The 57671-nt window shown below is 55.1% G+C and carries 49 protein-coding genes (2 of these 49 cut by a window edge); 22 read left to right on the top strand and 27 right to left on the bottom strand.

Going from position 1 to position 57671, the window contains the following annotated elements; all coding sequences use genetic code 11:
- The 3 genes from PYL13_RS14340 to PYL13_RS14330 form a co-directional block, all read left to right on the top strand.
- Window positions 1-1391, top strand: partial view of a heavy metal translocating P-type ATPase gene (locus PYL13_RS14340; protein WP_275641772.1) — the 3' portion only. 874 nt of this gene lie to the left of the window's left edge; the window shows 1391 of its 2265 coding nt (coding positions 875-2265); its start codon lies beyond the left edge, outside the window; the stop codon is at window positions 1389-1391.
- Window positions 1392-1567: 176 nt separating this feature from the next.
- Window positions 1568-2572 carry a L,D-transpeptidase family protein gene (locus tag PYL13_RS14335; RefSeq protein WP_441296645.1) on the top strand — a complete coding sequence of 335 codons (1005 nt, stop codon included), beginning with the start codon at window positions 1568-1570 and terminating at the stop codon, window positions 2570-2572.
- Between the two features lie 14 nt (window positions 2573-2586).
- Window positions 2587-3318 carry a L,D-transpeptidase gene (locus PYL13_RS14330; protein ID WP_405049362.1) on the top strand — a complete coding sequence of 244 codons (732 nt, stop codon included), beginning with the start codon at window positions 2587-2589 and terminating at the stop codon, window positions 3316-3318.
- Between the two features lie 61 nt (window positions 3319-3379).
- On the opposite strand, the gene PYL13_RS14325 is transcribed toward PYL13_RS14330, so the two are convergent.
- On the bottom strand, window positions 3380-4192 hold the full coding sequence (locus tag PYL13_RS14325; protein WP_250982053.1) for a class I SAM-dependent methyltransferase: 813 nt from the start codon (window positions 4190-4192) through the stop codon (window positions 3380-3382).
- A 111-nt stretch (window positions 4193-4303) separates the two neighbouring features.
- Here PYL13_RS14325 and PYL13_RS14320 point away from each other — a divergent pair, with 111 nt between their 5' ends.
- The 4 genes from PYL13_RS14320 (at window position 4304) to PYL13_RS14305 (ending at window position 8488) form a co-directional block, all read left to right on the top strand.
- Window positions 4304-5437: an ABC transporter substrate-binding protein gene (locus PYL13_RS14320; RefSeq protein WP_275641770.1), complete on the top strand. Its 1134-nt coding sequence runs from the start codon at window positions 4304-4306 to the stop codon at window positions 5435-5437.
- Window positions 5438-5538: 101 nt separating this feature from the next.
- Window positions 5539-6675, top strand: a complete 1137-nt coding sequence (locus PYL13_RS14315) for an ABC transporter substrate-binding protein (protein ID WP_275641769.1) — start codon at window positions 5539-5541, stop codon at window positions 6673-6675.
- A complete protein-coding gene (locus tag PYL13_RS14310) occupies window positions 6675-7742 on the top strand; it encodes a FecCD family ABC transporter permease (RefSeq protein ID WP_275641768.1) in 1068 nt (355 codons plus the stop codon). The genes PYL13_RS14315 and PYL13_RS14310 overlap by 1 nt, the downstream gene beginning before the upstream one ends.
- Window positions 7736-8488 (top strand): ABC transporter ATP-binding protein, encoded by a 753-nt coding sequence (locus PYL13_RS14305; protein ID WP_192488293.1) that lies wholly within the window; start codon window positions 7736-7738, stop codon window positions 8486-8488. Before PYL13_RS14310 ends, PYL13_RS14305 begins: the two co-directional genes overlap by 7 nt.
- Before the next feature lie 49 nt (window positions 8489-8537).
- Here PYL13_RS14305 and PYL13_RS14300 read toward each other — a convergent pair whose 3' ends face one another.
- The 10 genes from PYL13_RS14300 to bcsN form a co-directional block, all read right to left on the bottom strand.
- Window positions 8538-9710 carry a Gfo/Idh/MocA family protein gene (locus PYL13_RS14300; RefSeq protein ID WP_275641767.1) on the bottom strand — a complete coding sequence of 391 codons (1173 nt, stop codon included), beginning with the start codon at window positions 9708-9710 and terminating at the stop codon, window positions 8538-8540.
- A 21-nt stretch (window positions 9711-9731) separates the two neighbouring features.
- Entirely contained in the window at window positions 9732-10784 is a 1053-nt protein-coding gene (locus PYL13_RS14295; RefSeq protein WP_275641766.1) for a sugar phosphate isomerase/epimerase family protein, read from the bottom strand.
- Window positions 10785-10866: 82 nt separating this feature from the next.
- The gene (locus PYL13_RS14290; RefSeq protein WP_250982046.1) at window positions 10867-11820 is read right to left on the bottom strand and encodes a substrate-binding domain-containing protein; all 954 of its coding nucleotides are present in this window, start codon (window positions 11818-11820) and stop codon (window positions 10867-10869) included.
- 74 nt (window positions 11821-11894) lie between these two features.
- Window positions 11895-12896 (bottom strand): ABC transporter permease, encoded by a 1002-nt coding sequence (locus tag PYL13_RS14285; protein ID WP_192488297.1) that lies wholly within the window; start codon window positions 12894-12896, stop codon window positions 11895-11897.
- A gap of 10 nt (window positions 12897-12906) precedes the next feature.
- On the bottom strand, window positions 12907-14430 hold the full coding sequence (locus PYL13_RS14280) for a sugar ABC transporter ATP-binding protein (RefSeq protein ID WP_275641765.1): 1524 nt from the start codon (window positions 14428-14430) through the stop codon (window positions 12907-12909).
- Window positions 14431-14672: 242 nt separating this feature from the next.
- On the bottom strand, window positions 14673-16895 hold the full coding sequence (locus PYL13_RS14275) for a tetratricopeptide repeat protein (protein WP_275641764.1): 2223 nt from the start codon (window positions 16893-16895) through the stop codon (window positions 14673-14675).
- Window positions 16892-17941: a glycosyl hydrolase family 8 gene (locus PYL13_RS14270; RefSeq protein ID WP_441296644.1), complete on the bottom strand. Its 1050-nt coding sequence runs from the start codon at window positions 17939-17941 to the stop codon at window positions 16892-16894. Before PYL13_RS14270 ends, PYL13_RS14275 begins: the two co-directional genes overlap by 4 nt.
- Window positions 17938-20421 carry a cellulose biosynthesis cyclic di-GMP-binding regulatory protein BcsB gene (locus PYL13_RS14265; RefSeq protein WP_275641763.1) on the bottom strand — a complete coding sequence of 828 codons (2484 nt, stop codon included), beginning with the start codon at window positions 20419-20421 and terminating at the stop codon, window positions 17938-17940. Before PYL13_RS14265 ends, PYL13_RS14270 begins: the two co-directional genes overlap by 4 nt.
- The gene (gene bcsA / locus PYL13_RS14260) at window positions 20418-22616 is read right to left on the bottom strand and encodes a UDP-forming cellulose synthase catalytic subunit (protein ID WP_192488302.1); all 2199 of its coding nucleotides are present in this window, start codon (window positions 22614-22616) and stop codon (window positions 20418-20420) included. Before bcsA ends, PYL13_RS14265 begins: the two co-directional genes overlap by 4 nt.
- An 87-nt stretch (window positions 22617-22703) precedes the next feature.
- A complete protein-coding gene (gene bcsN / locus PYL13_RS14255; protein WP_368077685.1) occupies window positions 22704-23558 on the bottom strand; it encodes a cellulose biosynthesis protein BcsN in 855 nt (284 codons plus the stop codon).
- A gap of 526 nt (window positions 23559-24084) precedes the next feature.
- On the opposite strand from bcsN, the gene PYL13_RS14250 reads away from it, so the two are divergent.
- A complete protein-coding gene (locus PYL13_RS14250) occupies window positions 24085-24996 on the top strand; it encodes a flagellin N-terminal helical domain-containing protein (protein WP_192488304.1) in 912 nt (303 codons plus the stop codon).
- A gap of 96 nt (window positions 24997-25092) precedes the next feature.
- On the opposite strand, the gene PYL13_RS14245 is transcribed toward PYL13_RS14250, so the two are convergent.
- From PYL13_RS14245 to xylF, 3 genes are all read right to left on the bottom strand, one after another.
- Window positions 25093-25875: an ATP-binding cassette domain-containing protein gene (locus PYL13_RS14245; RefSeq protein WP_250982040.1), complete on the bottom strand. Its 783-nt coding sequence runs from the start codon at window positions 25873-25875 to the stop codon at window positions 25093-25095.
- Window positions 25876-25895: 20 nt separating this feature from the next.
- A complete protein-coding gene (locus tag PYL13_RS14240; RefSeq protein WP_250982039.1) occupies window positions 25896-27209 on the bottom strand; it encodes a sugar ABC transporter permease in 1314 nt (437 codons plus the stop codon).
- A 150-nt stretch (window positions 27210-27359) separates the two neighbouring features.
- Entirely contained in the window at window positions 27360-28400 is a 1041-nt protein-coding gene (xylF, locus tag PYL13_RS14235; protein WP_275641761.1) for a D-xylose ABC transporter substrate-binding protein, read from the bottom strand.
- A 333-nt stretch (window positions 28401-28733) separates the two neighbouring features.
- Here xylF and PYL13_RS14230 point away from each other — a divergent pair, with 333 nt between their 5' ends.
- Window positions 28734-29921: an ROK family transcriptional regulator gene (locus PYL13_RS14230; RefSeq protein WP_441296667.1), complete on the top strand. Its 1188-nt coding sequence runs from the start codon at window positions 28734-28736 to the stop codon at window positions 29919-29921.
- An 18-nt stretch (window positions 29922-29939) separates the two neighbouring features.
- Complete coding sequence (locus PYL13_RS14225) at window positions 29940-30179, top strand: hypothetical protein (protein WP_275641760.1); 240 nt, start codon at window positions 29940-29942, stop codon at window positions 30177-30179.
- Here PYL13_RS14225 and PYL13_RS14220 read toward each other — a convergent pair.
- Together PYL13_RS14220 and PYL13_RS14215 are read right to left on the bottom strand one after the other, a co-directional pair.
- Window positions 30169-30621: a hypothetical protein gene (locus PYL13_RS14220; protein WP_275641759.1), complete on the bottom strand. Its 453-nt coding sequence runs from the start codon at window positions 30619-30621 to the stop codon at window positions 30169-30171. The genes PYL13_RS14225 and PYL13_RS14220 overlap by 11 nt on opposite strands.
- A gap of 41 nt (window positions 30622-30662) precedes the next feature.
- Window positions 30663-31709, bottom strand: coding sequence for a LysR family transcriptional regulator (locus tag PYL13_RS14215; RefSeq protein ID WP_192488310.1), 1047 nt, complete (start codon window positions 31707-31709; stop codon window positions 30663-30665).
- 251 nt (window positions 31710-31960) lie between these two features.
- On the opposite strand from PYL13_RS14215, the gene chvE reads away from it, so the two are divergent.
- The 4 genes from chvE to araD1 all read left to right on the top strand — a co-directional run bounded on the left by chvE (window position 31961) and on the right by araD1 (window position 36943).
- Entirely contained in the window at window positions 31961-33025 is a 1065-nt protein-coding gene (gene chvE / locus PYL13_RS14210) for a multiple monosaccharide ABC transporter substrate-binding protein (protein WP_192488311.1), read from the top strand.
- Window positions 33026-33116: 91 nt separating this feature from the next.
- Window positions 33117-34655, top strand: a complete 1539-nt coding sequence (gene gguA / locus PYL13_RS14205) for a sugar ABC transporter ATP-binding protein GguA (RefSeq protein ID WP_192488312.1) — start codon at window positions 33117-33119, stop codon at window positions 34653-34655.
- Window positions 34652-35848, top strand: a complete 1197-nt coding sequence (mmsB, locus tag PYL13_RS14200) for a multiple monosaccharide ABC transporter permease (RefSeq protein WP_192488313.1) — start codon at window positions 34652-34654, stop codon at window positions 35846-35848. Before gguA ends, mmsB begins: the two co-directional genes overlap by 4 nt.
- A 99-nt stretch (window positions 35849-35947) precedes the next feature.
- The gene (gene araD1 / locus PYL13_RS14195) at window positions 35948-36943 is read left to right on the top strand and encodes an AraD1 family protein (RefSeq protein WP_275641758.1); all 996 of its coding nucleotides are present in this window, start codon (window positions 35948-35950) and stop codon (window positions 36941-36943) included.
- Between the two features lie 83 nt (window positions 36944-37026).
- On the opposite strand, the gene PYL13_RS14190 is transcribed toward araD1, so the two are convergent.
- Window positions 37027-37437: a VOC family protein gene (locus PYL13_RS14190; RefSeq protein WP_275641757.1), complete on the bottom strand. Its 411-nt coding sequence runs from the start codon at window positions 37435-37437 to the stop codon at window positions 37027-37029.
- A gap of 103 nt (window positions 37438-37540) precedes the next feature.
- Between PYL13_RS14190 and PYL13_RS14185 the strand changes: the two genes are divergently transcribed.
- A complete protein-coding gene (locus tag PYL13_RS14185; RefSeq protein WP_275641756.1) occupies window positions 37541-38350 on the top strand; it encodes a transglutaminase-like domain-containing protein in 810 nt (269 codons plus the stop codon).
- On the opposite strand, the gene PYL13_RS14180 is transcribed toward PYL13_RS14185, so the two are convergent.
- From PYL13_RS14180 to PYL13_RS14165, 4 genes are read right to left on the bottom strand one after another with little or no spacing between them, the layout of a single operon-like run.
- Window positions 38347-38949 (bottom strand): class I SAM-dependent methyltransferase, encoded by a 603-nt coding sequence (locus PYL13_RS14180; RefSeq protein ID WP_275641755.1) that lies wholly within the window; start codon window positions 38947-38949, stop codon window positions 38347-38349. The genes PYL13_RS14185 and PYL13_RS14180 overlap by 4 nt on opposite strands.
- 13 nt (window positions 38950-38962) lie before the next feature.
- Complete coding sequence (locus PYL13_RS14175) at window positions 38963-39778, bottom strand: transglutaminase family protein (RefSeq protein WP_250982031.1); 816 nt, start codon at window positions 39776-39778, stop codon at window positions 38963-38965.
- A 19-nt stretch (window positions 39779-39797) separates the two neighbouring features.
- On the bottom strand, window positions 39798-40739 hold the full coding sequence (locus PYL13_RS14170; RefSeq protein WP_275641754.1) for an alpha-E domain-containing protein: 942 nt from the start codon (window positions 40737-40739) through the stop codon (window positions 39798-39800).
- Window positions 40740-40742: 3 nt separating this feature from the next.
- Complete coding sequence (locus PYL13_RS14165) at window positions 40743-42152, bottom strand: circularly permuted type 2 ATP-grasp protein (protein WP_250982030.1); 1410 nt, start codon at window positions 42150-42152, stop codon at window positions 40743-40745.
- 440 nt (window positions 42153-42592) lie between these two features.
- Here PYL13_RS14165 and PYL13_RS14160 point away from each other — a divergent pair, with 440 nt between their 5' ends.
- Window positions 42593-43207, top strand: coding sequence for a L,D-transpeptidase (locus PYL13_RS14160; RefSeq protein WP_192488320.1), 615 nt, complete (start codon window positions 42593-42595; stop codon window positions 43205-43207).
- Between the two features lie 72 nt (window positions 43208-43279).
- Here the strand turns inward: PYL13_RS14160 and PYL13_RS14155 are convergent, their stop codons facing one another.
- Window positions 43280-44503, bottom strand: coding sequence for a multidrug effflux MFS transporter (locus PYL13_RS14155; protein ID WP_250982029.1), 1224 nt, complete (start codon window positions 44501-44503; stop codon window positions 43280-43282).
- A 252-nt stretch (window positions 44504-44755) separates the two neighbouring features.
- Here PYL13_RS14155 and PYL13_RS14150 point away from each other — a divergent pair, with 252 nt between their 5' ends.
- On the top strand, window positions 44756-45565 hold the full coding sequence (locus tag PYL13_RS14150) for a class II glutamine amidotransferase (protein WP_275641753.1): 810 nt from the start codon (window positions 44756-44758) through the stop codon (window positions 45563-45565).
- Between the two features lie 6 nt (window positions 45566-45571).
- Here PYL13_RS14150 and PYL13_RS14145 read toward each other — a convergent pair whose 3' ends face one another.
- Window positions 45572-45991, bottom strand: coding sequence for a DUF2000 domain-containing protein (locus PYL13_RS14145; RefSeq protein WP_250982027.1), 420 nt, complete (start codon window positions 45989-45991; stop codon window positions 45572-45574).
- Between the two features lie 122 nt (window positions 45992-46113).
- On the opposite strand from PYL13_RS14145, the gene PYL13_RS14140 reads away from it, so the two are divergent.
- From PYL13_RS14140 to PYL13_RS14130, 3 genes are all read left to right on the top strand, one after another.
- Entirely contained in the window at window positions 46114-46590 is a 477-nt protein-coding gene (locus PYL13_RS14140; RefSeq protein ID WP_275641752.1) for an Lrp/AsnC family transcriptional regulator, read from the top strand.
- A gap of 246 nt (window positions 46591-46836) precedes the next feature.
- Window positions 46837-47226 carry a DoxX family protein gene (locus PYL13_RS14135; protein ID WP_192488325.1) on the top strand — a complete coding sequence of 130 codons (390 nt, stop codon included), beginning with the start codon at window positions 46837-46839 and terminating at the stop codon, window positions 47224-47226.
- A 165-nt stretch (window positions 47227-47391) separates the two neighbouring features.
- Complete coding sequence (locus tag PYL13_RS14130) at window positions 47392-48300, top strand: DMT family transporter (RefSeq protein ID WP_275641751.1); 909 nt, start codon at window positions 47392-47394, stop codon at window positions 48298-48300.
- A 100-nt stretch (window positions 48301-48400) separates the two neighbouring features.
- Here the strand turns inward: PYL13_RS14130 and PYL13_RS14125 are convergent, their stop codons facing one another.
- On the bottom strand, window positions 48401-49978 hold the full coding sequence (locus PYL13_RS14125; protein WP_405049372.1) for a DEAD/DEAH box helicase: 1578 nt from the start codon (window positions 49976-49978) through the stop codon (window positions 48401-48403).
- 470 nt (window positions 49979-50448) lie between these two features.
- Here PYL13_RS14125 and PYL13_RS14120 point away from each other — a divergent pair, with 470 nt between their 5' ends.
- Entirely contained in the window at window positions 50449-54096 is a 3648-nt protein-coding gene (locus tag PYL13_RS14120; RefSeq protein ID WP_275642040.1) for a response regulator, read from the top strand.
- A gap of 17 nt (window positions 54097-54113) precedes the next feature.
- On the opposite strand, the gene PYL13_RS26950 is transcribed toward PYL13_RS14120, so the two are convergent.
- The 3 genes from PYL13_RS26950 to mnmD form a co-directional block, all read right to left on the bottom strand.
- The gene (locus tag PYL13_RS26950; protein ID WP_368077684.1) at window positions 54114-54287 is read right to left on the bottom strand and encodes a flagellin N-terminal helical domain-containing protein; all 174 of its coding nucleotides are present in this window, start codon (window positions 54285-54287) and stop codon (window positions 54114-54116) included.
- Window positions 54288-54396: 109 nt separating this feature from the next.
- Window positions 54397-55590, bottom strand: coding sequence for a flagellin N-terminal helical domain-containing protein (locus PYL13_RS14115; RefSeq protein WP_275641750.1), 1194 nt, complete (start codon window positions 55588-55590; stop codon window positions 54397-54399).
- A 320-nt stretch (window positions 55591-55910) separates the two neighbouring features.
- On the bottom strand, window positions 55911-56651 hold the full coding sequence (gene mnmD, locus PYL13_RS14110; RefSeq protein ID WP_275641749.1) for a tRNA (5-methylaminomethyl-2-thiouridine)(34)-methyltransferase MnmD: 741 nt from the start codon (window positions 56649-56651) through the stop codon (window positions 55911-55913).
- On the opposite strand from mnmD, the gene PYL13_RS14105 reads away from it, so the two are divergent.
- Window positions 56650-57671 carry the 5' portion of an NAD(P)/FAD-dependent oxidoreductase gene (locus PYL13_RS14105; protein ID WP_275641748.1) on the top strand. Its footprint extends 178 nt past the window's final position, so 1022 of the gene's 1200 nt are visible here — the first part of the coding sequence; the start codon lies at window positions 56650-56652; its stop codon lies beyond the right edge, outside the window. The genes mnmD and PYL13_RS14105 overlap by 2 nt on opposite strands.

Genomic DNA, 57671 nt, shown 5'->3' with positions numbered 1-57671 from the left:
TTTCGGGTGAAAGCGCCATTGATGAAGCACCGGTAACAGGGGAAAGTGTTCCCGTTCGCAAGTCTGTCGATGACGCAGTCTTTGCAGGTACGGTCAATGGTGACGCAGCTTTGCGGGTGCGAGTGACGGCGGCTGCACAGGATAATACCATTGCCCGTGTGGTCCGGCTGGTGGAGGAGGCACAGGAAAGCAAGGCGCCGACCGAACGTTTCATCGACCGTTTTTCCAAATATTACACCCCCGGTGTCGTGGTCGTTGCGGCGCTGGTTGCCGTTCTGCCGCCGCTGCTGCTCGGGGCGGGCTGGAGCGAATGGATCTACAAGGGTCTTGCCATTCTGCTAATCGGTTGCCCCTGTGCGCTGGTCATTTCAACACCTGCTGCCATTGCCGCCTCGCTATCGTCAGGTGCGCGACGTGGCCTGTTGTTGAAGGGTGGTGCAGTGCTTGAAGGGCTTGGCAAGCTGACGGCGGTTGCATTGGACAAGACGGGCACGCTGACCGAAGGCAAGCCGAAGGTCACCGATGTGCTGGCCTTTGAGAAAACGGCGGTGGAAACGCTGCGTCTCGCCGCTGCCCTTGAAACCGGATCAAGCCATCCGCTGGCGCTTGCCATTCTGGCCAAGGCGGAAGAAGACGGCATTGAAATTCCGCCTGTTGACGATGCAAAGGCACTGGGTGGTAAGGGAGTTGCTGCGAGGGTTGAAGGGACCGACGTCTTCCTTGGATCGCCCAATGCTGCGGCTGAGCGTGTTGCGATCTCGCAGGAACGGCTGGATGCGATTGCCGCGCTGAACGATCAGGGCAAGACGGTGTCGCTGTTGATTGCCGGTGACGTGTTGTGTGGCGCCATTGCCATGCGTGATGAACCCCGTGCCGATGCGGTCGCTGGTTTGAAGGCTTTGACGGACAGAGGCATCAAGGTTGTGATGCTGACAGGCGATAACAAACGTACTGCGACTGCCATCGGCGCGCAGCTTGGCATTGATGTGCGTGCCGAACTGTTGCCGCAGGACAAGCAGCGTATTGTCGGTGAGCTGCAGAAAGAAGGTTACATCGTTGGCAAAGTCGGTGATGGCATCAATGATGCACCGGCTCTGGCGGCTGCCAATGTCGGCATTGCCATGGGTGGCGGAACGGATGTTGCGCTGGAAACGGCCGATGCGGCAATTCTTCACAGCCGGGTTGGGGATGTTGCCCAAATGGTGTCGTTGTCTCAGCGTACCATGCGCAACATCTTCCAGAATATCGCCATGTCTCTTGGTTTGAAGGCGGTGTTTCTGGTCACGACAATTGCTGGAATTACTGGCCTTTGGCCTGCAATTCTGGCTGATACGGGGGCAACGGTGCTGGTTACGCTCAATGCGCTGCGATTGCTGAAAATCCCGAAGTAATGCCCTGGCGGGTCTGACAGACTGCTTCCGGTGATCAACACATTGTGTCCGTATGTTTAACGAATGGGTAATGTGTCCATCGGAAGCTGTGATAAAAGCGGCACTCGAATACGGACTATTATTGCGGAATGTTTTTACCAGAACAAAACCACTGTCTTTCGCTTAAGCGCTCTCTGTTGCCATCTGTTTACAAGCTGGCGGCGGCTGCGCTGGTGGGCATTTCTCTGGCCAGCTGTACGTCTATGGACCTCAGCGCAACGGCCGAGGCACCAAAGCTGTCCAGTAAGGTGAAGGCCGAGATGGCCAGCAGGGGCATGAAACAGGAAAGCCCTGTTCTTGTTCGCATTTTCAAGCAGGAAAGCGAACTGGAAGTCTGGAAGGTTGATAAGTCTGGTGCCTATGCGCTGTTTAAAACCTACCCGATGTGCCGCTGGTCCGGCAAACTTGGACCGAAGATGAAATCTGGCGACCGTCAAGCGCCTGAAGGTTTTTATCATGTCTCGGCCGGGATGCTGAACCCGAACTCGCAATATTACGTATCGTTCAACCTTGGTTATCCCAACCGTCTTGAATCTGCCCTCGGTTACACCGGAGAGGCATTGATGGTGCATGGCGCGTGCTCATCGTCGGGATGTTACGCCATGACTGACCAGCAGGTTGGTGAAATTTACGCTGTCGTTCAAAAGGCGCTGGAAAGTGGTCAGAGCCGCTTCCAGGTGCAGGCCTATCCTTTCCGGATGACGGCGAAAAATATGGCCATGCACAAGGACGACGAGAACATGCCGTTCTGGCGCACCTTGAAGGAAGGATATGATTCCTTCGAGCTGACAAAACGCCAGCCGAAGGTGTCGGTCTGCGGTCGCCGTTATGTGTTCAATACAGAATTTTCCGGTGGGGAACCTTCTGATCCCTTGGCCGTTTGTCCTCCTGCCGTAAACCAGCCGGATTCGGCACTCATGGCAAAACTGGATTTGGAAAAGCAGAAAGTGGATCTGGCCATCGCGCAGGCGACGTCGGTTCCGGTGATGGCATATTCCGACGGTGGCATGCATCCGAGCTTCCGCGCAATTCTCGAGAAGAATGGCGCGAAGAAGATGGCGGCCAGCGTATCTAAAACCAAATACCCCGTCAGCCGTCCCGAAGCGGCGCTGGCTGATCCCTTTGCGGGCATAAGAAAATAAACTGAGGACGTCGATTGAAGACCGAGATTATCACAAGACGCATGTTCCTGCTAGGAACGGCCGGAATGGCAACCACCGTATTGGCTGGCTGCACCACGACCTCCAACCAGACCGTTGCGGCACCGGTTGAACCGTCTGTGGATAATTCCATGCTGGCCAGCATGTATGGCCCGATGCCGGAGGAGCAGTTCCCGCTGCCGGCCATTCCGTATCAAAAAATTCCATCGCGTTTTCATCGCCAGATGGTTGCAAATCCTACCAGTGAACGTCCTGGCACAATCATTGTCGATACGAGCAACCACTTCCTTTATCTGACGATGGAAGGTGGTCAGGCCATGCGTTACGGCGTTGGCCTTGGTCGCGCCGGTTTTGAATGGGCGGGCAGGGGTGTTATCCAGTACAAACGCCAATGGCCACGCTGGACACCGCCGGATGAAATGGTGGCGCGCCAGCCTGAGTTGCAGCCTTACAGCATTGCCAATGGCGGCATGGAACCTGGTCTGAACAACCCGCTTGGTGCTCGCGCGCTTTACATTTTCCAGAACAACCAGGATACGCTTTACCGTATTCACGGTTCGCCGGAATGGTGGACGATTGGCAAATCGGTATCGTCTGGCTGCGTTCGCATGCTCAATCAGGATATCATCGATCTCTATAACCGGGTACCGGGCAAGACACCGATCCTGGTTATGAACCTTTCGGCGCCGATGGTTGCCGTTGCTCCGGGTCTCCCGCAGCCGGTTTGATCGTTTTGGTCTGAATTTTCAAAAGCCCACGCTTTGGTGAAACGCGTGGGCTTTTTGTTACTCAGACATCCGGTTTGGTTGCCAGAATGGCGTAACGGTGTTGCAGGCCACGGGCAGTTGCCTTGAAAAATCCGAGGTCTTTGGCCTGCGCCTTATGGATTTTCTTAAGGTTGGCATCGACAGTAAGTGATTGGAAACCCGTGTCTTTCAACAGTGTGGCGACGGCATCTGCGCGTGCCCCATTCGAGAAATAGACGCGGGACAGGATGCTGTTGTGGGTGCTGGCACTGTGGCCCGGCGCATGTGGTGTTCCGGGGTTGCTGATGCCGGCTTTTTCCAGAAGCGCGGCAAGCTTCTTGAGCAGCTTTTCGCCTAGGCTGATGTTTACGAAATCCCCATCCACGATCAGCAGTTTTCCACCGGGTTTCAGCACGCGAAACCACTCGGCAAAGCTGGCCTTCGGGTCTACCAGCGTCCACACCAGATGGCGGGTTATGATGACATCATAGGTGCCATCCGGCTCCATGGTGTTTTCCGCGTCTGCCATGCTGAAATGGATTGAGCGGCCTCTGGAGATTGCCTTTGAGCGGGCCAGTGACAGCATGGTTTCGGACCAGTCTAGACCGGTGACGGCAAAACCGAGATCATCCATCAGATGGGAGATTACGCCGGTGCCGCAGGCAAGATCCAGTGCAACCCGACCGTTACCCGGACCCAGATGCTTGAGGATCAAAGCGTGCCAGGCGGCGCGCTCCTCATCGGAGAAAATCTCATGACCCGGGGAAAGATCGAAGGTTGCAGCGCGGGATGACCAATAGGCCTTGATTTCATCACGCAGCGCGAAATTATTCCCGTGTCCGTCTATGCTCGACATCGTATCCAACCCTGGCGTTTGTCACTTTGGAAACCGTCTAAAAGATAAAACTTGACGGTATCAGTCATAAAATAATAAAGCCCCGGCAGTTTTTACCGGAGAGCAATTTCAATGCGCATTACAGGCAAATCAACTGTACTTGCAATGGGTCTTCTCGTGTCGAGCGTATGGCCGGCATTTGCAGACAAGGTCACCCTCAAGGACGTCACGGGCCGTGACGTTGAGGTGAATGTGCCTGTCAAAAATGTCATTCTTGGCGAAGGCCGTCAGATCTACTTCCTTGCTGCTCTAGACAAGAACAACCCGTTTGAACACGTGGTTGGCTGGCGCGATGACCTGCCAAAGGCTGACCCTGAAACCTATGAGGCCTATCTGGCCAAATATCCTGACATCGCCAAGCTGCCGACTTTTGGTGGTATGAAGGATGGTACATTTGACATTGAGCAGGCAGTGGCGCTGAAGCCCGACGTCATCTTGATGAACATCGATGCCAAGACGGCGACGGAAGAAGCCGGTTACATCGAGAAGCTCGGCAAGGTTGGCATTCCGCTTGTATATGTCGACTTCCGTGAAAAGCCGATGGAAAACACCGAGCCAAGCATGCGCGTCATGGGCAAGCTGATGGGCAAGGAGCAACTGGCTGAAGATTTCATCAAGTTCCGCGCCGACAGCATCAAGAGTGTCACGGACGTTCTGGAAAGGAACAATCCTAAGAAGCCTGTTGTTTTCATCGAACGCGCAGGTGGTTATTCCGATGATTGCTGCATGTCTTTCGGCAACGAGAACTTCGGAAAGATGGTTGAGATTGCCGGTGGCATCAACATGGCCAAGGACATCATTCCCGGCACTTTCGGTACCGTTAATCCTGAACAGGTCATTGCTTCGAACCCTGACCAGATCATCGTGACGGGTGGTAAGTGGGACGCTTATGTTCCCGGTGGTAACTGGGTTGGTGTCGGTTATGGCGCTGATTTGAAAGAAGCCCGCCGCAAACTGGAAAACCTGACCAAGCGTCCGGCCTTTACCGGTGTGCAGGCGGTCAAGGATGGCAATGTTTACGCCATCTGGCACCAGTTCTACAACAATCCCTACCAGTTCGTTGCAATTCAGGAAATTGCCAAGTGGCTGCACCCTGATCTGTTCAAAGACCTGGACCCTGAAGCAACCTTCAAGGAGTTGCACGCACGTTTCCTGCCGTTGGATTACAAGCCCGGCTACTTCGTGTCCTTGAAGGACGCAGAGTAAAAAGTGACGAATGACGGTGCATGGGGGTGTGCCGGTTGATCGACAGGCGAGGCTGCAAAATTGCGGCCTCGCTATTTCTGATTAAAGAGAGAGGGACACCCATGCGGTTCAAGATGTTTCGCCATGTAACGGTGCTCGCCGTTTCACTTCTGGCAATGCCGGCATTTGCTGCTGAAATTACCGATGTCACGGGACATACGGTCGAGATCGAGTTGCCCGCCAAGCGCGTGATAGTTGGTGAAGCCCGGCAGCTCCACGTTATCGCTGCGCTGAAAGGTGATCAGACATTCGACAGCATTGTCGGGTGGCGCGATGACCTGATCAAAAAAGATCCTGATAGTTATACGGCCTATGTCGAAAAGTTTCCGGCATTGGCGGATTTGCCGCGTTTCGGTTACATCCCGCAAGGCGATTTCAGCCTCGAGACCGCAATTTCGCTGACACCTGACGTCATCACATTGAACCTTGAGGCCGAAAAGGGTGCCAAGGAAAGCGGCTTTGAAGAAAAGGCTGCGGCTGCCGGCATCAAGGTCATCTATCTTGATTTCCGAATTGACCCGGACAAGAACAGCGAAAAATCAATCCGTATTCTTGGCCAGCTTTTTGGTGCGGAACAGCGGGCAGAAGAATTCATTGCCTATCGCCGTGCAGAAATTGCCCGCGTCACCGACAGGCTGGCTGGCATCAAGGATCTGAAACGCCCTAATGTGTTCATCGAACGCTCGCCAGGTATCTCGGGTGAGAACACCTGCTGCCGCACATTTGGCCCCGCCAATTTCGGCGCGATGGTTGATCTGGCTGGCGGGCACAATGTAGCTGAGGGGATTATCAAGACCACCTTTGGCGATCTCAACCCGGAACAGCTTGTGATTTCGGATCCTGCCCATGTCATCGTGACCGGCTCCAATTGGGCCGCTGAATCCGATATCAACCAGTTTGTGCCGCTCGGTCGTGGGGCCGACATGGTGGTGGCGCGCGAACGTCTTGCCAATCTCATGACACGCACGCCATTTCCCAACCTGTCTGCCGTCAAGAATGGTCAGGTTCATGGAGTCTGGCACCAGTTTTATGGCGCGCCATATGAGTTCTTCCCAATCCAGCAATTTGCGAAGTGGTTCCACCCCGACATTTTTGCCGATTTGGACCCTGAGAAGAACTTTGAGGAATTCCATAGGAAATTCCTGCCGGTGACGTATAAGCCGGGATATTTCGTCTCTCTCGAAAAAGGTTCGAACTGATGGCTTCCTTGAGTGAAATCGAGGTCAAAGTAACAGGGCGCGATCAATATCGCGCTCTTGCCACACGCAGGATTATGATTCTGGCGGGGCTGGTTTTTGCCCTGTGTGTTAGTCTCGCGGCAGACATGGCTCTTGGCCCGGCGCGTTATACCCTGTCGCAGGTTGTTGGTGCGATCCTTGATCCGGCTTCGGTCACTGACCAACTTCGTGTGGTTATCTGGGATATTCGTATGCCGATTGCCTTGATGGCCGTGACAGTCGGGGCATCGCTTTCGGTTGCCGGTGCGCAGATGCAGACCATACTGTCCAACCCGCTTGCCAGCCCGTTTACGCTTGGTATCTCGGCTGCGGCCAGCTTTGGCGCTGCTTTGGCACTGGTGGGTGGGGTCGCGATTTTTCCTGGTGCCGTACACTACATGGTGCCGATCAACGCGTTTCTGATGGCGATGCTGGCTGCAATGTTCATTCATTTTGCATCCACCATGCGTGGTGTCAGCGTGGAAACCATTGTTCTGCTCGGCATTGCCTTGGTGTTCACCTTCAACGCTGCGCTGTCGCTGCTCGAATATCTGGCATCGGAACAGGCACTGGCCGCAGTTGTGTTCTGGACCATGGGTAGCCTGACCAAGGCAACATGGATGAAGGTCTATGTGACCGGTGGCATCATTGTGCTGACGGTGCCCTTGTTCATGAAAAACGCCTGGGCGCTGACCGCACTTCGTCTTGGTGACGACAAGGCTGCCAGCATGGGCGTCAATGTTCGTCGCCTGCGTTTGCAGACCATGCTGACCGTCAGCCTGCTGGCCGCCATTCCGGTGTCCTTCGTCGGAACCATCGGTTTTGTCGGTCTGGTTGGCCCGCACATTGCCAGAATGGTGGTGGGTGAGGACCAGCGCTTCTTCCTGCCGGGTTCAGTCATCTGCGGTGCACTGCTGTTGTCCGTGACCTCGGTTGTCAGCAAGATGCTTATTCCCGGCGCTATCCTGCCGATCGGTGTCATCACCGCGCTGGTTGGCGTTCCCTTCTTCTTCGTTCTGATCTTTTCCAACAGGAGGCGCGCATGGTAGCCCTTGCTCTCAAGGATGTCGGCGCGTCCTACGGTCGCGTTACCGTTCTTTCAAAGGTCGGCATCGACCTTTTGCAAAGTGGTAGTGTAACTGCGGTTATTGGACCAAACGCGGCTGGCAAATCGACACTGTTCAAACGCATCGCGGGGCTCATTTCCGGCCCCGGCCTGGTGCAGCTTTCCGATACGGAACGGGGTGATCGCACCATATGTTACATGCCGCAGGATACCGGTGCGAACGCGGTTTTGACCGTGTACGAATCCATCCTGCTATCTGCCAAACAGGGTGGAGGCTGGCGTGTTCAGGACAGTGAGCTCAATGAGATCGATGCCATCTTGAAGGCATTGCGTATTGAAGATTTGGCGTTTCGTGGTCTCGGTGAACTCTCGGGTGGTCAGCGCCAGCTGGTCTCTCTGGCGCAGGCGCTGGTGCGCAGGCCGGAAGTGCTGCTGATGGATGAGCCAACCTCGGCGCTTGACCTGCATCGCCAGATCGAGGTGCTGGGTTTCGTGGCCGATCTGGCCAAAAAGAATGGCATGATCGTGCTGATTGCACTGCACGACCTCAACCATGCGCTTCGTTACTGCGAGAGCACTATCGTTATTGCAAAAGGTGAGATGATCGTCAGCGGCAACACATCCGATGTGATCAATGCCGATATGCTGCGCGATATCTACAAGATTGAGGCGCGTATCGAAAACTGCTCGCTGGGTCGCCCGCTGGTCATCGTGGACGGCGCGCTCTGAGACTTGGGGAACGCTTCCGGTTTCCTAGCGAAGCCGGAAGCGTTGTTTTTTACAGCTTTACCCAGGCGGCATTTTTCCGCGATGAAGCAACGCAAGCCTCAATGAAGGCTACGCCATTCACACCATCATCAACGGTTGGATAGACCACTGATTTGTCGACGGTCTTGCCGTTGCGCCTTGCCTCGATGGCATGGGCCGCTTCGGTGTAGATGGTGGCAAAGGCTTCCAGATATCCCTCGGGATGGCCGCCGGGAATGCGGGTGACGCGGGCTGCTGCCGCACCTGCACCGGCACCACCACGGGTAATCAACCGCTTTTCCTGACCAAAGGGTGTGAACCACAGACGGTTGGGATCTTCCTGGGCCCATTCCAGCCCGCCCTTGGTGCCGAAAACCCGCAGTTTCAGAGAGTTTTCATTGCCGGGAGCCACCTGGCTGCACCACAACATGCCTTTGGCACCGCCGGCAAAACGCAACATCACGTGGGCGTTGTCATCAACACGACGGCCTTCAACGAAGCTGTCGAGATCTGCGGCCAGACTATCCAGTGTCAGTCCGGTGACGAAGGAGGCCAGATTGAAGGCATGGGTGCCGATATCGCCCGTGGAGCCGCCAACGCCTGATTGTTTGGGGTCGGTACGCCATACCGCACCCTTGGCGCCGGTTGTTTCAAGCGCTTCGGTCAACCAGTCCTGCGCATATTCGACCTGAACGACACGCAGGTCGCCAAGCTCGCCGGCCGCTATCATTTCGCGGGCTTGCCGCACCATGGGGTAGCCCGTGTAATTGTGGGTGAGGATGAACAGCGCACCGCTTTCGTCAGCTGCCTTTTTCAGTTTTTTGGCGTCAGCGAGTGAAGAGGTCAGCGGTTTGTCGCAGATGACGTGAATGCCACGTTTGAGAAATTCGCGTGCCGCCTCGTAATGCACATTGTTCGGCGTGACGATCGCGACCGCCTCAATGCCGTTTTTCAGCCGGGCTTCGCGGATCGCCATATCATTGTAACTGGAATAGACGCGGTCCGGGCTCAGGCCTAGTTCATGACCCGAGGCCACGGCCTTGTCAGGTGAGGAGGAGAGGGCGCCGGCCACCAGTTCAAAGCGGTTGTCCAGACGCGCTGCCATGCGGTGCACGCCGCCAATAAATGCGCCGATACCGCCGCCGACCATGCCCAGACGAATGCGGCTGGTGGCTGTTTCGGTCGTTTTTGCTTCAATAGTCATCGTGTTCCTCTTGGAGCTTTTTTACAGGCCCAACATGCGGCGGTTTGCGGCGTCATCGGTGCCACTGGAGGCAAAGTCGTCAAATGCCTTTTCAGTGACGCGGATGATATGGGCTTTGACGAATTCTGCGCCTTCGCGTGCACCATCTTCGGGATGTTTGAGTGCGCATTCCCACTCGACCACGGCCCAGCCATCAAAATCATTAGCAGCCATTTTGGAAAACACTGCGCCGAAGTCCACCTGTCCGTCGCCCAGCGAACGAAAACGTCCGGCACGATTTACCCAGCCCTGATAGCCGCCATAAACGCCCTGTCGGCCGGTCGGGTTGAACTCCGCATCCTTGACGTGGAACATCTTGATGCGGTCCTTGTAGATATCGATGTTGTCGAGATAATCGAGGCACTGCAGCACATAGTGCGATGGATCGTAGAGCATGTTGGCGCGAGGGTGGTTTTTCACCCGCTCCAGGAACATTTCAAATGTTACACCGTCATGCAGGTCTTCGCCGGGGTGGATCTCATAGGCGATATCGACACCCTGTTCATCGGCGTAGTTGAGAATTGGTGTCCAGCGTTTTGCCAGCTCGTCAAAGGCGGCTTCGACTAGGCCGGTTGGCCGTTGTGGCCATGGGTAGACAAAAGGCCAGGCTAGCGCCCCTGAAAATGTTGCATGGGCCTTGATACCCATATTGCGGGAGGCTTTCAGGGCCATCTTGACCTGTTCTACCGCCCATTGCTGGCGCGCCTTTGGATTGCCGCGCACTTCCGGCACTGCAAAACCGTCAAACGCTTCATCATAGGCCGGGTGAACGGCGACCAACTGTCCCTGCAAGTGGGTGGAAAGCTCTGTTACTTCGATGCCGTTCTGGCGGGCGACACCGGCAAATTCATCGCAATAGTCTTTCGATTCCGAGGCTTTTTTCAGATCGATCAACTGGCTTGCCCATGTGGGTACCTGCACGCCGATGTACCCTTTTTCGGATGCCCATTTTGTAATGCCGTCCCAGGTGTTGAATGGGGCTGCATCGCCCGCGAACTGGCCGAGAAACAAGGCAGGTCCTTTGATCGTCTTCATAAATACCCTCCATTATCGAACATACAAAAACATAGGAATGGGGTGAATGCGCCCGCAGGCGGGCGCATTGCATTTGGCGATATCAGAACGGGGAATCCGGGAAGTAGAACTGCTCGGCATTGTCCTTGGTGATCAGGGTTGCGTCGAGAATGTATTCGCCGCTAACCGGAACCTGATCATAGAAATGCGCGGCGGTCAGCTGCATGGCTGTTGCGACCATTGCAGGTGGGTAAAGCACGTCAACCGGTACGAGCTTGTCGCCATCCATGACGCGCTTGATCATGTCCTTGGAGCCCGCACCTGCGACCACGTATTGAATGTCGGTGCGTTTTGCCTGCTGGATGGCTTCGAGCACACCGACCGCCATGTCGTCATCCTGACACCAGACCACGTCGATCTTCTTGTACTTGGTCAGGTAGTCCTGCATGACGCGGAAGGCATCGTCGCGGTTCCAGTTGCCGTACTGACGGTCGAGAACCTTGACGTTGGAACCGGCAATACCCTTGTCAAAACCGTCCTGACGCTGCTGGTCGATAGGGATTGGCATGCCTCTGATAACCACAACTTCGGCGTCAGGGGTTGTTGCCTTGATGTATTCACCGGCCACCTGGCCAAGTGCAGGGTTGTTACCGGCCACGTAGAGATCGCGGATGGTGTTGTCGTTGACACTTGGTGCACGGTCAACCAGGGCAACAAAGGTTTTCTTGTCCTTGATTTCCTTGATGGCGTTTGTCAGTGGATCCGGGTCGGTTGGCAGAACAACCAGCGCATCCAGTCCCTGTACGGAAAGGTCCTGCAGGGCATTGGCCTGGCTGGCCGGGTCAGCGGACGTTTTTACGATGACGTTGAGACCAGGGTGTTCCTGCATCAGCAGTTTGGCGACACGTTCTGCATGATACACCACGCCCGCTGTCCAGCCGTGGTCGGCTGCCGGAATGGAAACGCCGATGGTGACTTTTTTGTCCTGAGCATGCACGGATCCGGCAAATGATGCCGCCAGTGCTGCAAACGCGATGCCTAATATTTTCGTTCGCATGATCTTTCTCCCAAAAGATTGCGGGGCACGTCTCCTCCTCAACCAGGCTCGCCCCAACGGCCCGGCCAATCCTGCTATTTGCGGGTCAAGGATCGCTGGACCAGCATGGCAATGATGATGATGGCGCCCTGAATAGCCCCAATCAGATATTCGCTGACGAAGTTGGACAGCAGCATGATGTTGCCGACGATCTCAAGAATGAAAGCGCCACAAACGGTACCCCATATGCGGCCGACACCGCCACGCAGCGCCGTACCACCCACGACCACGGCGGTAATGGCCTGCAATTCCCACAACATGCCTGTTGTTGCAGAGGTCGAGCCAAGGCGCGGCACGTAAAGAAGTACCGCAACTGCGACGCACAAACCCTGCACGACATAAGCAATGGTGCGAACCCGGTTGACGGAAATGCCGGAGTAACGGGCGACGTCTTCACTGGAGCCAACAGCAATTACATGGCGGCCATAACGGGTGCGGTAGAGCACGAATGCGGCGATGGCAGCGGTGATGAAAATGACCAGAACGGGAACCGGAACGCCAAACACCGTGCCGAAATAGACCGGGCGGTACATGGCCTGAATTTCCGAGTTGCGCAGGGTGATTGCGCCACCTTGCGACAGCCATGTCGTCAAACCGCGATAGATGCCCATCGTACCAAGTGTTGCGATGAACGGCTCAATGCGCCCGATCGTTGTGATGAGACCATTAGCAAGGCCACACATCGCGCCAATGACCAGCGCCAGCAACATGGCTGTCAGCAACATCCATGTCGGATCGGCTATCGTGCCGCTATTGATGAACAGGATCATCAGGCTGGCGACAAAAGCCACCATGGAACCGACGGAAAGATCAAGCCCACCAGCCGAAATCACATAGGTTGCGCCAAGTGCGATAATCGCGATGAAGGCGCTGCGGGTGATGACGTTGAGCAGGTTGTCGATGCCGATGAAGTTGGGGTTGGCAATGGTGCCGAGCACCAGCAAAAGCGCCAGCGCGACAAAGGGCGCGACAGCGCGTAAATCCCAGTCTTTCGAGGTTTTGGGTGCCTTGGTTTTTTCGGCAGCGGCGTCTGTCATTCAATCCCCCTTAAGCAACTTTTTCAGAGCTGACGCCTGTTGCCAGCACAACGATTTCATGTTCCGTCATTGCATCGCCTGTCACTTCACCGGCGATGTGGCCGGAGCGCATGACAACGATGCGGTCGCAGATGCCGATCAGCTCCGGCATTTCCGATGAAACGACGATCACCGATTTTCCCTGTTCGGCCAGCCCGACGATGAAGCGGTAGATCTGTTCCTTTGTTCCGATGTCGATGCCGCGTGTCGGCTCATCGATGATGACGATGGATGGATTGAGCATCATCATTTTTGCCAGCAACAGTTTTTGCTGGTTGCCGCCGGATAGCTGACCTGCCAGCAAATCCTTGCGGCCTGTGCGGATATCGAAATCGCGGATAGCGTCGTCCAATGCCTGCCGTTCCTTGCGCGCATCAATCTGCAGGCCGCTGACGAAATGTCTGAGTGAGGCGAGGGTAAGGTTGATGCGCAGATCCTTGCCGAGCAGCAAGCCTTTGCCCTTGCGATCTTCACTCAGGTAAACAATGCCTGCTTTCAGGCTTTCCTGTGCGTCACGAAAGCGTGCCGGGTTGCCATTGTGCAGGATAGTGCCGCTTGCAGGCCGCAGACCAACAACACCCTCCATCAGTTCTGTGCGGCCCGCGCCCACCAGCCCGGCAAAGCCGAGAATTTCACCCTTTTGCAGTTTGAAACTGGCGTCGGTGACGTAGCCTGGTACGGTGAAGTTATCGACTTCCAGCACGGGTTCCCTTGCGGCCGCTGCTTTGCGGTCCGGATAGAGCTTGGAAACATCACGCCCCACCATCAGTCGAGCCATATCTGCCGGGTTGAGTGACGCGGCGTCATGGGTGCCGATCAGGCGACCGTCACGCAGGACGGTGACGCGATCGGCAATCTCCTTCACCTCCGGCAAACGGTGCGAAATATAGAGAACGGCGACACCCTTGGCCTTGATGTCACGGATAACAGCCAGCAGTGCATCGGTTTCGACAGGGGAGAGCGATGCGGTTGGCTCATCGAAAATAACCAGACGGTGCGGCACCAGCAGAACCCGGGCGATCTGCACCAACTGCCTTTGGGCAATCGATAGACGACCAACGATGGCATCCGGATCGATAACTGCGCCAAGATCACGGATTGCCTTGGCAGCACCTTCGCGCATGGCGGTATCATCAACGATCGGGCCACGGGTCAACTCGCGGCCAAGGTAGATATTCTGTGCAACGGTCAAATCCGGTGCCAGCAGGATTTCCTGATGGACCAGCACGACGCCATGGTTTTCAGCATCCACAGGGCCGGCGAATGTAACCGGTTTCTTGTCAATGCGAAGTTCGCCGTTTGTAGGGCGTTCATTTCCGGCGAATAACTTCATCAATGTCGATTTGCCAGCGCCATTCTCGCCAATGATGGCGTGCACTTCCCCGGCATAAACCTGAAGATTGATGTCGTGCAGAACCTGTACGGGGCCGAAAGACTTGTTGAGTGAGGCGGCTTCGAGAATCAAAGACGCGGAATCTTTGCCCTGCGCCGTCATAGGGCGCTTCCCGCAGGCTGCATGTCTGCAAAGGCCGCCAGCAACAAACTGTGCGTCCACCGGTTTTCTGGCTGCACGTGAACTCCTCCCAAAGCTCCGGCTCGGTGGCATTTTTCATGCTCACCATGACCTTATGTAAGGCTAGCCTTCATTGTGAGGTACGTAAAGCAAATTCGTTCGAATAACGCTTTTCGTGAACATCAAAAGAGCGAAGTCCTGTCAAACTTCGCTCTTTGAGTGTTTTAGTAATCCGCGCCGGAGGCCGCAGCTCTGGCGCTGCGGGCGTTGGCAAGACCCAATACGGCATCGCGGTTGCCGGTTGCAGCGACGCTTTCGAATATCTGGATCGCGTCGGCGTAACGTTTCATGTTGAGGTAGGAATACCCCCTGATGACCATAAGGTCGGTACGTTCCGTGGCAAAACGCGACCGTTGATCCAGCATGATTAGCGCTTCAGGGTAACGGCCGTTGCGATAGGCCGCCAGCGCGCGATCAGTCAGGATTGCGACTTGCAATTCCGTCGCCTTGCCCTTGTCCATGCCGCCCTTGGCAGCCGAGACAGCGGCATTGTCGGTTAGGCCCATGCGCAGGTAAGCAAGGCTTTGGCCGTAAGCGGCGTCACTACGAATATTGGACTGGTCGCTGCGCAAGGCCGATTCAAAGGCTTTGAGAGCTTCTGCCGGCCGATTGGCCTCCATCAGGCACCAACCCTGTTGCAAAGCAGTTTGCGATGACAGATTTTGCGGGCGACTGTTGAGATTGCAGCCACGTTGCTGTCTTGAGGTGGCTCTATCTGCGGCGACGGCGCGGGGCTGTCTGGTGGCGATTGCAGTTGCGGACTGCTGGTCAACAGGCGATTGCGCGGTTGATACCTGTGAAGGTGCCTGGGTATAGACCGTTCGAGGTGCGGTATTGACCGCCTGAACCTGGCCAACCTGGGCAATGCGCTCTGAGCGACCTGCCCATTCCTGTTGAATGCGGCGGGTTTCCGGCAAATTGGCAAGTTCGTAGTTGGTCAACGCCAGACCATAGGCAGATGGTTCGTCATCAGCCTTCCAACCGAGGGCCGTTGTAAACCACTGAATGGCGAGTTGTGGTTGCTGGAAAGCGCGGGCATACCAACCAAATTCCTGGGCGGTTACCGGGTCTTTCGCCTTGACGGTTTCCTCGCCAATGCGTTTCAGAACCTCGGCATCCAGGGGAACAGGCGGTTCGAGCGCCAGCAGGTTGGCGGTTGCTGCCAGATAGGTCTTGTGAGCATCGTCAGATGCATCACGCCACTCATACATGATCTCCTCGGCTTCCTGCGGTTTGTCACGTGCAAGAAGAGCAAGTGCCAGACCCTGAGAGGCTGATGCCGAATTTTCCTTGTCGTGTGCTTTGCGGAACCATTTTTCTGCGTCGGTGACGTTTTCCCGCATAATGTAGTACCAGCCAAGCAACAGATCATCGCTGGCCAGCCCATCGGTTTCCGCAAGACGTTCCAAGCGACTTACATAGGTCGGAGCGACGGTGAGTTTTGCGTCCGTGCCGCCATTGGCGACAAACTGGCGGGCAAGATCATTCTTGACCGGTTCGAATTCAAGTGTTCCGTCTGCCTTGGTTTTTTCCTGCGCCAGCAGCTCCTCGGTCATGGCGGGCGGCAGCAAAGCGGCGGCCTTCTGCACGGTTGCCAGGCGTTCATTTTCCTGCGTGCAATTGGTCAACACATACATGTAGGCATCGCGGGCGCGACTATCGCGATTGGTTTGAGCGAAGGCTTCGGCAACGCGCCACAACGTATCGACCTCGCTGCATGTCAAAAGGCCGGAGTTGGCAGCCGCCACCTCAATTACCGTCGCATATTGTTTGAGGTTGGATGCATTGACGAGTTTGATGCGGGCCTCTGCCATGTCGAGCATTTCGAGCAGGTTGGCCGGAGGCTGCCAACCGGCCTCAGCCTGCTGACGATCGACAATGGCCTTGCGTACTTCCGCGTAACGCGACTCGGAATACAGCTTCCACATGTTTTCAAGCTGCGGATCGCCAACCGGCGGTACAGCAAGTGGATTTTCCGGTGGAACCCAGTTGGGATAAAGCGACTTCAGTCGGGCAATTTCGGCGTTCAGGCGGGCCGTGTCCCCCTGCGTTGCAAAATAACGCAATGCGCTTTCGTCCACCTGCGGCACAGTAGTGGCTGCTGGCTGTTCGGCGGTGTTGGTCTGCGGGGTACGCACTTGTGCGGTTTGCTGCGCTGGCAGATCATTTGACAGCTGTGCCACTTCAATGGGTCTTTGGCTGTTGTCAGGCACGCTGTAGGGCGCAGGTGCTGCAGACGGTGTTGGCTGCAACGCCAGCAGCCCGCTTTGCGCGGGCTTGCCATGTACGCCTGTCACTTGGCCCATGATTTCGCTTCGCCATTCGACGGCGACAAAACCGACTGCGGCCAGAAGAGCGGTGGATACGAAAAGCGGTGTGGTTTTCATAGGCACTCCCGATGTGTCTGCGTCGCTGCGGACAGGGCCAGCAGGTGCAGGGTCGAGGGGTAATAGAGGGTTGGACTGAAGCTGCGCAGATCTTCGGGGATCTTGGTGCCATTGGCTGCACAGGCAGCAATGGCTGCAACGATACGGTAACCGGGGTCGGACAACGTGTCCTTCACCGCATTCTGCCTGAGATCAATCGTTGCAATATTGCCATTGTCTGCACTCATGCCGGTCAGCAGCCGGTTATAAAGGGCGGCAGTACCTGCCTTTGCCTGCGCGAGATAAAGCGGAATACGAACGGCATTGTAACCGAACTCAGGGGCAAAACCTTCGGCCGGTTGTGGCCTACGCTTCATAGACACCCAGTCGGCAGGCAATTTGCGATCACCGAAAGAGAAGCTGTCGAGCAGCGCAACGCCATCATTTGTCAATGCCTGCCACACTGGCGAGGGCGAGAGGGCATCAAACACCGGAAAAGCTTCGAAAATCAGATAGGACGGATTGATAACCGGTCCATCAGCGCGCTCGCTGGATGAGAACCCCTCGACGGCCGGCAGAAGCAATGTGCGCCCCGCGTTTTGGATCACAGCCTTTTGTGCGATCGTATCGATGATGGTGCGTGCGGTCTGCTGGTAGTCCGAGCGGTTCCACTGTTGTGCCGCCAGAGCCAGCGCGTAGGCAATCAGGATATCGCCGTCAGTCGCATTGTTTATGTCGGTAATATGCGGGTTTGCCTGAGGGTCCCATTTCCAGGCGGCCAAACCATCATTGCGTACCAGCAGCTCGGTTTTGGTGAAGGACCAGATCAGTTCAAAATCCGCTGGATTATCAGCCAATACAGACAACCACATGCCATAACCCTGGCCCTCACTGTGACTGATGTTGCCATTGCCGGTATCAATGATCCGACCGCTGTTGTCCAGAAACGCAGCCTTGTAGGCGCTCCATGCCGGTGCATCGATTGTTGCGGCAAAGGATTTGGCGGGAAGGGCGGCCATCAGGGCAAATCCGGCGATACGTAATGCGCGCAAGATAGAGGGCGTCATTTGCGTCTCCCCATCATGCGCAGCATGGCCGTGGTGATCACACCCAAAAGGCAGAGAAAACCAACAAAGGCCAGCGAATAGGAAAGGACATTGGTGGAAAGCCAGTTGGCAGCAATCAAACGCCAGTTTGATAACGAGAATTCGCGTGTCACATAAAAACGTGGCTGCTGCACCGGAATGCTCTGTACCGTGTCGGTTGCGGCATCATAGGTGGTGACGCGGCCTGCTACCTTGCGCCAGCGGGTTTCCTCGGAAATGGCGGCCATGCCGGTGCGCAAATCACTGGAGTTTGGTGCTGTCGCCATGGTCCACACACCGTCACCGGAGGGGCTCAAGCCTTGAGCCAGCATGAAGGAGACATTGGCTGGCGGAGAATAGGATTCTTCCGCAGATGGCAGGAAGCGCAGTGTATCCGGACTGATGTCAAAGTTGCGCTTCATCCATTCCTCGAAGGAGGAGATCTGACCTTGCCATTTGCCGTTGTTAACCTTGCGACGCCAGTCATCAAACATCACTTCGGTATTGTCGACATTCTGGTTGGCGCCTTGGCCTCCTAGCCAGGAAACTTGGCTTGACGGTGTAATGTTGAATTGTGCAAGCAATGCCTGCTGCATTTGGGAGACGGTGCCAACGAAAATTGCATCTCGGTCGCCAACTGCCGAGGCCGAGGCCACAGTTTCAACCGGAATAGGGTGCCCGGCGGACATGGCGAGGCGGCTGACCAGCGTTGCTGCGGTCGACAGACTTTCGCTATCGGCGCGGTCCAGAGAAATTGCTACCGGGCTATTGTCTGCGCGGTAAGGCTGGCCGACGCCACTGGTAGCAGCGAGATCAGGTTTTTTGCCAAGAAGGGCGAAGTTCGGCATGTAAAATTCGGACGTATCGAACAACGCAAATCTCGGCGTTTCGCTGGCCGTAGCGCCGGGCAGGCAGGCCTTGTCCGCCTCGGTCAACAACACTGCTTCCATAGAAATGGCGTTGGCGCCGGGGACAAAATGACGAAGCGTCAGATTGATAGGTAAATGACGGAATATACCGCCGCCATTGTTTGAGATCGGTACCGTGGACGCAATATTGCCGTTAACGTAGATGTTGATCTGGCTGCCCGGCAGTACTTCATCCGAATAGGCGGCGTCGAGCAGCAAGGTTGCTTCGCCATAGGCATCTGCAAAAAAGTCTGAGGGAACGCCGATCATGAAGTCGGTTTGGAAACGTCGCCCGGAAAATTCGCTGCTTTGAATGCCAAGTTCTGAAAAGGCAATGCGCCGATCACTCATTACCAATGGCGTATCGGGCCCGTGCCATGCCTTGGTGTAAAGCGTGCTTCTGACCGATCCGGCAGGGCGTTCCATGGCCGTGAACAGCGTGTCGATTGCCGATTGGACTGCCTGTGGTGTCGGCCCGGTGACAAGCAGAGGCGCATAGGCGCGGTTGGCATCCATTTCGAAACCGGAATACGCCGCAGCCAGGGCTTCTGGCGGCAGTTCGCCAGCCAATGGTGCAATTTCGCGTGCGGTGCCCACAACTACGGTCAAGGTGCCGGGAGGCTGTGTCGCCGGCATTTCTGTTGTCACAACAACATTCTGGTTCGGCATCTGGGTGCGCAATGCAAGTGCCTGTGACAGGCGCAGCAACTGGTCGGAAAATGCCGGGTTGGACAGTGTCGGCGCCACGATGATGATTGTGGTTACGCCGGAAGCATCGAGGCCCGTTGCGCTGATGTCATCGATACTTTGTATGCGATTGGCGACATCGGCTCCGAAGTTGATGTAGGTCTCAGCGGGGTTGATGTCTGTCCACAGATCATAGGTCGATTGTGCGGTGCAGTCAGTGCGGTGCCGCTGCTGTGCCGCGAAGGCGATGACATTGGCTCCCGCCTGCAAGGTGCCGGGAGGAATTGGCATCGAGGCGCTGCCTTCCCCATCCGGCGAAGAAATTGGGCTGGGTGGCAGCATGGTGTTGTTGATGCGGACGCTCAGGTTAGAGCTTTCAGGCGCCACCACGATCGAGTTCTGGTAACCGATCCGCAGGGATGTCGCCGTCTGTGCCTGTTCCGGCGTCAGATAGATTGTCCATTGCTTGCGTTCGGTCTCGCCGGAAAGGCTAAGACTTTTAAACGGCAACAGAAAACGTTTGCGGTCATCAACAGCTGCTGCAGTTGAAGGTCTCGCCGGTGCCTGCGGCGTTGCCTGATTGCTGGCCGGTTGTTGTACCGGAGTTGGCGCGGCGGGTGCGGGCTGCTGATATGTGGGCTGCGGTGCAACCGGTGGCCGGACAGGCGGTGTTGATACCTGTGGTGTTGCAGGTGGAGCGACAGGTGGCACAGCCGGAGTAGGAGCGCGTGGCGGAGTAACCGCTGGTGGTGCGGCAGCTGGCGGGTTGGTTGGACGCTCGCCGGTCATGTCAAACGGGTTTGACTGCGCATAGGCAAATGTCGAAACGGATGCCAGCAGAAGTGCGGAAACAAGACGTTGTTTCATTGTTTGCCACCCTTCGCACCGGCTGCCGGTGCTTGTGGTTCACCCCGCATGCCGCGGAACAGGTAATAGAGCCCGCGGTTGGTCTGATAGAGAGCAATGGTCATGAACGACAAGGTGCCGCGGATCAGGCCTGGATTGGACCGCCTTGCACGCTGGAAAGCCGTCCACTGTTCGGAGTTGGCGAAAATCAGATCAGCGATCAGGCGGTGGTCCTGTGCCTGCTGAGGCGCAAAGGTGGCGCCGATCGATGTGTAACCGTCGTTTTTGGTGGTGCGCACAACATTGATGGTCATGGTCGTTGGCACGCCATCGGCATAGGGCTTGATACGGATGGTGGCCGTTGAGTTCTTTTCGACCGTTGGCGGGTTGCGATCAAAGATGTTGATCAGCAGACCATGAACCGAAACGTTGTCGATGATAGCCGGGTGCCATACATCGCTGTCGCCAATTTGCAGGTCACACCGACGTTTGACTGTGATGCGACGCGAAGCCGAACGTTCACCGCGCTCGGAGACAACGCCAAGTGCGCAGCCGGCAAAAATGAGGTTGAGCAGGTTCCAGCCACCCACCACCAGCGTGACGTCGGCCTTGTAGGGCTCGGCATAGATACGATAGATCGCAAAGGCCATGGCCACCAGCAGTACGCCAAAGATGACGAAGAACGGTCGACTGATTTCCGACAGGCGGCTTTGTTTGATGGACTCGTCCTTGGCCGTCACCTTGAAGGTAGGTTTGCTCGGATTGAAGATCACCGAAACCACGGCTGGCAGCAGATGGACGGTCTGCACATATTCATAGAGTTCGGAAATCCACGGCCATCTGAAATTGCCGTAGAGATAGTTCTGCATCATCAGGTTCACCAGCATGTAGGCTGCGGTGTAGGCGAGGAACTCGCCACCCGATGCGACAAAGATCTGCAGGTCGAAAAACAGGTAGAACAGCGGCGCGAACAGGAAGATCGTGCGCGGGAATGGGAACAGCCAGAACAGCGTTGACGACATATAGCACAGGCGCTGGGTGAGGCTGAGGCCGCGGCGGAACAGTGGTTGACGGAAGATCAGGATCTGCATCATGCCCTGTGCCCAGCGGCTGCGCTGGCCAATGAAGCTGGCAAAGGTAGCTGGCTGCAAGCCGGCAATCAGCGGCTTGTCGACATAGATACTGTTCCAGCCGCGCGAATGCAGGGCAAGAGCGGTTTCGCAGTCTTCGGTAATGCTGACACCGCTGAAGCCATCGGTATCGGCAAGGGCGGTGCGGCGAAGGACAGCTGCCGATCCACAGAAGAATGCGCCGTTCCATTTATCCAGACCACGCTGGATAATGCCGTAAAACATCTCGTTTTCACTTGGCATTGTCTCGAACGTATTGAGGTTACGTTCAATCGGGTCCGGATTGATGAAGAAGTGTGGTGTCTGCACCAGAAACAGCTTCGGGTCACTTTCGAAATAACCAACGGTTTCGCGCAGGAAGTCACGGGCAGGCGCGTGGTCGGCGTCGAACACCGTCACCAGTTCGCCGGTCGAATGAGCAAGGCCGTTGTTGAGGTTACCTGCCTTGGCGTGTTCGTTGCGGGCACGGGTCAGGTAACGCACATCGAGATCGGCGCATAATTTCTGCAATTCCTCGTGACGGCGCAAGGCTGCCTGTGCATCTGGAATGTTGTTGGAGTTACGCTTCTGTTCGGTACCGCCGTCATCCAGCAGCCAGACGGTAAACTTGTCGGCCGGGTAGTCCATGTTGCGGGCTGCGGCCAGCGTATTGGCCAGCAACTCGGAATCCTCATTGTAGGTTGGAACGAACACATCTACCGTTGGGAGATAGTCTTCCGAACCGGGTCTCGATGTGCGCGACGGCAATGGCATCGAAACGATGACAAGGCTGAGGCCGAGCATCAGCACGCTGTACATTTCTGCGAGATAAAGCAGGAAGCCTGGAATGAAGTTTTCAAGTTGATTGACCGGAGGCAATGTGCTGGTGGTGCGCCAGTAGACATAACGCAGCACGATGGCCGTGCCGAAGGCAAGACCAATCAGCCGCCAACGGCCGGTCCCATCGAGCGTCTTGATCGTGCCAAGCAGTACGATGGAGATTGCCGTGGCAATAAGATGCGTTTGAAGGCTCACCGGCAAGGTAATGATGGTCAGTACGCAGACCGATGTCAGCAACCAGACTAGGATGGCAATGGCCTTACTCATCGGCGACCTTCTGTTTCGCATGCTCTTTTGAGCTTTTGTAATTATCGCCCACGCGGGCATTTCTTTACAAAACCTAAACGAAAAAGGTTAACGACATCCTTGCGTGCTGCCATTTGCTGACAGGCATCCTGGAGAAGGAATGACGACCGATTTCTCAGGCTTTACAGCCGTTTCCTGCGTTGTCGCCTGTGGCGATTGAGGCAGCGGTGACGGTATGGCGACATTTACTTTTGGCTGCGTTGCGACGGCCTGAGGTGCGGTAGTTACCACTGTCTGAGGCTGGTATGATATGTTGGCGGGTGCGGACACGCGACGAGGCGTTGGCGGCGGCAATGGCGCTTGCGAGCCCGGCTGCATCGGGAAGGATGTTCCAACGACAGGATAAATCGGGTTGCTGGAACGACCAATGCCGGCATCAGGTGCCTGCGGCGTGCCGTATGGGTTCCATGTCGGATTGGTGTAGTTGCCAGTGATCGTGAAATTATACATCAGTGACAGCAGTTCCTGCACGGTTGCCGATGGCTGGCAAAGGCGTGCACGAACGTTGATTTTGCCAAGGTTACGCAATCCCTGGCGCATGTCCTGCTTGGAGCGAATTTCCTGCCAACCATAAAGACATAGATCGCTGCCCTGTCCGTTGCCCACGGCATAGGAAAATGCGCCGTAGCTGTTTTGCAGATATTCTTGCGACATCGAAATGCGCTTGCCGGGAAACTCGCGACGGATTTCACGTGCAATCTGGCTAGCCCGTGTCCCTTCAAAGCCAAGACCGTCTGTTACGGTGGTGCCCTGCCTTTGCGGTCCGAACAGCTCGATCTTCAGATAATTCTGGCCCGGTGTGGTGCCTTCGGAGCGCAGCAGGACATCCTGCTTCATGGCATTGGAATAATTGTAGTTAATCACGGCCATGATTTCAGGTCCGCCAGGCGGAGGGAAAATCATTGCCTGTTCGGCTGCCACCATTTGCGGTGCGCCAGATGTCTGGATGCCGCCCTTATCCGTGCAGCCTGAGAGGATGCCAAGAAATAGCGGAATCGACCCGAAAACAAGGGTTTTCGAGAGAGTAACTGTCGCCGAATCTTGCGTTCTGGAGAGGCCGCGAGGGACCCGAATCAGTTGTGACCAGACCATGCCTATGGAATAGGGGAGGAGCCTGATTTAGCAATCTGAAAATTAACCCGTGAGCGATGTTTTTCATCTTTTGTTCATACATTTTTTAAGATCTGGCGAATTTTGTTAAGCGATTGTTAACCCTTCCCATTTTCAGCCATGTGAACAACCCCCGAAATTAAGAAGTCTGAAACAATTGGATGTGAATTTCCTCACATCCGCAGCAGGTTTGGCTTGGTCGTTCATTAAGAGCAATCAGCTGAGTGGCATGATGCCGAACTGCTGTGCTCCGGTAGGATATTATCAGTCCGGTATGTCCCCATAACCAGTATTTCGTAAAAACAGGGACAAAAAAATTATGGCTAGCATTCTGACCAACGTTTCCGCGATGTCCGCTTTGCAGACGCTGCGCTCGATCAACAGCAACCTCGAGAAGACCCAGAACAACATTTCTACGGGTCAGCGCGTTTCACAAGCGTCCGACAACGCCGCTTACTGGTCAATCGCAACTACCATGCGTTCTGACAACGGTGCGCTTTCGGCTGTTCAGGACGCTATCGGTCTTGGCGCCGCCAAGGTTGATACCGCCTACTCCGGTATGGAATCCGCAATTGAAGTTGTGAAAGAAATCAAGAAGAAGCTCGTTACGGCCCAGGAAGGTTCCGTAGACAGCAAGAAGGTTCAGGAAGAAATCACGCAGCTGCAGGAACAGCTGAAGTCGATTGCTGAATCTGCTTCCTTCTCTGGCGAAAACATGATCGCTGGTTCGGGCACGCAGTCTGTTATCTCGGGTTTTGTTCGTGACAGCAGCGGCGGCGTTTCCGTGAAGAAGACCGACTATGTCATGAAGTCCACCGGCACCGATGCCAACGTTCTGTTCGGCACCAACACTGCCGGCGCTCTTGTCACGACAGCTGGTATTCTCGGTGCAACCAGCGGTGCGCTCGGGATTTCGGTCAATAACCTCGACGTTACAAACACTTCGACAGGTTATCTCGATCAGGCGTTGACAGCTATCGAAAGCGCGCTGACCAAGATGACAAGTGCTGGCGCTGAGCTCGGTTCCGTTTCTACCCGTATCGACATGCAGGAAGACTTCATCGCCAAGCTGAACGCTTCGCTTGAGCGTGGTATCGGCCGTCTGGTTGACGCGGACATGAACGAAGAGTCCACTCGTCTGAAGGCTCTGCAGACGCAGCAGCAGCTGGCCATCCAGTCGCTGTCGATTGCAAACTCGGACTCGCAGAACATCCTGTCGCTGTTCCGTTAATCGGACCACTCACTCTCTTATATATAAAGAGAAAAGCCGCGCTCTTCGGAGCGCGGCTTTTTCTTGTGTTGGTGTTCATGCAACCGATAAGGTACTTCAGTTTTTCATGGCGCCCGGGCCTGGCGTTGCACCCGCAGGTACTTTGCCCATGATGATCATGCCAAGCACCTCATCCTTGGTGACGTCCTGTGTGCGGGCATGGCCAACCACCTTGCCGTTCTTCATCACGAATACCCTGTCTGCCAGATCAAACACGTCATGAATGTCGTGGCTGATGAGGAAGATGCCGATACCCTGTTTTTTCAGTTCCTTGATGAGGTCGCCGACCTGAGCGGTTTCCTGAGGCCCAAGGGCTGCAGTTGGCTCATCCATAATGAGGATGCGTGCATCGAACAGAATGGCGCGGGCAATGGCGACAGACTGGCGCTGACCGCCCGAAAGCGCTTTCACAGGTTCCTTGAAACGGCGGAAGTTAGGGTTGAGGCGTCCCATGACTTCACGGGCAGATGCTTCCATCGCCACATCGTCCAGCGTGCCCCATTTGGTCTTCAACTCGCGGCCAAGATAAAGATTGGCGGCCGCATCGACGTTATCGGCGACAGCAAGTGTCTGGTAGATGGTTTCAATGCCGTATTTCTTGGCATCACGCGGATTGCGGATGTCTGCCGCTTCACCGTTGATGAGAATATCGCCCTGGTCGCGGCGGTAGGCGCCGGATAATATCTTGATAAGTGTCGATTTGCCCGCACCGTTGTGCCCAAGCAGGGCCACGACTTCACCGGGAAAAAGATCGACCGAGGCGTTTTCGACTGCGTGAATGCCGCCGAAGGATATGGAGATGTTTTTCATTTCCACGAGGGGAGAGGTTTGTTCCGTCATGTCGGAAGCTCCTAAATCTCTTACTTGGCGCGGGCGCGGTAAATGGTGTCGAGCCAGACGGCCACCACCAGAACGAAACCGACGACGATACGCTGGAACGGGGTGTCGATGCCGACCAGAACCATGCCGGATTGCAGCGACTGCATGACGAGCGCGCCGAGCATGGCTCCTGCGATCGTGCCCACACCACCAGCCAGCGAGGTCCCCCCGATAACGGCTGCTGCGATGGTGTAAAGCTCATCCAGCTCACCCTGGGCATTGGTGGCTGCATTGAGGCGTGCCGTGGAAATGGCGGCAGCAATGGCGCAAAGTGCTCCCATCAGCGCAAAAATCTTTACGGTGACCCAGCGCGTCTTGATGCCGGCGAGTTCAGCGGCTTCCGGGTTGCCACCGATGGCAAACACGTAACGGCCAAAACGAAGGCGCGTGGCGATGAAGGTCATGACTGCGCCCACGCACAGAGCCATCAGCACCGGAATGGCAATGCCATGGGCGATGAACAGCCCGCCGTCTGGCCACGCAATGCCATTGGCATCGGCATAGTTACGGGCAATGGCAACCGGCCATGGGTAGCTGTTGGCAACGGCAACCGCACCAATCACGATGGCGCAACCGAGTGCACCGAGGAAATATTCCGCCCAGACCGGGCGCAAGGGGAAACCGAAACGGCGTCGCTGGTGGCGTGAGTTGAGAATGGCGACAATGATTGCCACGCAGGCAAATGCCGCGACGATCCAGCTCCATGTCGCGCCGATCGACCCGTTTGTGCCGCCGCCCATCAGGCGGAATGTGCTGTCCATAGGAGCGACAGTGCGACCGCTGGTGATGAACCATGTGCCGCCGCGCCAGACCAGCAGGCCGCCAAGTGTGACGATGAAGGACGGTACATTCATGAAGGCGATGATGAGGCCATGCAGTGCGCCGATCGCAGCGCCGACAAGCAGGCCAATGCCGAGTGTGATGATCCAGGTCGCCGGATGTTCAAAGCCGAGAACCTTTGGCAGCAGTTCAGCCTGCATTACACCCATGATCATACCGGAGAAGCCGAGAATGGAGCCGACAGACAGGTCGATGTTGCGGGTAACGATAACGAGCACCATGCCCGTCGCCATCACGGCAACCGATGCCGTCTGAACCGAGAGGTTCCACAGGTTGCGCGGCGTCAGAAATAATCCGCCGGACAGGAAATGAAACCCGAGCCATATAAGAAGAAGAGCACCCACCATGCCGAGAAGACGGGTGTCGAGTTCCGTTGCCGCGATAAAGCGCGAAATTGAACTGCGACCTGCATCATTGGCGGGATGGGACGATTTTGATTGCGTGATGTCGGCCATTGGCTGCCGTTCCTCCTCACATCATGCTGATGTCTAAGCATTACCGGCTGAAACCGCTGCTCACTACGACCTGATAAAGGTCATTTCACTCCGAAGGCGCCGCGGAGCACATTGCTTCGCGGCGCTTTGGAAAGGATGGTGCCTATGCGATTATTCGCAGGCCTTGACCGAACCGGCCTTTACGCCCTGGCAAGCGGTTTCCTTCGGAATCCAGCCTGCTTCGATAACCAAATTCAGATTGTCCTTGGTGATGGCAATCGGCTTGAGGAACACGGACTGCATGGCAACTTTCTTAGGTCCGCCTTCAAAGCTTGTTACGCCCTTGATTTCGGACATCTTCTTGCCACCGGCCAGTTCCAGCGCGATGTTGGCTGCTTCCTTGCCCAGTTCGCGGCTGTCCTTCCAGACAGACACGGTCTGTGTACCAAGAGCCACGCGGTTCAGGGCTGCAAAGTCGGCGTCCTGACCGGAGACCGGAACAGAACCTGCCATGCCCTGCGCTGCGAGCGCGGCAATCGCGCCACCAGCCGTACCGTCGTTGGATGCAACCACGGCGTCGACCTTGTTGTTGTTGGCGGTCAGGAACTGCTCCATGTTCTTCTGGGCATTTTCCGGCTTCCAGCCATCTGTATAGGCTTCACCGACATTCTTGATCTTGCCGCCGTCAATCGCTGCCTTCAGCACTTCCTGCTGGCCGGCAAACAGGAAGTCTGCGTTCGGGTCAGAAGACGAGCCCTTGATGAACACGTAATTGCCTTCCGGCTTGACCTTGAACACTTCCTGCGCCTGGAGACGACCAACTTCCTTGTTGTCGAAGGTGATGTAGAAGGCGTCCTTGTTTTCGATCAGACGGTCGTAACCAACAACCGGAATACCTTCAGCGACCGCTTTTTCAACGGCAGGACCAATGGCATCGCTGTCCTGGGCCAGAACGATCAGGGCGTTGGCGCCTTGCGAGATCAGGGCTTCAACGTCGGTCAGCTGCTTGGCAGCGGAAGACTGGGCGTCAGCGGAAATGTACTTGGCGCCAGCGGCTTCAAGGGCTTTCTTGATGGCGGCTTCGTCAGTCTTCCAACGTTCTTCCTGGAAGTTGGACCAAGACACGCCAACCACGAGGTCCGCTGCCATGGCAGCGCCGTGCAGTGAAACGAGTAAAGCCGTTCCGGCCAATAACTTGGCAAATGATTTCATGATGTCCTCCCGGATGTGACAGGTAGCGTCCGCACCTCCATGCGTTTTCTACTGTCTGAATTTGCTGTCCGAGTATGCCCTATGCATTTTTTCTCGACAGTCGAGAAATTAAATGGCAGAGATTCCGAAAGCTGTCAACCAGACGTAGTGCTTCGCAACCACGTCGGATCAGCCAAGGTTTCGGGAGGAGCCGGATAACACTTGTACTGTGAGGGCGCCGGGCTTATCTGGCGCTGGCGGCAGCGTTGTGTTGTTCGTAATGAGGGACATATTTTGCCGCTTTCGGCCATATCCAGCACTGAACTGGTTCGTCAGAAGAACAGTCTTCTGGTGATGTCGGCGCTGCGCCATCACGGCAATCTTTCGCATACCGAGATTTCATCCTTTACCGGCCTTGCCTCGGGCACCGTGTCGGCGATTACGGCCGAGTTAGAGAAAAGCAGGTTGATCCTGCGCACCGAGCAGCAGTCGGCGCAGGGGCGAGGACGTCCTCGTGTTCTATTCACACCCAATGCCGCCTGCGCCTATCTGGCGGTGGTCATCATATCATCAGACGCCATCCAGTATTCACTCGCCGACTACAACGGCAAACTGATCGACCGTTTTTCCGAACGACGGCAGGAAACGCGGCGCGGCGATTTCGTGGCGGCAATCAATACGGGGCTTGCACGCCTTGCCAGCCGTTCGCGGATTACCCATGAGGCGATCCGCCATTTGTCGATCAGCAGCAAGGGTCTGGTGGATCCGGCCGGTGGGCGGCTTGTCTGGTCGCCGGTGCTCGGGGACGAACAGGTCGATTTTCATGACGATCTCGCCGAGGTCTGGCAAAATCGCGTTGCGGTCAACAATGAGACGCTTCTGGTGGCCGAAGCCTTGTGGATGCGTCAGCAAACCAAACCGGATAGTTTGTTGACCGGGGGCAAGGGCATGCTTGCGGCACTGTCGCTTGGTCACAGTATCGGGCTTGGTATCGCTCGTTCAACGGCAAGCGGTTTTGAAGTGGTTGCACCGAATTTCGGGCACATGTTGCACATGCCGGGCGCTGCGCTTTGTCGATGTGGTTCGCGTGGCTGTATCGAAGCCTATTGCGGATTCTACGCCATCTTGCGAACGGCCTTTGAAGTGCCGCCGGACACGATACCAGCGAAATTCGTGCCGTTGGCTGAACTGGACAAGATTGCCAGCAATGCCCGCCATGGTAATCGCATGGCCGCCGTTGCATTCCGGCAGGCCGGACTTGCGCTCGGCAATGGTCTTGCGCGCCTGTTCAGTCTTCATGATCATATGCCGGTCTTCGTCACCGGGCCGGGCACACGGTATTATGATCTGCTGCAGGGCGGCATTCTGGAAGGGCTTTTACAGTCACAAGCCGTGCGTTTTGGCGGTTTACCTACCATTCACGTCGAACTTAATGAACCAGAACTGGTTTTTGAGGGGCATATGGGGCTTGCATTGTCGCGCATGGATGAAGATATGGTCTCGGCGGGAATGACAACACCCCCCAGCGCACAGGCGGGGTGATCCAAACGGGAGAGATTTATGCAGCTCATTGATACCAATCATCCGATTTACCGTCCGCTATGGGTGCGGCTTTTGATTGTTATCTCCTGTACTGTATGGTCTCTGATTGAGTTCTTTATCACCCAGGAAGCATTCTGGGGCACGATCGTCGGCGGCGTTGCTGCCTATTCCGCCTACATGCTGCTGTTTACATTCAAGCCAGCTCCACCGGTAGAACAAAGGCCTGATGTGGCCAAAGACGACGAGGCTAACGACTGATCAGCTTGATGGCCTGATCGATCAGCAGATTGGCCGCTGTCATGCGGGCATGGGCGTTGGCACGAAATTCGGGTGACAGACGGTCGGGATGATTGAGCTTGGCAAAGGCGCGGCGTTTTTCCGACAAGCTTTCAACCGTGTCTTTGCCATCGATTGCCAGTTCATCGGAAACGTCAGCTAGTGACGTCCGTTCCAGATAGGCGGGCATTGGCTCCGGTTCGGGCTCCGGCTCAGGCTCTGGTGGATCGGGCAGAAAGTCGAGATAGGCATCGAAGGCTGCGCCAAACCGTTCAGGATCCGGTCGTTCTGTCTCCAGCACAAAACTTGTCGTGAAACCGGTAACCGTCTTGTGCGGTGTAACTGCTTCTTCTTGTGCCTGTTCTTCCGCTTCTTGGTTCAGCCGTTCAACAACGGACTGAAAGACGGATTGTCCAAAAAGCATGTCTTCCTCCTTCGTTGAGGTGAGCGTTGCCGTTTCAGACCTTATGCATTGGAAAGATGGCGCAGGGCTTGCAGCGGTGAATAGGTGGTGGACGCGACGTTGCGGCTTTCTTCGAGAACAAGGTCGTACAGCAGCTGGGCGCTGGGCGGCAGGGCCCGGTCCTTTGCGGTGATCAGGCTGTAGGGTTTCAGGTTCAGCTCAAAGTCGGTTGGCAGAATGCGAATTTCCCCGACCTGCGAGCTTTGCCCGGCCACAAACTCCGCCATGTCATAGGCGAGCGGTGCAATGGCGTTGGTTTTGCAGACGATCGCCAGCGTCAGCACCACGGATGGTGTATTGATGATGTTGCGTGGCATCGGTGCGCCATTCGCCACAAAAATCTCTTCCATGGTGCGACGAAGCAGGGCGCCCGGTGGCTGGAAAACCCAGTCAAAGTTTGACAGATCCTGCAGGCGGGCAGGGCCATTGTCGAGCAGCGGATGGCCCTTTCGCACCAGAAGACAGGCGCGCTCGACGCCAATTTCATGGGCGTTGAACGGAGCCGGGTTCAGATCTTCGGGTATACGACCGATGATAAAATCCTGACGAGCGGCCAAGAGATCGCGTGCCAGTACGTTACTGGTCTCTACCTGTACGTTGATTTCGATGCCCGGATAAGTCTCTACGGCGCGGCTGATGGCGGGCACCACCATGCTGATGGCGGGTGCCGTGACCGAGCCGATAAACACCGATCCGCCGCTGCCGGATTTCATCTGGGCAAGTTCGCGCCCGGCCTCGCGCAGTTCCAAAAGTATCTTGCGGGCACGAAGGGCCAGAGCCTCACCGAATTGTGTCAAGACGACGCCACGGGAGGCGCGCTGACAGAGTGGACTTTTGACGATTGATTCCATTTCGGACAACATGCGTGATGCGGCCGGCTGCGTCATGTTGAGGGCTGCCGCCGCAGCGCTGACTTGTCCATGGTCTTTTATCATGACCAGCATACGAAGATGGGCCATCTTCAAGCCTGCACGCAAAAGTGGATTATCCTCGACTGCTGAGAAAAAATCATCCCTATCAAGTGCGTTTTGCTCTCTGGAGTTGCTCATAATGTCACATCTCGCCAATTTCGGGTGTTATATCGATTTAATATATCAGAATTGATATGACAAACGCCAGATATTCTATTTGACAGTTATATGGATTCAGAACAGTTTGCACCTGTGCCGTGGAGGAGCGGCGGGCAGGCGTACTGATAAGTAAAAAACCGTCCTGTCCAAATCTGCCTCCTTACAATTCTGGCATGGATTTGAAGGCGGCGCCTGGGGCGCGCCTGACAAGGGTTCAAAGGGAGAGATTTATGAAATCCATCGTCTCGTTAATGGCAGCCTGTGCCATCGGCGTTGCAAGCTTTGCTGCGCCTGTATTCGCTCAGGACAAGGGCACTGTCGGCATCGCAATGCCAACGAAGTCCTCTGCACGCTGGATCGACGACGGCAACAACATCGTCAAGCAGCTTCAGGACGCTGGCTATGCCACAGACCTGCAGTATGCTGACGACGACATTCCGAACCAGCTTTCGCAGATCGAAAACATGGTAACGAAGGGCGTCAAGGTTCTGGTTATCGCTTCGATCGACGGCACGACACTGTCTGACGTTCTGCAGCAGGCTGCTGACAAGGGCGTTAAGGTCATCGCTTACGACCGTCTGATCCGTAACAGCGGCAACGTTGACTACTACGCAACCTTCGACAACTTCCAGGTTGGCGTTCTGCAGGCAACTTCGATCACGGACAAGCTCGGCCTCAAGGATGGCAAGGGCCCGTTCAACATCGAACTGTTCGGTGGTTCTCCAGACGATAACAACGCATTCTTCTTCTACGATGGTGCGATGTCTGTTCTTCAGCCTTACATCGACAGCGGCAAGCTTGTTGTAAAGTCTGGCCAGACCGGCATGGACAAGGTTGGTACACTGCGTTGGGACCCAGCAACGGCCCAGGCCCGTATGGATAACCTGCTCTCCGCATTCTACACAGATGCAAAGGTTGATGCAGTTCTGTCGCCTTACGATGGTCTGTCCATCGGTATCTTGTCTTCGCTGAAGGGCGTTGGCTACGGTTCTGGCGATCTGCCGCTGCCGGTTGTGTCCGGTCAGGACGCTGAAGTTCCGTCCGTCAAGTCGATCATCGCTGGCGAACAGTACTCCACGATCTTCAAGGACACACGCGAGCTGGCCAAGGTTACCGTTGGCATGGTCAATGCCGTTATGCAGGGCAAAGAACCTGAAGTTAACGACACCAAGACCTACGAAAACGGCGTGAAGGTTGTTCCTTCCTACCTGTTGAAGCCAGTTGCTGTAACCAAGGACAACTACAAGGAAGTTCTGGTTGACGGCGGTTACTACACAGAAGACCAGCTGAAGTAATCTGTTTCTGAATGCCGGGGGTGGAGCATCGTCTTCTCCCCCGGATTTTGTTTGAAAAAATCGCCGGATTAAACCGGCGCTGGATTTTGATATGGACGATACCATTCTCGAAATGCGGAATATCACCAAGACGTTCCCCGGCGTTAAAGCGCTGGAGAATGTGAACCTCAAGGTTCGCAAGGGTGAAATTCATGCACTCGTCGGTGAGAACGGCGCAGGAAAATCGACCTTGATGAAGGTTCTTTCCGGTGTATATCCCGCGGGCTCATACGACGGCGAAATTCATTACGAAGGTCAGGTGCGTAATTTCCGCGCCATCAATGACAGTGAAGATATTGGCATCATTATCATTCACCAGGAGCTGGCGCTCGTGCCGCTGCTGTCGATTGCCGAGAACATTTTTCTGGGCAATGAAATCGCCACCAATGGCGTGATCAGCTGGCAGCAGACGTTCAATCGCACGCGTGAGCTTCTGAAGAAGGTCGGGCTGAAAGAATCGCCTGAAACTCTGGTTACCGACATTGGCGTGGGCAAGCAGCAGCTTGTTGAAATCGCCAAGGCGCTGTCCAAGAGCGTGAAGCTGCTCATTCTCGATGAGCCGACAGCTTCGCTCAACGAAAGCGATTCCGATGCTCTTCTCAACCTGCTGATTGAATTCCGCAATCAGGGTTTGACCTCGATCATCATCACGCACAAGCTAAACGAAGTGCGCAAGGTGGCCGACCAGATCACGGTTCTGCGCGACGGCATGACCGTCAAGACGCTGGACTGTCACAAGGAAGAGATCAGCGAAGACGTCATCATCCGCAACATGGTGGGCCGCGATCTCGAAGATCGTTATCCGCCACGCAACGTGCCGATTGGCGAGACCATTCTTGAGGTCAAGAACTGGAACGCCTTCCACCAGCAGCACCGTGACCGTCAGGTCTTGCATGATATCAATGTTACCGTCCGTAAGGGCGAGGTGGTCGGTATCGCAGGCTTGATGGGTGCAGGACGTACCGAATTCGCCATGAGCGTGTTCGGCAAGTCCTATGGCCACAAGATCAGCGGAGACGTGCTGATCGATGGCAAGCCGGTGGATGTCAGCACGGTTCGCAAGGCGATTGATGCCGGGCTTGCCTATGTGACGGAAGACCGCAAACATCTTGGTCTGGTGTTGAATGACAACATTCTGCACAATACCACGCTTGCCAATCTTGCCGGTGTTTCCAAGGCATCCGTCATCGACGATATCAAGGAAATGAAGGTCGCAACGGATTTCCGTTCGCGCCTGCGCATCCGTTCACACGGCATTTTCCAGGAAACGGTCAATCTCTCCGGCGGCAACCAGCAAAAGGTTGTGCTGTCCAAGTGGCTGTTCTCCAACCCCGAGGTTCTTATCCTCGACGAACCGACGCGCGGTATCGACGTCGGTGCGAAATACGAAATCTACACTATCATCAACCAGCTTGCCGCCGATGGAAAAGGCGTTCTGATGATCTCATCAGAAATGCCTGAACTGCTCGGTAACTGCGACCGCATCTACGTTATGAACGAAGGACGCATCGTCGCTGAACTGCCGAAGGGAGAGGCGAGCCAGGAAAGCATCATGCGCGCTATCATGCGCTCAGGGGAGAAGAACTCATGAGTTCGGCCAATACCAATACCGAAGAAAGCAACGTCGTTTCCATCTCGTCCTATCTGCGGAGTAATATCCGGGAATACGGGATGCTGCTTGCGCTCGTCGCGATCATGCTGTTCTTCCAGGTCTATACCGGTGGCATTCTGTTTGCTCCGACCAACCTCACCAACCTCGTGCTGCAGAACTCGTTCATCGTCATCATGGCGCTGGGCATGTTGCTGGTCATTGTGGCAGGGCATATCGACCTTTCGGTCGGTTCAATCGTTGCCTTCGTCGGGGCGATTGCGGCTATCTTGACCGTTCAATGGGGCTGGCACCCGCTCTTGGCAGCTATTGTCTGTCTGGCTGTCGGTGGCGTTATCGGTGCGGCACAGGGTTACTGGATTGCCTATCACCGCATTCCATCGTTCATTGTGACGCTGGCGGGCATGTTGGTGTTCCGTGGCCTGACGCTGTTCGTGCTGGGTGGCAAGAACATCGGTCCGTTCCCACGTGACTTCCAGATCATCAGCACCGGCTTCCTGCCGGATATCGGTGGCATCGAAGGTCTCAACACCACATCGATGATCATTACCATCCTGATCCCGCTGGTTATGTTCTTCCTCAGCTGGCGTCGCCGTGTGGTCAACCAGAGCCATGGTATCGATGTTGAGCCGCTCAGCTTCTTCGTTATCCAGAACGTGCTGGTAACGGCTGCGATCCTGTTCCTTGGTTATAAACTGTCGGCCAACCGTGGTCTGCCGAACGTTCTGATCGTCATGCTGGTGCTGATTGCTTTCTACAGCTTCATTACCCGTCGCACGACCATCGGCCGCCGTATCTACGCGCTGGGTGGCAACGAAAAGGCAACTAAGCTTTCCGGTATCAACACCGAGCGCTTGAGCTTCCTGACCTTCGTCAACATGGGTGTTCTGGCTGGCCTTGCTGGCATGATCATCGCAACTCGCCTCAACTCGGCAACGCCGAAGGCCGGCGTGGGCTTCGAGCTTGACGTGATCGCGGCTTGCTTCATCGGTGGTGCCTCGGCATCCGGCGGCGTGGGCAAGATCACCGGTGCGGTAATCGGCGCGTTCATCATGGGTGTGATGAACAACGGCATGTCGATTGTCGGTCTTGGCATCGACTTCCAGCAGATGGTCAAGGGCCTCGTGCTGCTGGCTGCGGTGTTCTTCGACGTCTACAACAAGAACAAGGGCTGATCTTCGGATCAGCCTTCCATCCTCACTACAGAGGTTTTTCACGGCCGTTCAGCGGCCGTGTTCATGTCTAAAGCTTTTAATGCCGGGAAAGGAAATACCGTGCTGATTTCACAGGTCAAGGATGCCAGTGGCAAGCTGGTGGTCGCTGTTCGCGAAGACGCTGGCGAGGCGCGTGCCGTAAACAACGCTGATTCCGTTTATGCATTGGCAATCGAAGCCGCAAACAGCGGCAAGAGCCTTGCTGATGTTGTTAAGGCCCATGGTCTTGGCGATGTTGTCGATCTCGAGAAGGCCTATGCTGAAGGTCGTTTCCTGCCGCCGATCACCCATCCGGATCCTGCACACCTGCACCTGACCGGCACCGGCCTGACCCACCTCGGTTCCGCTGCAACGCGTGACAGCATGCACAAGAAGGCCAACGATACGGCCGAAGAAACGCTGACCGACTCCATGAAGATGTTCAAGATGGGTCTTGAGAACGGCAAGCCGAAGGCTGGCGAAAAGGGCGTTCAGCCGGAGTGGTTCTACAAGGGTAACGGTTACGTTGCCACCGCACCGGGTGCTGCACTTCTGTCGCCTTCGTTCGCTTTGGACGGTGGTGAAGAGCCTGAAATGGCTGGCATCTACGTTATCTCGGACAAGGGTGAGCCCTTCCGTATCGGTTTTGCCGTTTCCAACGAGTTTTCCGACCACGTGACGGAGCGGGTCAACTACCTGTATCTGGCACACTCCAAGCTGCGTCCTGCAAGCTTCGGCCCGGAAATCCGCGTTGGTGCGCCACCTGCCGACATTCGCGGTACATCGCGTATTCTTCGCAAAGGCAAGGCAATCTTCGAAAAGCCGTTCCTGTCGGGTGAGGACAACATGTCCCATACGTTCGAGAACCTTGAATACCATCATTTCAAATACGGCCTGTTCCGCGCACCGGGCGATGTGCATGTTCACATGTTCGGTACGGCAACCCTGTCCTTCGCGGATGGCGTAAAGCCTGAGGCTGGCGACGTGTTCGAGATTGAAGCTGCCGGTTTCGGCCTGCCGCTCAAGAACCCGCTGAAGGTTGAAGCTGAAGAAACCATTGCGGTAAAGCAGCTCTGATTTCCCGAGCGCGCATGCCGCGCTCTTTGACTAAGATCGAAAGCCCTGAACCTCACGGTTCGGGGCTTTTCCTTTTGGAGGCGTTATTGCGGGTTCCAGAGCCCGGCCTCACCAACCTCCACAGAGTTGCCTGATGGGTCTCTGATGTAGACGGAATAAGAACCGTTATTCCAGCGTTGATAGTGCTCGACCTCAATGCCCAGGGACAGAAAATGGTCTCTCCATCTGTCGACCTCGGATTTGCTGTCGACGCGGAAGCAGAAATGGCCGCTGCCAGTGGTGCCGTGACGCGGGATGGGATTGGAGGGATCGGCGATGCGAGATTTCTCAGGGTCGAAGATCAGCAGCATCTGTTGGCCGCAGCGGAAGAATACAAATTGTCCGGCCAGTTTTCGCACAATCTCAAGCCCGAATACGTCGTGATAGAAGCGCTCTGCTGCATCGAGATCATCGGCGTAAATCACCGTTTCGAAAATGGCTTTTGGTGGTTGCATGGTTTCCTCCGTTGTCCAAGTAAAGTAGCGAGCACGTCTATGTGTTCGCTCTCTTCAAATTAGCGCTTGAACCTCTAGTCGCTGTAGCTTGTAGGTTTTTACCATGAAGTTGAAGGATGGCGTCATGATGGAAGACGAAGCAAGGAAATATCTCGCAGAAACCGCTCTGCTGAATTTCGGATCGGGTAGTATTCAAGCGCTGGTGAAAGCGCGAGGCTGGGATGAGCTGTCTGCTTATGCCCGCATTGGCGCGGTCTATGACTATGTCAGAAACGAAATCAGGTTTGGCTACAACAGTGCCGACGATATTCCGGCCAGTGATGTGTTGGCTGATGGTTACGGCCAGTGCAACACCAAGGCGACGCTGCTGATGGCATTGTTACGCGCTGTCAACATCCCGTGCCGCTTGCATGGTTTTACAATCCATAAGGGTTTGCAGCGTGGCATCGTACCGGAACTGGTCTATGGACTTGCGCCTGACAATATACTGCATAGCTGGGTGGAGGTGTATCATGAGGGCACTTGGGTGGAACTTGAGGGTTTCATTCTGGACGCGGCATTTCTGAAAATTTTGCAGGGTCGGTTTGCGGGGCAGGGTACATCACTGTGTGGTTACGGTGCAGGCACCGATTGTCTTGAGGCGCCGGCCGTCGAATGGAATGGTCGCGGCACCTACATTCAGAAAACCGGTATCAATGCCGATCTCGGCCTGTTTGACAGTCCGGATGTCTTTTATCGCCAGCATAGACAGGCGATCACCGGGTTGAAGGGCCTGTTATATCGCAGCGTCATCCGGCATTGGATGAATGCTCGCGTTGCCAAAATTCGTGGTGGCCAGATACCAATTATTCCGGGAGGGCCAGCAGCACATGCGCATCAACCGGGTGGCGTTCTTGCGAAACGGAACGGTTAGGGTTTAACCGCAGTGACTTGAAGCCATTTTGTGGGTTGCCTGTCATAGCCACTGCCGTTCGCTGTCACCACTGACAGGCTGGCCCAGGGATATTGGTCATAGACCTCGCGTAGCCAGGCTTCCGAGGGGTAGTTGAAATAGCGATCAAACTGATCGCGCCCCTCTTTTTCCCCTGCCTTGAAACTGGCGTAGAAAATGCCGCCGTCCTTCAAGGCAGCGTGAACGCGACGGATGATGCCACCAAGTGCGGCACGGGGTACGTGCAGAAGGCAGGCATTGGCCCATATGCCATGATAGGTCTGCTCGGCATCGATATCGTGAAACAGCAGAGTTTTGACGGGGATGCCAAGCCTCAGCGCTGCGGCTTGTGCAATTTCCGCCGTGCCGTCAGTGGGATGCACGTCAAACCCTTGGGCAATCATCACTTCGCTGTCTTGTCCGGCCCCGCACCCCAGTTCAAGAATGCTGGCGCCCGGCTGAAGCTGAGACAGGAACTGTGTCAACTGTACATGCAATGGTTTTTCGCCGCGCGAGGTATAGGCATCTGCCTCCCGGGTGTAAAAGTCCAGCGTGGTAATGTCGTGTTTGCCCTCTGCCATTCCGGCGTCCGCCTTAGCTCTGTGACTGGCTTTGGGCCTGCTCCACAGTCACCGAGACGTTCAGATCCTCCGCCGAGTTCCCAATCCGCATGCCGGAAACAGGCGCACAATCACGGTAACATAGGCCGGATGCGATTGTGACGTAATGGTCGTTCGGGCAGAGGTTGTTGGCGGCATCAAAACCAACCCAGCCAAGCCCGGTAATATGGGCTTGCGCCCATGCGTGGGTTGCGGCTTGTTCTTTCACGCCATCCATCAGCAGATAACCGGATACGTAACGCGCTGGAATGTTGAGCATTCGAGCAGCGGAAATGAAAATGTGAGTGTGATCCTGACAGACGCCTTTTTGCGCCTCCAGCGCCTGTTCGGCAGTTGTTTCACTGTCGGTTGAACCAGGCAAATATTCAACAGTCTGGTGAATGGTCTCCATCAGGCCATGCAGTTTCGCAAGTTCGTTTTCACCGCTCGCATTGCGGGCCAATTCTCGGATCAGTTTGCCAGGTTTTGTCAGTAGCGTTTCGCGCATGAACAACCAGAGCGGCGCATAGGTGTTGTGCGGACCGTAGACACCGGCGCGGTCTTCCGTCTCGATCTCGCCCGATGCCGTCACGGTCACGGTCTGACCTTGTCCTTCAAGTTCGACAAGTTCCACACGGTTGCCGAAATGGTCGTCGTAGTTGGCTTCAACTGTTGCCCCCTCAACGGTGACCGCCCAGTGTCTTACTGTCTGGCCCGGTCCCGTTGTCGGGGTCAGGCGCACACGCTGCAAGGCGTAGGGTACAGGGGCATCATATGTGTAGCGGGTAACGTGGTTTATCTTCAGACGCATTGTTCCATCCGTTTCCCGCTCATTGATAGAAGCGGTACCCTTCCGTTATTTCCTGGCCGAGCTGGCTGTTCCGGTTAACAAACTCCTCAAGGAATTCGTGCAGGCCGCCATCCATGATGCGGGTTACCGTCGTGCTTTTAAGACTTGCTCGAATAGCATCGGCGGTTTCATGTGCCTTGTGCTTTTCAACATAGTCCGAAGCAAGATATCCGAGATTGCTGACGATTTTTTCGTAGCAATAGGCGAGCGAGCGCGGCATGCGACCGTTGAGAATCAGGAAGTCGGCAATGTTTGCGGGTTTGTATTCAGCGTCATAAACCCAGCCATAGGACCGATGCGCCGAAACGGAGCGCAGAATGGATTCCCACTGAGCATTGTCCAGTGAAGAACCGACATGGCTGGCCGCCGGCAACAGCACATAATATTTGACATCCAGAATTCGGGCGGTGTTGTCAGCACGTTCAATGAAGGTGCCGATGCGCGAGAAATTGTAGAGATCGTTGCGCAACATGGAGCCATGGAATGCACCACGCACCAGTCCGGCGCGTTGCTTGATGGCGTCGATGCATTGTGGAAGTTCGGCTGCCTTGACCTTTCGGGAAAGCATGGCTTTCACCTCAATCCAGAATTCGTTGGTTGCTTCCCATGTTTCCCGTGTTAGTGCGGTGCGCACCATGCGGGCATTGTTACGACCCGCTTCAATGCACGACATCACGCTGGAGGGGTTGCTGCTGTCTCGTAACAGATAATCGATGGCGTCACTTGAGGTGACGCGCTCGTGTATCTCGGCAAAACTTTCGCGCACACCAGCGCTTTGCAACACGCCGTCCCAGTCTTCATCACCGGTGCCACTGCGTGTCAGAGAAACGCGCAATCCCGCATCGATGAGGCGTGCGATGTTTTCGGCACGCTCGATATACCGGAACATCCAATAAAGTCCGTTTGCAGTCCGTCCCAGCATGCTTCAGTCCTCCAGTACCCATGTATCCTTGGTGCCGCCGCCCTGACTGGAATTTACAACCAGCGAGCCGGCCTTCAGCGCAACGCGCGTCAAGCCACCGGGGATAATGCGAACCTTGTCGGAAACCAGAACATAGGGGCGCAGATCGACATGGCGCGGGGCAATGCCGTTCTTTACCATGATGGGAACTGTTGAAAGCGAAAGTGTTGGCTGGGCAATGTAGTTTGCGGGTCGAGCACGCAGCTTTTCAGCAAACAGAGTGCGTTCTTTCTTGCTGGCTGTCGGACCAACAAGCATGCCGTAACCACCGGAACCATGGACTTCCTTGACCACTAGTTCGGCAAGGTTATCCAGCACATATCTCAGACTGTCCGGTTCAGAACAGCGCCAGGTTGGCACGTTTTCAAGAAGTGGTTTGCGGCCGGTGTAGAACTCGACGATTTCAGGCATGTAGGAATAGATCGCCTTGTCGTCGGAAATGCCGGTGCCGGGCGCGTTTGCAATGGTGATGTTGCCTGCGCGGTAGACATCCATGATGCCGGGAATGCCCAGTGCCGAATCCGGACGGAAGGTCAGCGGGTCAAGGAAGTCGTCGTCAACACGACGGTAGAGCACATCGATGGCCTCGTACCCACGTGTGGTCCGCATCTTGACCTTACCATCCATCACCCGAAGGTCAGAGCCTTCCACCAATTCCACGCCCATCATGTCGGCTAGGAAGGAATGTTCATAATAGGCGGAGTTGTAGATACCGGGTGTCAGCACTGCGACGCGCGGTTTGCCGGTGCAACCGGGTGGTGCCAGAGACGAAAGAGACTGGCGCAGCAGATAAGGATAGTCCTCAACCCGCTGTACCTTGTTCTCGTGGAAAAGTTCCGGAAACATCTGCATCATGGTTTCGCGGTTTTCCAGCATGTAGCTGACACCTGAAGGTGTACGCGCATTGTCTTCCAGCACGTAAAACTGGTCTTCGCCAGTGCGGACAATGTCCGTGCCGACAATGTGGGTGTAAACGCCGCCCGGTGGCGTGAAGCCGATCATTTCCGGAAGAAAGGCTTCGTTTTTCTCGATCAATTCCCGCGGAATACGTCCGGCGCGAATGATTTCTTGCTTGTGATAGATATCATCAAGGAAAGAGTTAAGCGCGAGAACGCGCTGCTCGATACCCTGTGCCAGCTTTCTCCACTCACGGCCTGAAATTATGCGGGGAATAATGTCGAAGGGGATAAGCTTTTCGGCGCTGTCGGCATGTCCGTAGACCGCGAAGGTAATGCCGGTTTTTCGGAAGATCTTTTCTGCGTCTTCTGACTTGCGGATCAGGTGCGCCCTGTCCTGGCGGTCGTACCACTCGTTATAGTTTTGATATGGGCTTCGCGGAGCGTTGTCCGCACTTATCATTTCGTCAAATGCCAACGGTATGTTCCCCATTTTTTACCATTTGAATACAACGACAGAAGCAATGCAAGAACCATGCGCAGTTCAGCAAAAAGATTTTTTATTCGTTGGTTCAAGAAAAAGCCCACGCAACTCAGGAATTTGCATTGCCCGATCTGTGTAAAAATTCGGCATTTGCGCAAAGGTTCCGGTGCGGCAAATATTATCTTTGCGAACTGTCTGCGTGATAAAAATGCGATTGCTTATTTTTTACTCTGAATTGCATTTTTTGAGTTTTGGCGACGAAGAAACACCAGTCAAAGCGCACAAAATCGAGGCGTGGGCGCGTGGCGTCAAAAATACGGAACAGGGGAAATGCATCAAAGGGGAAAAGATTAACCCTTCGCGTAAGGGTTTAGTACATTGTTAACCATAAAATTATACCTCTTGTTCATATTCGATTGGATGACGGGGGTTATATGTCCATCTCACGCCGTGCGGTACTGTTCGGATTGCCGCTTTTCGTTGCTGGTTGCGCGAGCACCGGTGTTCCAATGACGCAGAAGTATGCCGCGAAGCCTGCTGAAAAGTTCCCGCTTCCAGCCATGCCGCTTGACAAGATCAAGCCGGAATTGCGCCGCCAGGAAGTGGCATATGAAACAGCACATCCGGCTGGTACCGTCGTCGTCGATACGCCGGCCCGCCGCCTCTATTACGTGATGGGCGAAGGTCGTGCGATGCGTTACGGCGTTGGCGTTGGTCGTCAGGGGCTGGCGTTGAAGGGTGATGCCTATATCGGCCGCAAGTCGGAATGGCCAAGCTGGACACCCACTGCGAACATGATGCGCCGTGACCCCAAGAACCTGAAATATGCTGGCGGCATGCCGGGTGGTCCCAACAACCCGCTCGGCGCACGTGCGCTGTATCTCTACCGCGGTGGCAACGACACGATGTTCCGTCTGCATGGCACCAACCAGCCGCAGTCGATCGGCCACGCCATGTCGAGCGGCTGTATCCGCATGTTGAACCACGATGTGATTGATCTTTTCGAGCGCGTGCCGGTTGGCGCACGCGTGGTGGTTCTTCAGGCCTGATCAAGGTCGAGATCGCTGACAACACGACCATATCACAACAGCCCGGAGCTTCAGTGTTCCGGGCTGTTGTGCTTATCGCAGGGCTTCAATCGGTGAGGCGTCGCTGCGCAGGGCAAGTTCTGCCAATATTAGCGAGATAATACCGGCGACAAAAAAGCCAGCAGCCAGATTGGTTGCTGTTCCATTGTAAAAACTGCCCATCACTACTGCAAAAACCGTGGCAACAAGGCTGGATCCGGAAGCGATGAGGGATGCGCCGAGGCCAGCAACCTGTCCAAGCGATCGCATAGCCATGGCATTGAGATTGCCAAACAGGATGCCGATTGCGAAGAATGCCGCAAAACCGAATGCCATCAAGGCGGTGAGCGGCAGATGACCCGTCCACAAGAGGGTGGTGAGCAGCATCAGGAAGCCGGTGATTGCCAAAGCCACGAAAGCGGCGCGAGCCATCACCTCCATGCCAAGACGCTGGACGAGTTTTGCGTTGAGGAATGACGCCAGCCCGATGCCGGTCGCCAATGCGGCAAAATAAAACGGAAAGGTTTCCTTGATGCCGTAAGCATCAAAGAACAGATCTGCCGCAGTGCTGAGGTAGAGAAGCTGCGCGCCAAATACGACGCCCGTGGTGATGATCAGCAGCAACACTCGGCGGTTGGCGAGGATGCGCGCGGCATTGCTGAAAAGCAGTTTTGGCCGGAAGGGGATACGTTTTTCAACGGGCAAAGTTTCCGGTTGTCGGATCAGCATCCACAGGCCCAGTACCATTGCCATGACAAGATAAATGGCAAAAACCGTGCGCCATCCCGACAGGGTAATGATGCCCTGCGCCAGCGCAGGGGCCAGCATCGGCACCAGGATAAACAGGGTGAACATGAAAGACATGACGCGTGCCATGTCATTGCCCTCAAACTGGTCACGGATCATGGCGCGGGTTGCGATCTTCGGCCCGGATACGCCAACACCTTGAAGAAATCGGCCGAGAATGACCATCTCGAGTGATCCGGCCAGCATGGCTACGACCGTTCCCGCTGCGTAGACGCAAAGGCCAAGAACCAGCGCTTTCTTGCGTCCCAATGCATCCGATATTGGTCCCAGAAACAATTCGCCAAAGGCCATGCCAAAAATGAACAGCGAGATGATGTGCTGGGTCGATAGCGGCGGTGCAGTACCGACCTCATCGGCGATCTGGCGCAGGCCCGGCAACAGCGCGTCGATGCTGAGCGAGGTCAACGAGGTCAGCAGGGCATAGAGGGCGATACGCTCACGAAAACTAATCGAGGATGGGGCTGCGGTCATTGAAATTCTGCGCTGATAAAGAAGATGGTTCGGCTCTATCAGCTTTCAGAAGAAATGCAGAGGTGCGTGGCGTTTTTTACAGCGGGAAATCACTGGTTGTATCGCGCAAGGTGTCGTCGCAGTGATCGCGCTTTGTTTCAAAAATTGTCTGTGTTTGAGTTGCGCAGTCGCTTTTTCTAATCATTAATCAATTCGCGCCATATTTTTCTATAATGTGGCTGCTTGTTAGCAAAAACACGAGAAACCAAAGTTATGTGCCGTTTTCTTGCATATTCAGGTTCACCCGTCTGGCTCGACACGTTGTTGATCGAGCCTGAGAGCTCACTCATCAGCCAGTCAATGGCGGCGCGCGAGGCCAAAACCGTTGTTAACGGCGATGGGTGCGGCATTGGCTGGTACGGGGACCGCAAGGAACCTGGCATGTATAAGGGCATTCTGCCCGCTTGGTCTGACCGCAACTTGACCTCGCTCTGTCACCAAATCCAGGCACAGATGTTTCTGGCACATGTGCGTTCGGCCACCACCGGAGGCGTGTCGATGGCGAATTGCCATCCCTTCGGGCTTGATCGGCACCTCTTCATGCATAATGGCCAGATTGGTGGCTACGAACATGTCAAACGCAAGGTCGAGGCGCTCATTCCTGATGATGTCTATGCTGCACGCAGCGGCAGCAGCGATAGTGAGGCAATGTTCCTGATCGCTGCGGGATTTGGTCTGGCGGCTGATCCGATCTCGGCGTTCTCACGCACCTTGCTGACCTGCCTCGATATCCTGCGCTCTTCCAATGTTGACCAACCCATCCGTTTTAGTGCGGTTCTGGCCAATGGCGATACGATGCATGCGTTTCGCTGGTCGAGCGATGAACGGCCGCCGTCGCTCTATTGGCGGCGCATGCCGGATGGTGTGGCGGTTGCATCGGAGCCCTTCGGCGATCGGGACGAGACGTGGGAGCTGATCCCGGCCGATACGGTTGCAACGGTGAAGGGCGCAAAGATTTCCTTTGCACCGTTCGATCCATGCCTGGCGGATGCCAACGAAGAGCTTCTCTGCAAATCCGCTTGATACTGGTCAGCGCAACAGTTTGAGAGCGCCGGTCAGCGACTTCACCAGTTTGGTTGGTCCGGCCAGTCCCAGTCCGTCTATCGTTTCCTGCGACAGGTCACGGTCAGGGAACGTTTGCTGATAATCTTGATAGTTGTGCAGGGCCCTGGCGAATGCCGGGAACGGCACTGTCACGATTTCCTCCGTACCTGATGCAATGATCTTCAGCATGATATTGCGGATGGTTTCTGCATCTGCCTGCAAAATAGGGACAGGCTTGTTGGAGCTTATGTCGATTGTCCGCTGATGCCTATCTGTCAGTCGGTCGCCGCCCAATTGCGGGCGTTTGGCGCCAATGCCGATGCCGATGGCGCCGACGGTATTGGCAATCAGGCCAGCCGGCAGGGCAGGGTTGACGATGATGGCGGTGTGAAGCTCGGTTGTCATGGTTTTCCTCATTGTGCTGCGAGGAAAATAGGCGGTTTTACCAGGTAGATCATACCTATTATTGCCAAGATCAAGCCTAATTTGGTAGGCTCTACCCAATGAGCGGATTTATGAGGTGGTTTATGTCGATTAAGCGACTTGAGGCGGAGGATGTGCACATCCTCAATCATTTGCAGCAGGATGGTCGCATGACCAATCAGGCGCTGTCGGACGCCGTAGGACTGTCGACCTCACCCTGTTGGAGGCGGGTTCGTAATCTCGAAGAAACCGGCGTTATCCAGGGGTATGGCGCAAGACTGGACCGCAAGCAGGTCGGGCTTGGTGTTCTGGCGTTCATTCGTGTGAAGATCGACAGTCACAGTGAAGCAGAGGCGGAGGATTTTTCGCAACAAGTGTCTGCCCTGAAGGAAGTGGTTGCCTGCTACAGTATCGCGGGTGATGCGGATTTCCTGTTGCAGGTTGTAGCGCCCGATCTGGATAGCTATGCAGATTTTGCCATGTCTGTTGTTCGCCGCCTTCCGCGAATCAAGGAAATGCAGACGACATTTGTGCTGAAAGAGATAAAGGCATTTAATGGTTTTCCACTGGATTGCGTATAAAATCATCAAAAATGCGTTGGTAAACAATCCGGCTTTGCTAATATTGCTTCACGTGTCGAGGTTGTAATTTCGCGATTCGGCCACCAAACACGGCTCGCTTTCAACTACTTGTGGAATAAGGGCTTTTTGGCCCTTGGACTGACTTTGGAAATGCCGAAAATGTGAATTCCGGTGTTCGAGATGTGTCTTCGCGACGGGTTTACGAAGAGCTATCGAGCGGAAATAAATCCAACAGGGGCATCCTTCATGGCAATCTTCGACAATCTCTCCAAATACCGGCCTTATGGCCTTGCTGCTCTTCGCATTATCGTTGCGCTGCTGTTCATTCAGCATGGTACACAGAAACTATTCGGCTTTCCCGCCTCCCAGATGGAAGGTTCGCTACCTCCGCTTTTGATGGTTGCAGCACTTCTTGAACTGGTTGGCGGTATTCTGATTTTGGTCGGGCTTTTCACACGTCCCGTTGCTTTCATTCTGTCCGGTCAGATGGCTGTCGCCTACTTCATGGCCCATGCTCCATCGAGCTTTTTCCCGGCGTTGAATGGTGGCGATGCGGCAATCCTTTTCTGCTTTGTGTTTCTTTACATGGCCCTGTCGGGTCCCGGTGCCTTCTCCCTGGATGAACGGCGCGGCTGACCTGCCTTAAACGGCATCGCTTGCAGCGGTTTGACAACAGGCCCGCATGGTTTTCCATGCGGGTTTTTCGTATCCGGATTTTTTTCGAAACTTCGGTGAGCGCCGAAACATCACGTCTGCGCTTGGCCCTAGAAGGATGGCATTCATTCAGACAGGGAATCGGTTGTGATCAATAAAAACAGTCTTCTTCGAGAGCTCGCACTTCTGGCCTTGTTGTCCACATTCTGGGGCGCTTCCTATACGTTTATCAAGATCGGGGTGGAGACAATACCGCCGGTTACTCTGATCGCCGCCAGAACTTTGATTGCCGGCATGGTTCTTCTTGCTGTCCTTTATCTGCGTGGTGTGCGTCTACCAAAGGACAGGGCCGTTTGGCGAAGGTTCATTATTCAGGCCTGCCTTAACAGCGCCATTCCCTTTACGCTGATTGCCTGGGCTGAACAGACCATTGATGCGGGCCTCGCCGTTATCCTCAATTCGACAACGCCAATCTTCACGCTGCTGTTGACGGCTTTCGTCACGCGACACGAAATTGTCACCGGACGCAAACTGTTCGGTATCATTGTCGGTATGACGGGAACCTGCCTGATCATCGGCGTGCAGGCGCTTTCCGGGCTGGGGGACGCGTTGTGGGCGCAGCTGGCGGTGATTGTTGCGACCATGTGTTATGGCGCTGCAGCCATTTTCGGCAAGGGGTTCAAAGGTTTTGATCCGATGATACCAGCCGCAGGTTCTCTTATCTGTGGCGCGGTGATACTGGTGCCGCTCAGTATTGCCGTTGATCACCCATGGACCTTGCATCCCTCATTGCATTCCATTCTGGCATTGCTGGGGCTGTCGGTGTTTTCCACTGCTCTCGCCTTTATCATCTATTTTCGGCTGATGCAGACGCTTGGCTCCGTTGGTGCAACGTCTCAGGCTTATTTGCGTGTGCCAGTTGGTGTTGTGGTTGGCATGATCTTTCTGGGAGAAATGCCAACGGCTGAGGCATGGATTGGTATGGTGTGCGTACTAGTCGGGGTGATTGCGATGACATTGCCCAAACGCCAGCCTCGTCCCGCTCAAGAGGCTTGAAAACAAGAAAAGCCCGGCAGGTGAGGCACCTGCCGGGCTATTAAACTACTCAAATCCAATGGCAGGGTCTGTCACGAAAGACGCCCCACGATGGGATTAATTAGCGAGTGCGACCGCGGTTGCCACCATTGCCGGAGGCGCGCTTTTCACCAGCGTTGCCGCCGGCTGGAGAATGACGATTTGCGCCTGGCTTGCGGGCCGGACGGTTGACGCGCTTCTTGGAAGGACCACCGGGTCTGCCGGTTTCACCTTCTACCTGCTTTACGCGCTTGAAATCGGACGTGACTTCCAGATCGTTGTCGCGCTCTGCAGGAGTGAATTCTCCAGCGCGCTGTCCGCGGAAATCGCCGTTACGACGTCCGCCGTTGCGCTGAGCACCGCCTTCGCGATGACCACGATCATTACGCTCGCCATGGCCGCGTTCTGCGCCACCCTGACGGCGCGGACCGCCATTATTGCGGTTGCGATTGTCGCCACGAGTCGGGCTCGCAAGAACCTGAGGCCGTTCGCCAGATGCAACAGTGATATCAATGTTCATCAGGCGTTCGATGTCCCGCAGCAAACGGGTTTCGTCCGGTGCGCAGAAGGCGATTGCAATACCGTCGCGACCAGCACGAGCCGTACGGCCAATACGGTGAACGTATGCATCCGGTACTTCAGGCAGGTCGTAGTTGAAGACGTGGGTAACGGCTGGAATGTCGATGCCGCGAGCGGCAACGTCGGTTGCGACGAGAACCTTGACTTCGCCGTCCTTGAAGCCCTTCAACGCACGTTCACGCTGGCCTTGGCTCTTGTTGCCGTGAATGGAGGCAACCTTGAATCCAATATGCTCCAGATGCTTGGACAGCTTTTCAGCGCCATGCTTGGTGCGAAGGAACACGATAGCGCGGCCATCGGGGTTTTCGTTGAGCGACTTCTTGAGAAGTTCGGTCTTGTCGTTCTTGCCGGCAACGAAGTGAACATACTGTTCCACCTTGTCGGCAGCCTTGCCGGGAGGTGTGACTTCAACGGTGACCGGGTTGGTCAGATAGGCGCCAGCCAGATCGGCAATTGCCTTTGGCATGGTTGCCGAAAACAGCAGTGTGTGCCGCTTCGACGGAACCATACGCGAAATCTTGCGCAGGTCGTGAATGAAGCCAAGGTCCAGCATCTGGTCAGCTTCATCGAGAACGAGGTGGGTTACCTTGGACAGGCTGATTGCGTTGCGTGCAATGAGATCGAGCAGGCGGCCCGGTGTTGCCACCAGAATGTCAGTGCCCTTTTCGAGCTGCAGCTGCTGTTTGTTGATCGATGCACCGCCAACAACTTGGTTGATGCGCAGCGGGGTCTTACGCACGAAGGAGCGCAGGCTTTCACCGATCTGGTTTACCAGTTCGCGGGTTGGCGCGAGGATGAGGGTGCGGGTTGTACGATTTGCCGGACGATCCGCATGCTTCTGCAGCATTTCGATGATTGGCAGACCAAAAGCTGCCGTTTTTCCGGTGCCGGTCTGTGCAAGACCGATCATGTCGCGACCTTCCAGCAGCAGTGGTATTGCTTTTGCCTGAATTGGGGTCGGAGTGGTGTAGCCGAGCTGGGTAACAGCAGCCACGAGCTTTTCGGATAGGCCGAGTTCGTTAAAACTGGTCAATAAGATAACCTTTCGGGGCGCCAAAACGCTGTCGCCGGAACAGCCCATGCTGTCCGGTTGTCTTGGCGTCAAGAACCCCGCGTGAATTGGGAACTTGTGGGTTGGAATGACTTTCTGCGCGTTAAGTGCGGTCACGAAGACCATCTGCTTGCTATCTGCGCTTTTCCTTCCTGCGCTTAAATCGTATGCGTCATGCAGCTCACGCGGCTGCCGGAAGGTGAAAGCAGTGTGCATTTGGGCTCTTCAAGACCAAAAGTCAAGCAATTGTTTCTGGATACGCTATCCGAGACCTATTCTCAGGGACTACTTTACCCTTTGAACATATTTTCAGTTATATACATTTTTATTAAATTTAATCTGTTTATCCAGCTGCTGGTTCTGGCCATCCTGCATATCAATCCATAGATTCAATGGAATTGCGCGATCCGTGTGGGATTGATTCGATGGAATAAGGCTGGTTGTGATTGTAGTGACCGAACGAGGGCCTATTGGTGAGCACTAACGGCGAATTGCTGGCGATGGCGTGTGAAGGGATCCGCGACCTGGATCTTCCTGCGTGCATCAAAGACAGCGAATTGCGCTACGTTGCCGTCAATGAGTCTTACGCCCGTTTTATCGGCAGACCTCCTCAGGACTTTCCCGGAAAGGGAACATACGAACTGTCGGGTAATCCAAGCGATATCGATCGCGAGGATAAGGAACGTCGTTCTCTGGTTTTCGCGACAGAAGAAATAGCGGCCTGCCAAGGTGCAGTTTCGCTCGGCCGTCACGCCATTCGTTGTGAACGTTTCATCGCCGATGACGGTGCCATGTTCCTCTACGAAGTGTTTGAGAACATGCCTGCTTTCGAGTTGGAAACGCTTGGGCGGCATGAAGCTGAAATTCTGGTCGGCAGCGGTGTTCTTGACCTGATCGATGTCGGCATTTGCATTTACAGCCGAGAAAACCGTCTGCTGTATCACAATGCTCGGCTGTCTGATTTCTATCGGATGATCGATCTGGAATTGAAACCAGGCATGCGCCTCTCGGAAGTGCAGGGCGCTATCTATGACCATGCCGCCAATAACGGTGAAGAGGGTGTCAGCCGAGATCCGGCTGCCCGGCGTGCCTGGCTGAACGATCGGCTCGAAAAATACAATCTGCCTTATTTCGAATCCACTGAGCAGTTGTGTGATGGCAGTTGGTTGCGTCAGGTCAACAAACGGCTCGAAAGCGGTTTGCTGGTGTGTCTGCGCGTCGATGTGACTGAGTTCAAGGCGCATGAGGTTTTGCTCAGCCGCCACATCCGCGAAACTTGGCTCTATCGCGAAGCTCTGGAAGAATTGCCGGTTCCGGTATTCCTTCGCGACAGTGACCGTCGCTTGACCTTCATCAATGCTGCCTATGAGCGTCTGCTGGGCGGTGACCGCCGCAGGTTCATCGGTCAGACTGCGGAAGACATGTTCCCGGAAATGCGTGAGGCATTTCGCAAGGAGGATGAAGAGGTTCTGTTAAGCGGAACCGCCTTGCAGAAGGAAGAAAGTATTTCCTTCCATAGCGAAGGTCATGCCGTACCGGTCATCACCCGTCTTGGCCGGATTGTGACGCCCGATGACGAACGTTATCTGGTTGGCTCCATCACTGATGTTTCTGTGCTGAAAGACCGAGAAACGCGGGTCGTGCAGGCGCAAAAAGAGACCGAAGCCCTGCATGCAGAACTGGAAGGCATTCTTGCCTCTCTGCCTGTTGGTGTTCTGTTGCTTGGCCCGGAACTGGTCATTGAATACGCCAACAAGTCCTTTTACCAGACACTGGATACCCGTGCCACAGTCGATCTGGTTGGTATGAGCTACCGTGATTTTCTGCAGATGACCTTCAGGGAAGAGATTTACGATTACGGCAGTAAGTCCTTTGATGAGGTCTACTCCAACCGTATCGCACGTTTGCAAGTACCGGATCAGTTTGAGCCGCTGGAAATGCGCAGCGTGTCTGGCAAGGTCACGGTTATCTCGGCTGCCCGTATTGCCGGCGGTAAGGTTTTGATCACTTATACCGACGTGACGAGCGTGCGTGAGCGCGACAATGAAATCAGCCTGGCGAGGGCCGAGCTGGCACGTGTCGGTGAATATATGCAGGAAGCCACCCGCGCCATGGCGCAGGGTCTTTTGCTGATCGAGAATGGCGTTATCATAACCTCCAATGATGCGTTGCCTCGCATGCTCGATGTACCGACCAGCTATTTCGAGCCGGGTCAGGACTGGGCGGACATGTTTGCCTTCTGTGCGCAACGGGGCGATTTCGGCGGTCCGGAGGAGGCGTCCGCAACGCTTGCCACCTGGCGGGACAATGTTACCAATGCAAAGCCGTTTACATGGCTGTTCCAACGTGCCAACAACAGTTGGTTTAATCTCGAAGCGACGATCAGTTCCACCGGTTACTGGGTCATCACCGTAACCGATGTGACGGAGATGAAGCGCCGTGAGGCCGAGCTAGAGCGGTTGGTGCAGAGAGCGGAAGCCGCTGACCGCGCCAAGTCCGAGTTCCTGGCCAATATGAGCCATGAGATCCGTACGCCGATGAACGGTGTGCTTGGCATGGCGGAGTTGCTTGCCAAATCCGATCTCGATTCCCGCCAGAAAACCTTTACCGATGTCATCGTCAAATCCGGCAATGCGCTGCTGACAATCATCAACGACATCCTCGATTTCTCCAAGATCGATGCCGGTCAGATGAAGTTACGCAAGGTGCTTTTCGATCCAGTTGAAGCGGTTGAGGATGTTGCCTCGCTGTTGTCATCCACGGCGTCGGAAAAAGACATCGAGCTTGCCATCCGCATTGATCCTTCCGTGCAGCACATGGTGGTAAGTGATGCCGGCCGTTTTCGGCAGATCATTACCAATCTGGTTGGCAATGCCGTCAAATTCACCGAAACTGGTTACGTGTTGATCGAGCTTGCCGAACAGACGCTGGAGGCGGGTGAGGTTCTGCTGACCATTAAGGTTCAGGACACCGGCATCGGTATTCCCGCCGACAAGCTGGCGTCGATTTTCGACAAGTTCAGCCAGGTGGATTCTTCGTCCACCAGAAGACACGAAGGCACCGGACTTGGTCTTGCTATTACCGTTGGTCTGGTCGGTATTTTCGCAGGATCGATCAACGTCGAAAGTGCTGTCGGGCAGGGGACGCTGTTTACCATCAAGTTGCCGCTTGAGGCGGCAGCACTGCGCGGCAACAAAACCATAACGCTTCCGGCCGGTGATCTTGGCGGTGCACGCGTGTTGGTGATCGACGACAATGAAATCAACCGCCAGATCCTCAGCGAACAGTTGTCGCAATGGGGGTACGACAGCTATGCCGCTGAAAGTGGTGCAGCTGGTCTGGCAATCATTCAGCAGGCCGCCGAACTTGGCTTCATCATCGATACTGTCATCCTTGACTATCACATGCCCGTTATGAACGGCATCGATGTCGCTCGGCAAATCCGTTCGGACGACCGTTTGCAGGATATGGGCATCGTTTTCCTGACCTCTATGGATATGGTGGTTGGTGATGACAGTCTGCTGAACGATATGAATGTTCAGGCACATCTGATGAAGCCGGCCCGCGCCAAGCTGCTGCGCTCCACCCTTGGCGAAATCGTGCGTGCATCGCGCCTGCAACGGCGTGGACGCATGCTGACGAGACGCCAGGAAGCAGTCACAGATGCACCTGCGGCGCCTGTCTTGTCGAAGCCGGAGACACGTAAGCCGGTGACGAAGGTTGTTCGGCCGGTCGTTGCCTCCACTCTCGATGTGCTTGTGGCTGAAGACAATGATGTCAACCAGATTGTGTTTTCACAAATCCTGCAGGGGACCGGTTTGCGGTTCCAGATTGTCAATAATGGCAAAAAGGCCGTGGCGGCGTGGGAGGAGCATAATCCGGCTGTGATCCTGATGGACGTCTCCATGCCCGTTATGAACGGCCATCAGGCCACGCAGCTTATTCGTGAGCGCGAAGAAGAGGCTGGTGATGGGCGGCATGTGCCGATTGTTGGGGTGACGGCGCATGCACAGGAAAGCGATCGAGAACGCTGCCTTGAGGTTGGCATGGATGATTATGTTTCCAAACCAATCAGTCCTGAGTTGCTAGAAGCCAAACTAAAGCAGTGGCTGGGTGAAAATGCTATCCCGCGGGCTGGAGCGATCTAAAACCTCAGCCACGGTGTCTACTTTGGCGTACCTAAACCAAGTGCGTCTACAGCCTCGGTGATAGCGTCATCGTTGGAACCCATTGTGGTCGCGATAGACCAGTACGCCGCATTGTCTTGAACTGGTTTGAAACGACGACCGCTTGAGATCTGTGCTTGCGTATTCTGCATTTGGGAATTGATGGTCCGCAAGATTGGAAAATCCGACCGCGCCGCGATATCGATCAATATCGACGTTCATAGCTCATTCTAAGATTAAAAAACTTAAGCCGGTTGTGGACCGGCATAAGTTTCTGAGTGATTATCTGAACAGCTGCGTGACACTGTCCGGCTGGGTATTGGCAATCGATAGAGCCTGAATACCGAGCTGCTGCTGAGTTTGCAGTGCCTTTAAGCGAGTGGACTCTTCGTTCATGTCTGCATCCACCAGGCGACCAATGCCGCTGTCGATTGCATCGGATAATTTCGCGGCAAAGTCTGATTGCAGTTCGATCCGTTTCGACAGAGATCCCAGAGACGAAGCCACATTGGCCATTTTGGCCAACTGTCTGTCTGCGTAGGAAATGAAGACGTCCAGAACCAGGTTTGGATCAGCGTCAGCGCCGAACATGTCGTCGCGGTAATCTTCCAACTTGGTGATGTCAAAGGTGGTAATGCTACCGTTCCCACTGTGCATGATCGAGATCGTAGTGCTACCTTTGTCGATAACACCACCGCCATCGACAGCTTTTACGAACAGGCCATCATAACGGGTATAGAAATTCGTACCGTCTGTATGCAGGCCGTTGTCGGTGACAGTCCAGTTTGGATCGTAATGGAATGTCTTGAGAATCCAGCCCTGGTTGCCTTCTTCGTATATGAGCCCGTCATATGCCAGGTCTCGATCAAGCAAACCCCATGCCGGGCCTGTTGTGTGGTTACCAAACAGAATGTCTTCGGATGTCTGCACAACGTCCGCTGATTTAACGGATACGTTGCTGTTGGAGTCACGCACGAAACTTGTGACGATGGTCTTGGTATCTTTCACCGAAAAGGCGCCAAAGTAATAGTTCGATCCAAGCGTTACCCCAAGCGATCCTACGAAAGTGGCTTTCAACAGGTTTTCACCGGAGAAGGATGCCGCGTCAGCAATTGCCTTTAGCTGGTCCTGAAGCTGGGAGATTTCGTCCTGGACTTTTGCTTTGTCGACTGATGCTTCCGTTGCGGTCACCAGCTTTTTCTTGATTTCCTTCACCACATCGATGGCCGCTTCAACGCCGGAATAGGCCGTGTCGATTTTTGCGGCACCCAGACCGAGGGCATCTTCAACTGCGCTCATGGCACCATTGTCTGAGCGCATGGTTGTGGCGATTGACCAATAGGCGGCATTGTCTTTTGCTTCACCGACCCGAAGGCCGCTCGAAACCGCTTCTTGCGTATTCTGCATTTGCGAATTGATCGTGCGTAATGTCGCAAGGGCTGATTGTGCAGCGATGTTGGTCAATATCGACGTCATAACAATTTCCGAGAGAAATAGCGGAAGAAATTATGCTTAAAATTATGCGGATATTATAAACAATACGTTAACCAACGGCTTTGTTCTTGACGTTTTGCAAATCGAGATACTATAAATGAGATTTTCTTAAGTAATTGAAATAAAATAAATTTATATGTTTCTTGTATAGAAAGTTCTACCGTATAGCCGTTAACGCCTGTATTTATTTGTCATGGCTGGCGGCTTGAACAACAGAGATCAAATGCAATCAGGCGGCGATCAGCACCATTATACAGATCGCGACCGATATCAGCTCAAAAGTAAACCTGGACGTGTTGTGGTTATGGCTTGGTTCCGCACAGCATTTCACGTTTTCCAGCAAAACCTTTACGCCGTTCCAGATCAAAGCCAGCGGCAATGAGATTGCGGCGTACGAAACCGGCTGCGGCGTAGGTGGCGAAACTGCCGCCTTCCGCCGTTTTGTCGAATAATGCGGTCATGATTTCAATCGACCACATGTCCGGATTGCGGGCGGGTGCAAAACCATCCAGGTACCAGGCGTTGAACATGTGTGGGCTGGCCTGAATGCCGTCAAAAGCCACACCACAGACCACGGTCAGGCGAGTTTGTTCATCCAGTTGCAGATCGACATGACCTTGCGGTTCCTCCGGCCACAACTTGACCAGAGCGTTCCGTTCTTCATCGACTTCCGGCCAACGGGAAAGGGCGCGGTCAATTTCCTCTGCCTTCATTGGATAAAGCTCGAAGGACACGAAATGTAGTTGGCCGCCTGTCGGGCGCGTCTGTTTCCACTGTCGCCAGGTCTCGCAAAGATTAAGCGCTGTGCCGAAACCAAGCTCGCCGATGCGGAAGGTATCGGTTGCTGTTTGCCAGCGCTCCGGTAGTCCGTTACCAGACAGAAACACATGCCCGCATTCGAGGCGGCCATCGGTCTGGCAATAAAAGTGGTCGCCAAAGGCAAGCGAATAGGGCATATCGCCCTCGCGCCAATCGAGCGTGGTTGGTGTGTTATCCTGCGGTTGGCTCTGGTTGGCCGGTGTGCTTTCGTCTGGATGTGTCATGAATAAAGCCGATAATCTGGCCAGTGCTGCGGGTCAATCTCATTCCTCTCCTTCCTCTGTCGACCTTTTGATCGTCGGTGGCGGCGTTATGGGGCTGTGGGCTGCGGTAAAAGCAGAGCGACTTGGTCTCAAGACATTACTGGTTGAGCAGAATCTTTTGGGGCAGGGCGCCAGCGGTGGCCTTATTGGCGCTCTCATGGCTCATATGCCGGACAGATGGTCAGAGAAAAAGCAATTCCAGTTTGATGCGCTGGTAGCGTTGGAAGCCGAGATCGCCGAGCTGGAGGCTGCGACCGGGTTTTCGGCCGGGTATCGCCGTTGCGGACGCATCATTCCTCTGCCCAAACCGCATTTGCGCGACATCGCGCTGCGTCATGAGCAGGATGCCAAAACGAATTGGATGCGGGATGGGCGTCAGTTCCACTGGCATGTTCTGGATGCGCCACCGGTTGCGGGTTATCTGGCAGATGCGTCAATGGCGGGTGGATTTGTTCATGACACGCTTGCTGCACGCATGTCGCCGCGGTCCATGGGACGGGCGCTCTCTGCATTTCTCAAAACCGCACAAAACGTGACTGTGGTTGAAGGGGTTGGCGTCAGTTCTCTCGATCCTGATCGGGCACAAGCCACATTATCAACTGGTGAAACCGTATCATTCGGCCATGTCATCGTCTCTGCCGGTTGTCAATCATTCCCGCTGCTTCAGCAAAGCCTGAATTTGGTGGGTGCAGCGCCACTTGGTCAGCCGGTCAAAGGGCAATCTGCACTGATGAAGGCCGATATTGACCCCGCAATGCCGGTGCTGTTTCTTGGGGGCCTTTATGTCGTGCCGCATGATGATGGCATGGTAGCGGTTGGCAGCACCAGCGAGGAGAGTTTTTCAGAACCATTCACAACCGATGCCCAACTCGACGTGTTCATAGAGAAAGCCCGGAACCTTGTTCCTGCTTTGGGGAATGCTGAGGTGGTGGAGCGGTGGGCCGGGCTGCGGCCCAAGGCGATTGACCGTGATCCAATGGT

The sequence above is a fragment of the Agrobacterium sp. Azo12 genome, from assembly GCF_029193765.2.
Taxonomy (GTDB): Bacteria; Pseudomonadota; Alphaproteobacteria; order Rhizobiales; family Rhizobiaceae; genus Agrobacterium.
The sequence above is the reverse complement of the archived record's forward strand: the minus strand, read 5'-3'. Positions and strand labels throughout refer to the sequence as shown.

What these genes read in the sequence shown, in the direction of transcription:
- PYL13_RS14220 (WP_275641759.1), bottom strand. Translation starts at nt 30,621, where the DNA reads ATGCTTTTTGGACAATCCGTCTTTCAGTCCGTTGTTGAACGGCTGAAC.
- PYL13_RS14225 (WP_275641760.1), top strand. Translation starts at nt 29,940, where the DNA reads ATGCAGCTCATTGATACCAATCATCCGATTTACCGTCCGCTATGGGTG.
- PYL13_RS14120 (WP_275642040.1), top strand. Translation starts at nt 50,449, where the DNA reads ATGGCGTGTGAAGGGATCCGCGACCTGGATCTTCCTGCGTGCATCAAA.
- PYL13_RS14135 (WP_192488325.1), top strand. Translation starts at nt 46,837, where the DNA reads ATGGCAATCTTCGACAATCTCTCCAAATACCGGCCTTATGGCCTTGCT.
- PYL13_RS14320 (WP_275641770.1), top strand. Translation starts at nt 4,304, where the DNA reads ATGCGCATTACAGGCAAATCAACTGTACTTGCAATGGGTCTTCTCGTG.
- xylF (WP_275641761.1), bottom strand. Translation starts at nt 28,400, where the DNA reads ATGAAATCATTTGCCAAGTTATTGGCCGGAACGGCTTTACTCGTTTCA.
- PYL13_RS14265 (WP_275641763.1), bottom strand. Translation starts at nt 20,421, where the DNA reads ATGAAACAACGTCTTGTTTCCGCACTTCTGCTGGCATCCGTTTCGACA.
- PYL13_RS14150 (WP_275641753.1), top strand. Translation starts at nt 44,756, where the DNA reads ATGTGCCGTTTTCTTGCATATTCAGGTTCACCCGTCTGGCTCGACACG.
- PYL13_RS14275 (WP_275641764.1), bottom strand. Translation starts at nt 16,895, where the DNA reads ATGAAAACCACACCGCTTTTCGTATCCACCGCTCTTCTGGCCGCAGTC.
- PYL13_RS14290 (WP_250982046.1), bottom strand. Translation starts at nt 11,820, where the DNA reads ATGCGAACGAAAATATTAGGCATCGCGTTTGCAGCACTGGCGGCATCA.
- PYL13_RS14115 (WP_275641750.1), bottom strand. Translation starts at nt 55,590, where the DNA reads ATGACGTCGATATTGACCAACATCGCTGCACAATCAGCCCTTGCGACA.
- PYL13_RS14270 (WP_441296644.1), bottom strand. Translation starts at nt 17,941, where the DNA reads ATGACGCCCTCTATCTTGCGCGCATTACGTATCGCCGGATTTGCCCTG.
- PYL13_RS14190 (WP_275641757.1), bottom strand. Translation starts at nt 37,437, where the DNA reads ATGCAACCACCAAAAGCCATTTTCGAAACGGTGATTTACGCCGATGAT.
- PYL13_RS14310 (WP_275641768.1), top strand. Translation starts at nt 6,675, where the DNA reads ATGGCTTCCTTGAGTGAAATCGAGGTCAAAGTAACAGGGCGCGATCAA.
- PYL13_RS14300 (WP_275641767.1), bottom strand. Translation starts at nt 9,710, where the DNA reads ATGACTATTGAAGCAAAAACGACCGAAACAGCCACCAGCCGCATTCGT.
- PYL13_RS14315 (WP_275641769.1), top strand. Translation starts at nt 5,539, where the DNA reads ATGCGGTTCAAGATGTTTCGCCATGTAACGGTGCTCGCCGTTTCACTT.
- gguA (WP_192488312.1), top strand. Translation starts at nt 33,117, where the DNA reads ATGGACGATACCATTCTCGAAATGCGGAATATCACCAAGACGTTCCCC.
- PYL13_RS14185 (WP_275641756.1), top strand. Translation starts at nt 37,541, where the DNA reads ATGAAGTTGAAGGATGGCGTCATGATGGAAGACGAAGCAAGGAAATAT.
- PYL13_RS14140 (WP_275641752.1), top strand. Translation starts at nt 46,114, where the DNA reads ATGTCGATTAAGCGACTTGAGGCGGAGGATGTGCACATCCTCAATCAT.
- PYL13_RS14230 (WP_441296667.1), top strand. Translation starts at nt 28,734, where the DNA reads ATGTCGGCGCTGCGCCATCACGGCAATCTTTCGCATACCGAGATTTCA.
- PYL13_RS14240 (WP_250982039.1), bottom strand. Translation starts at nt 27,209, where the DNA reads ATGGCCGACATCACGCAATCAAAATCGTCCCATCCCGCCAATGATGCA.
- mnmD (WP_275641749.1), bottom strand. Translation starts at nt 56,651, where the DNA reads ATGACACATCCAGACGAAAGCACACCGGCCAACCAGAGCCAACCGCAG.
- PYL13_RS14245 (WP_250982040.1), bottom strand. Translation starts at nt 25,875, where the DNA reads ATGACGGAACAAACCTCTCCCCTCGTGGAAATGAAAAACATCTCCATA.
- bcsA (WP_192488302.1), bottom strand. Translation starts at nt 22,616, where the DNA reads ATGAGTAAGGCCATTGCCATCCTAGTCTGGTTGCTGACATCGGTCTGC.
- PYL13_RS14280 (WP_275641765.1), bottom strand. Translation starts at nt 14,430, where the DNA reads ATGACGGCGCAGGGCAAAGATTCCGCGTCTTTGATTCTCGAAGCCGCC.
- bcsN (WP_368077685.1), bottom strand. Translation starts at nt 23,558, where the DNA reads ATGATTTTCCCTCCGCCTGGCGGACCTGAAATCATGGCCGTGATTAAC.
- PYL13_RS14175 (WP_250982031.1), bottom strand. Translation starts at nt 39,778, where the DNA reads ATGCGTCTGAAGATAAACCACGTTACCCGCTACACATATGATGCCCCT.
- PYL13_RS14160 (WP_192488320.1), top strand. Translation starts at nt 42,593, where the DNA reads ATGTCCATCTCACGCCGTGCGGTACTGTTCGGATTGCCGCTTTTCGTT.
- PYL13_RS14215 (WP_192488310.1), bottom strand. Translation starts at nt 31,709, where the DNA reads ATGAGCAACTCCAGAGAGCAAAACGCACTTGATAGGGATGATTTTTTC.
- mmsB (WP_192488313.1), top strand. Translation starts at nt 34,652, where the DNA reads ATGAGTTCGGCCAATACCAATACCGAAGAAAGCAACGTCGTTTCCATC.
- PYL13_RS14295 (WP_275641766.1), bottom strand. Translation starts at nt 10,784, where the DNA reads ATGAAGACGATCAAAGGACCTGCCTTGTTTCTCGGCCAGTTCGCGGGC.
- PYL13_RS14180 (WP_275641755.1), bottom strand. Translation starts at nt 38,949, where the DNA reads ATGGCAGAGGGCAAACACGACATTACCACGCTGGACTTTTACACCCGG.
- PYL13_RS14155 (WP_250982029.1), bottom strand. Translation starts at nt 44,503, where the DNA reads ATGACCGCAGCCCCATCCTCGATTAGTTTTCGTGAGCGTATCGCCCTC.
- PYL13_RS14250 (WP_192488304.1), top strand. Translation starts at nt 24,085, where the DNA reads ATGGCTAGCATTCTGACCAACGTTTCCGCGATGTCCGCTTTGCAGACG.
- PYL13_RS14125 (WP_405049372.1), bottom strand. Translation starts at nt 49,978, where the DNA reads ATGGGCTGTTCCGGCGACAGCGTTTTGGCGCCCCGAAAGGTTATCTTA.
- PYL13_RS14305 (WP_192488293.1), top strand. Translation starts at nt 7,736, where the DNA reads ATGGTAGCCCTTGCTCTCAAGGATGTCGGCGCGTCCTACGGTCGCGTT.
- chvE (WP_192488311.1), top strand. Translation starts at nt 31,961, where the DNA reads ATGAAATCCATCGTCTCGTTAATGGCAGCCTGTGCCATCGGCGTTGCA.
- PYL13_RS14285 (WP_192488297.1), bottom strand. Translation starts at nt 12,896, where the DNA reads ATGACAGACGCCGCTGCCGAAAAAACCAAGGCACCCAAAACCTCGAAA.
- PYL13_RS14145 (WP_250982027.1), bottom strand. Translation starts at nt 45,991, where the DNA reads ATGACAACCGAGCTTCACACCGCCATCATCGTCAACCCTGCCCTGCCG.
- PYL13_RS14170 (WP_275641754.1), bottom strand. Translation starts at nt 40,739, where the DNA reads ATGCTGGGACGGACTGCAAACGGACTTTATTGGATGTTCCGGTATATC.
- PYL13_RS14325 (WP_250982053.1), bottom strand. Translation starts at nt 4,192, where the DNA reads ATGTCGAGCATAGACGGACACGGGAATAATTTCGCGCTGCGTGATGAA.